The sequence below is a fragment of the Flindersiella endophytica genome (genome assembly GCF_054779015.1).
Map to the genome: position 1 here is coordinate 1 of NZ_BAAGYY010000006.1, position 55,865 is coordinate 55,865.

The following is a 55,865-nucleotide window of genomic DNA, read 5'->3' on the forward strand; positions in this document are numbered from 1 at the left end:
CGGCTCGGTCCCACCGACGTCATCCTCGCCGCCGGGTGGCTCGACCTGCAGATCCCCCTTTTCCGCGCCCCGGCCGCATGCTGGTGCGCCCGAGCGATCGTGGAATCGACCGACACTTCCCAGGTGATCAACCCAGCCGCATCAGCCAAAGCCTGCAGCCTGGTCAGGATCGCCGCCCAGGCACCGTTGCGCTGCCAGCGACGAAACAGGCCATACACCGTCTGCCACGGCCCATACTCGCCTGGCACGTCGCGCCACGGTGTGCCTGCCCGCACCCGCCACCTGATCCCGTCAATCAACTGCCGTTTCGTCCACTTGGGCGGCCGACCAGACTTCTTCGGCGTGGGCAGCACCGACTCCAGGATCGGCTCCAGTACCACCCATTGCGCGTCGGTCAGATCGAACCGCCCCGCCGCCGCTACGCTGGCCACGAGGTCTCCGTGCTGATGGTCGTCTTGGTCGATGAACCATCTACCGGAGACCTCGCACGTTCTTGATCACCGACACGCCGAGCACACCCAGATCACAACAACCACTTATGAAACAGGGCCTAGTCGCGCTTGGGCTTCGGCTTGGGGCTCTTCTCCCACTCGTCAACAGCGGCCTGCAGCGCCTCGACGTATTCCTCCAGCAGGTCGCGCAGCACAGTCGCCTTGTACAGGGCGTTACGCGCATCCGCCTTCGACCAGATGTCGAAGTCGAGCTGGATCGAGCGACGGCAGTCGGAGATCTCCAGCGAGGCCTCGACGTTGGGATCGCGGTCCTTCACGCGCTCCAGCTCGATGCTGGCGATCACGTTGGCGCCGGCGTGGTGCCGCGGGCGGTTCAGAAACTTCCGTCGATAAAGGAATCGACGCGTGGGCATGACATGCTCCTTCATCATGCCGACCTGGGCGGTCGGACCTAGATATCGGGGAGCACGGCACACCTCCTGGCTCTGTGGCGCTCCGCTGGGCAGGTACTGCGATGACCGGTACGTCCAGTTTCGCAGCCTGCCCAGCGGGAGTCCAAACGGTTTTCAGCTGCTGGCGTTCTCCACCTTCTCACCGGCGAACACCGCGGCCCGGCCCGCTTCCAGCCGCGCCACGGGCAGGCGGAACGGCGAGCAGGACACGTAGTCCAGCCCTGCCTGGTCGAAGAAGTGCACGGACGCGGGATCGCCGCCGTGCTCGCCGCAGACGCCGAGCTTCAGCCCCGGCCGGGTCGCGCGCCCTTTCTCACAGGCGATCCGGACCAGTGCGCCGACGCCCTCGGTGTCGAGCGACTCGAACGGCGACACTCCGAAGATGCCCTTCTCGAGGTACGCCGCGAAGAACGCGCCCTCCACGTCGTCCCGCGAGAAGCCCCACGTCGTCTGCGTGAGGTCGTTGGTGCCGAACGAGAAGAACTCCGCGGCCTCCGCGATCCGGTCCGCGGTCAGCGCCGCGCGGGGCAGCTCGATCATCGTGCCGATCGGGATGCGCAGCTCGACGTGCTCGTGCTGGTGCACTTCCTCGATGACCGCCTTGGTCTCCTCGCGGATCAGCTCCAGCTCCTCCAGCGCACCGACCAGCGGCACCATGATCTCGACCTTCGGGTCGCCGCCGGCCTCGATCCGGGCGGCCGCCGCCTCGGCGATCGCCCTTACCTGCATGTCGAACAGGCCCGGGATGACCAGGCCCAGCCGTACGCCGCGCAGACCCAGCATCGGGTTCTGCTCGTGCAGCCGGTGCACGGCCTGCAGCAGTCGCAGGTCGTTCTCGTGGTCCTCGCCGCGGTCCTCGGCCTGAGCCACGCGTACGGATAGCTCGGTGATGTCGGGCAGGAACTCGTGCAGCGGCGGATCGAGCAGGCGTACGGTCACCGGCAGCCCGTCCATCGCCTCGAACAGCTCGACGAAGTCGTCGCGCTGCAAGGGCAACAGAGCCGACAGTGCCGTGTCGCGCTCCTCGTCGGTGTCGGCCAGGATCAGCCGCTCGACGTACTTGCGGCGCTCGCCGAGGAACATGTGCTCCGTACGGCACAGCCCGATACCCTGTGCGCCCAGCTTGCGCGCGCGTACGGCGTCCTCGGGCATGTCGGCGTTCGCGCGTACGCCCAGCCGGCGCCGCTCGTCGGCCAGCGTCATCACCCGGTCGACGGCCTGCACCAGGTCGTCGGCCTCGTTGCTCGAGGCGGCCAGATCACCTTCGAAATAACGCATGATGGGCGACTCGACGACCGGAACCTCACCGAGGTAAACGTCGCCGTTCGAGCCGTCGATCGAGATCACGTCGCCTTCGGCGACCTCGACGCCGCCGCGTGCGGTGAACACCCGCTTCTTGGTGTCGACCTGCAGCTCCTCCGCGCCGCAGACACAGGTCTTGCCCATGCCACGTGCGACGACGGCCGCGTGGCTGGTCTTGCCGCCGCGACTGGTGAGGATGCCGGCCGCCGCGATCATGCCGCCGAGGTCGTCGGGGTTGGTCTCGCGGCGTACGAGGATGACCTGCTCGCCCTGCGCCGCGCGTTCGACGGCGGTCTCGGAGTCGAAGACCGCCTTGCCGACGGCCGCGCCCGGTGAGGCGTTCATGCCCTTGGCGATGCGCTTCTTCTCGGCCTGGTCGTCGAACTTCGGGAACATCAGCTGCGACAGCTGTTCGCCGTTGACTCTCCGCAGCATCTCCTCCTCGTCGATCACGCCCTGGTCGACCAGCTGCGTCGCGATCCGGAACGCCGCCGCGGCCGTGCGCTTGCCCACCCTGGTCTGCAGCATCCAGAGCTTGCCGCGCTCGATGGTGAACTCGATGTCGCACAGGTCCTGGTAGTGGCCCTCGAGCGTGGCCATGATGTCGAGCAGTTCGTCGTAGCTCTGCTTGTCGATGTGCTCGAGCTCGGTGAGGGAGACGGTGTTGCGGATGCCGGCTACGACGTCTTCACCCTGGGCGTTTTGCAGGTAGTCGCCGTAGATGCCCTGCGAGCCTGTCGCAGGGTCGCGGGTGAACGCGACGCCGGTGCCGGAATCGTCGCCCTGGTTGCCGAAAACCATCGCGACGATGTTGACCGCGGTGCCGAGGTCGGCGGGAATGTGTTCCTGGCGACGGTAGACCGCGGCTCGCGGGGAGTTCCAGCTGTCGAACACCGCACGGATCGTCAGGTCCATCTGCTCGCGTGGATCCTGCGGGAAGTCGCTGCCCGTACGGTCGCGGATGACGCCCTTGAACGTGTCGACGAGCTCACGCAGCGCCTCGGCGTCGAGGTCGATGTCCTGCTCGGCTCCGCGCTGCTGTTTGGCCTCGTCGAGTGCGTCCTCGAACGCGTCGCCCTCGATGCCGAGCACGGTCTTTCCGAACATCTGCAACAGGCGACGGTAGGAGTCCCAGGCGAACCGTTCACTTTCGGCCTGGCGTGCCAATCCGTGCACGGATTGGTCATTGAGTCCGATGTTGAGAACAGTGTCCATCATTCCGGGCATCGAGAACTTCGCGCCGGAACGTACCGAAACCAGCAGTGGGTCGTCGGGCTGACCGAGCTGCTTGCCGAGGGCCTTCTCCACCGATGTGAGGTGCTCGGTCACCTCGTCGTGCAACTCAGGCGGAACCTCACCGCTGTCCAGATAGGCCCGGCAGGCCTCGGTTGTGATCGTGAAGCCCGGGGGTACGGGAAGTCCGAGGTTCGTCATCTCGGCGAGGTTTGCCCCCTTACCGCCGAGAAGATCTTTCATCTCTTTGTTGCCTTGGGCGAAGTCGTAAACATACGTCGGCACGGCAACCTCCATTCGCTGCCGGCGTGATCCCTTGCTTGGACCCTAAACCTGTTGTACCCGCTGCCGTAGATCCAAAGGTTTGTTTCGGAGGGGCAAGGTGGCCCGGCGCAACCCCTGCAGGGCGACCGTGGTCGAGAAGTCGGTGATCGGGGCGCCCGGCAGGCCGTAGAGGCGGCGAGCCCACCCCGGCAGGGACGACATCGAGAGCGCCAGCATCGTGGGCGCGAACAGCCGCAGCGGCGCGAGCTTGAGCGGCGTGGGAGGGTTGACGACGTTCAGCAGGCTCTTCTTGGCCTCGTCGCAGGCGTAGAGGCGCGGCCTGATCTCGTCGAAGTAGGCGTCCAGGTCGGCGCGGTTGGCGGGCACGTCGTCCGGGCTGAGGCCGACGACCTCTGCCGCCCGCCGGTTCTCGTCGATGTACCGGTCCTCCTCACGCGCGTCGATCACGCCGGCCCGGCGGGAGACGCTGGCGTAGGAGTCGATCTCGGCGCAGTGCACCCAGAGCAGGCCCGCGGGCTCGTCCAGCGGGAACGTCTCGCCCGTGTCGGGGTCGAAGCCGGAGAGCCGGGAGTGCAGCGCACGGACGCGCGCGGCGTACCGCTCGACGGCTTCGGTGCTGCCGAACGACCGCAACGTGACGAAGCGGGCCGTGCGCAGGAACCGCTCCCACGACTTCTTGCGGTCGAACAGCGCGGAGTTCTGGTACGTGCCGCGCATCACCCGCGGATGCAGGGACTGCAGGAGCAACGCCCGAAACCCGCCGACCCACAGCACCTGTTCGACGTGCACCTTCCACGTTACGGAGCCGGGGCCGAACAGCCCGTAATCCTCGCCCTCCTCGCCCACCCCATCGACTGTACGCGCGCCCCTCCCGCCTGCGAATGACCACGTTAACCACGTAATTGGCGGGTTAACCACGCCCCGGGACGTGGCGAACCACCTACTTGCGTGGCGAAGTCCGACGTGGTCATCGCGCGAGGGCTGGGAGAGCGGGCGGCCGGACGGCGGTGCATTCTGGCGGACGGCCCGGTTGGACGACTACCTCGTCCAGCCGGACGACGCCGTGCCCCGAGCTCGAGTGACGAACGTTCACTCTTCGCAGCACTCGTATGTGCCCTGCTAGGCGTCAACCGGGCTGGGAACCGCAGGTCAGCGCCACCACACCAGCGAATGACCACGTTAACCACGCGATTACGTGGTCAACGTGGTCATTCGGGCCGCGCGACGGAGCCGCACATCGGTACAGCGCCACGTGTCTACGCGTGGCGACCTGCTGACTTGCGTGGCGAGGTCGTGCTTCGCCACGCAAGTAGGTGGTTCGCCACGTCCCGGGGCGTGGTTAACCCGCCAATTACGTGGTTAACGTGGTCATTCGCGGCGAGGGGTTGGGGCGGCGAGCGAGCGGTGGGCGCTAGGGGCGGTCGGTCTCCCAGGCGACTGTCTCCGCGACGATCTGCGAGTCGGAGGCGGACTGGGCCGCCAGGGTCGCGGTTGCGGGCGGGGGATTGTCGTAGGTCAGGTGGAGCGTGGGGTCGCGGTCCTCGACGACGTAGGTTGCGCGGACTTCCGCCGGCGCCCCCGCCGAGAAGACGTACGGCAGCCGTACGAAGTCCGACGACAGGGAGTCCGGCGTGATCCGGGTACGCACGTAGCCGCGCTGGTTGTTGTAGAACTTCAGGTGCGGGTTGATCGTCAGGAACGGGTGGTCCGACGGGATCGAGTCGGCGCCGTTGCCGCCGGAGGTGATCGAGCTGCAGACCAGTTCGGTGCCCACCGAAGGCCCGGTCGGGTCGTCGTAGTCGAGCTTCAGCTCGCTCGCCCAGTGCGCGTGCACGTCACCCGTCAGCACCACCGGGTTACGCACGCCCGCGTCGACCCAGCCCTGCGTGATCCGCTGCCGCGATGCGACGTAGCCGTCCCACGCGTCCATGCTGGTGACCTTGACCGGGCCGGCGTCGTTGTCGCGCTGCGCGAAGAACACCTGCTGGCCGATCACGTCCCAGCGCACCCGAGAGCGATGGAAGCCGTCGATCAGCCATTCCTCCTGCGTAGAACCCATGATCGAGCGCGCGGGATCAACCGCGGCCGGACAGTCCTTGTAGCCGTCGCCGCAGCCCTGGTCGTCGCGGAACTGGCGGGTGTCGAGCATGTGGAAGTTGGCCAGCCGGCCCCACCGGATCCGCCGGTAGAGCTGGACGTTCGGCCCGTTCGGCACCGACGTACGACGCAGCGGCATGTTCTCGTAGTACGCCTTGAACGCCGCCGCACGCCGCGCCTGGAACGCCGACCCGGCCGGCGTCTGGCTGCCCGCCTCCGGGATGTCGTCGGCCCAGTTGTTCTCGACCTCGTGGTCGTCGAAGACGACGAGCCACGGGGCCACCGCGTGCGCCTCCTGCAGGTCGGCGTCGGCCTTGTACTGCGCGTGCCGCTGCCGGTAGTTGGCCAGCGTGATGGTCTCCGGGCCTTCGTGGTCGCGCGGGTTGCCACCCGGTGCGACGTAGTCGCCCTTGACGTACTCGTACTGGTAGTCGCCGAGGTGCAGGATCAGCTCCGGCTCGTCCTCGGCGAGTCGCCGGTACGCGGTGAAGTAGCCGTGCTCGTACTGCGAGCACGACACGAAGCTCATGTCCAGCTTGGAGATCAGGCTGCCCGGCGATGGCGCGGTCCTGGTCAGGGCGACCCGCGAGACGTACGAGCCGGTACGGAAGCGGTACCAGTACTCCCGGCCCGCCTCCAGCCCGGAGACCTCGATGTGCACGCTGTGCCCCCACTCGGGACGCGCGGCGGCGGTGCCGGAACGCACGATGTTACGGAACCGCGCGTCCTTGGCGAGCTGCCACTGCACACCGAACACCTGGTTCGGCATGCCGCCCATGCCGTCCTCCGCCAGCGGATCCACCGCCAGCCGGGTCCACAGCACGAAGCCGTCGTCGGTCGGGTCGCCGGAAGCGACCCCCAAGGTGAACGGGTTGCCGCGAAGCTGCGCAGCCGCGCCCGCCACCTGGGGCAGAGCGATCAGCGAGCCGGCAGCCACGCCTCCGACCAGAAATGTCCTACGTCCAAGATCTTGGTTAGCCACGCGAGTCAGCGTGAGCTGCGCAGATGAAGGCCCAACGAGCAGAAGATGTCCGCGAGGTGATCTGGCCGGGATCGGCCAGGCGGCGAACTCAGCGCAAGCTGGACAGAACCTGCTCGAACCCTTCCGGCGACACCGCCAGCTTGTTGTCGAACGGCCGGTCCAGCGCGGCCAGCAGATAGAGCGCCAGCACCATCACCACCGCCATCAGGGTCACGAGGATGCGCTGGAGTCGCGTGTTGCTCACGCGGAACAAGTACGCCAGGAAGACCGTCAGCAACGCGCCGCCGAGCAGGAGGAACCACAGCAGCGAAGGCATCGCCGACCCGCCCGCCGACAGGCGCGCGCGGCGGCTGTCGCTCAGCTGGTTGAGGCGCGAGACCGACTGCGCGTACAGCGGGCTGGCCCGCTCCCTGGCGTCCATCGAGGTGTAGACGTTCCACAGGCCGCTGAGCGCGTCCGCGGTCTGGTCGCTGGAGCCGCCGTGGTCGATCGACGGCCACTCCGCGATCGCCGAACGGACATAGGCCAGCGACGTTTCGTCAACCTGGGCTTGGACTTCGGCGCTGAAGCCGTCGGCCATGCGGTCGATCTCGGCGACCGCGCTCACCTCCTGTGCGACGGCCCGGTTGGCGTCGGCGTTGGCCTGCCAGACCACCACGATCGCGAAGCCGAAGAGGAGGGCGTAGATCGCGGCGATCGTGGTGAAGGCGGCCTCCACCGCGTCGTTGTCCTCCTCTTCCGGCGGGTAGAAGACCCACACGACCGACAGGCCGAGCTGCGCGAACTCCACCGCCATCGCGACCAGCAGGCCGGCCTCCGCCCACATCGGCAGGTCGAACGCCCGCCGCAGCAGGAGGTACGCCAGACCCGTCAACGCCGTCATCGCGGCCAGCAGGAGCACTCCGGCCAGCCGCGAGCGCCGGGCATGGTGGTGGGTCATCGGCGTTCGCCTCCACAGCTCGGTGGTTTGCCTACTTGCGGAAGAACATCCGCACAGCCACCACCATCGAGATCATCGGAATGCCGAGCGCCAGGATCGCGCTCGCGTCGCCGGGCACGGTGGGTTCGGGGACCTCCGGCACGACGGCGAGCTGGGCGGCCTGCGAGGGCTCGGGCACGGTGGGCGGTGTCGACTGTGGCAGCGCTGTCGGTCTCGGACTCGGACTCGGACTCGGCCGTACGGTCGGCCCGCCCGGCGCCTGCTCCGACCTCGGTAGTGGCGACGCGGCGGCCACCGGACCCGAAGCGGTCCGGGTCACGGGCAGCCCGTGCGCCCAGACCTGGTTGACCAGCGCGGCTCCGGCCGGTACGTCGGCACCGACCAGCATCGTCAGCACGAGCCGCGCCGACGCGCCGGAGGCCAGCGACGGGATCGTCCAGCGCAGCAGGCCGTCGCGCTCCTGTCGCACCTCTCCCGGCTGAGCCGACGCCGACGCCAGCGACACTCCCGCCGGCAGCCGGTCGAACACCACCAGGTCGGAAGCGGCACCGGCGCCGGCCGCGTTCGTCACCACGACGGTGGCCGTGACCCGCGAACCCGGCCGCGGCGCCACATCGCCGAACTCGACCGCGAAGTGCGGCGCGGCAGCCGGCACGGCAGGCGCGAACCCCGCGACGTTGCCCGAACGATCCGGATCGAGCGCGCGAACGGGCGTCAACGTGAACTCGCTCCGAGGCCGGGACTCCGCGCGCAGCCCGGGCGACGGCAGGACGCCGACCTCCAGCTCCCGCCGCTCCTCCACTCCGAGCTCCGCCACCTCGCAGGAGACCACCCGCCCCTTGCTCGTGCACTCCGCAGGCAACCGCGCCACCCGCAGCCCGGCCGCGAGCTCACCGCGCAGCCGCGCGTCCACGACGTCGGGCCCGCGGTTGGCCGCGGTGACCCTGAACGCGTAAGGCGTTCCCGGCGAGATCCGCCGCGGCCCGGTGGCCTCGACCCCGAGATCGCCGCTCGGCAGCCGCACCCGAGTCGTCCAGCTGTCGGAGTTGTCGGTCTCGTCGGCGTCCCGTCCGGCCGACCACACCACAGCCGTCGCGCGTGCCGTGGCGCGCGGAGGTGCCGCCGGATTCGCCCGTGCCGTCAACGAAATCGCCCAGCGCTCGTCGCGCCCGAACGCGGCCCGCGCGCACTCCAGCTGGTTCCGCACGGCATCGAGCGTGCAGCCGCGGGGAACGCCGTCGATCCGGACGACCGGATCCAGCCGCGCACGCACCACGACCGAGCTCGCAGGCAGGCCGCGGTTGCCGACGTCGAGCGTGTACGTGCCCTGCTCCCCCGGCCGCAGCTCCTCCGGCCCGCTGAGCCGGATCCCCAGATCGGCAGGCCCGCGGATGCGCACCTCGCCCGAAGCTCCGTTGTCTCCCCGGTTGTCGTCGAAGGCGAGCGAGCAGACGACAGCATAGCTCCGCAACGTGGTGCCGTCGGCGAGCGTCGCCGCCGTGCGCACGGTGACGACGATCCGCCGGGACTGGTCCGGCGTCAACGTTCCGAGCGCACACACGACCTCGTCGCTAGCGAACGTGCACGCGGGATCGCTGCGTACGTAGCGAACCCGCGCGTCGAGCACGTCCCGGACGACCGTGCCAACGGCGTCGCCGGGTCCGGCGTTGCGCACGGTCAGGACGTAGTCGAACGTGTCGCCGGCCGCCGCCTGCGCCGGCGCTGCGTGGTCGATCCGAAGGTCCGCCACGCACTGCGCGCCAGCCGCGCCCGCGCCCGCCAGCACGAAAACCGTGCAGAGCAAGGCGGTGACGGCAGCGCGCGACGAACCCATGCCGGGGACCATGTCCTGTCACCAAGATCCCCGAACTATCGTCAGACCGCTCTTACAGCTCTTACGAATACAGGCCGCCGGCTTCTACAGAGCGTGGGCGTTCCACGGCGTTCGTCGAGGCCGGAGGCAACTTCGTCGACACGGCAGGGGTCTACGGGAGCGGCGTCTCCGAAGAAGTACTCGGACGCTGGCCGACAGGCCGCGACCGCGACGAGCTCGTCATCGCCACGAAGGCCTGGGACCCGCGCGCCAGCGGCAACGGCCGCAGGAGCATCATCGCCGGCGTCGACGGAAGCCTTCGGCGGTTGGGCGTCGAATACATCGACCTCTACCAGACGCACGTCTTCGACCCGTTCACACCCGAAACCGAAGTGCTGTCCACCCTTTCCGAGCTCGTGCGGGCCGGAAAGGTCCGGTACCTCGGCGCGAGCAACTACCCGGCCTGGGCCCTGCAGAAGGCCGTCGATCTGGCCCGGATGCACGGCTGGGAGCCCTACGTCAGCCTGCAACCCCAGTACAACCTGATGATCCGGCACGCCGAATGGGAACTTGTCCCGCTCTGCCAGAACGAGGGGCTCGGCCTGATTCCCTGGGGTCCACTCAACGCCGGCTGGCTGTCCGGCCGGATCCGCCGCGGCATGTCCGGCCCACCCGACGGCACGCGAGTGGCCGAGTTCACCGCCGACGACCACGATCTTGGATGGAACCGGCAGACCACCGAGGAGAACTGGCGGCTGCTCGACGCGGTGTTCGCCGTCGCCGAACAACTCGGCCGCACACCCGCACAAGTCGCCCTCAGGTGGCTCAGCCAACAGCCCGCCGTGACCGCGCCCATCATCGGACCCCGCACTATCGGCCACCTCACTGACCACCTCGGCGCGGTCGGATGGACACTCGACAGCGAGTCCGTGCGGATACTCACCGAGGCGAGCGACCGCCCGCTGCCCTACCCGCAATGGGTGCTCCGTGACGCCGCGCGCCGCCCACGCACCACTACCGGGCGTCGCTAACGCACAGGTGACGGTACCCCGCTGCGACGAACGCCACGACGCGTCCGCCCGATACGCTCGCACGCGATGCGCTTGTACTTCGACCTCCAGGAAGCCGAGGAGTTCCAGGCCACCAGGGCGCTGCTCGTACGCCGGTGCCTGACCTGGCCGGAAGGGACCGAGGCGCGGGTAGCCGACTTCGCGATCGACGCCGCGTTGACCTACCGGCACGAGACCGCCGACGGCCGGCTCGGGTTCTGGACACCCGAGCACGTCACGGCGTTCCTGCTGGTGTACGTGCCGTACCACATCGCCGAGCTCGACAGCGACCTCGTGGCCGGATTCGCGCCGATGCCGGACAGCCTCCGGTGCCTGCTCAAGTACCTCTCGGCGCACGACCTGCTCGACCCGCGCGGTGCGAGCCTCGACCAGAACCTCGCCGCGATCAAGGCCGCCGAGCTGCACTTCCAGGCCGAGATCGACGAGCGGGACGAGTACGTCATCGAGGACCGCGAGACGCTCGAGGAGCTGGAGGAGGAACCCGAGCGGGTGCGAGCCTATCCGCCGGTCAGGCTGCCCGACGCCCCGCGACTGGCGGCTGCCGCCGAAGCCGGCCCGGTCCTGGCCCGCCTGCGAGCGTTGTGGGAGTGGGTCGGCGACGGGCGATCCACGTCGGACGTACCCGACCTGCCCGAGCCGGAGCAGCTCCTCGCCTGGGGGAAGCGGGCGCGGCTGATCCGCGTACGCAAGGGCCGACTGCTGCGCGTCGCGAAGGCCGAGCCGCTGCTGGCCGACCCGTTGGGGCTGTGGCTGCGTGCGTTCGAGGCGTTCCCCGAGATCGGCCGCGCGGTCTGCGGCCGGGCCTCGCTGCTGTACTCGTACTTCGAGGACGTCGTACCCGACCTGCTCAGGACTCTCTACTCGCTACCCCTCCCGATCCCGTTGATCCGGCTGCGGATCCCGATCCTGCACACGGTCGCCGAGCCGCGCGGCCTCGAGGCGTACACGGAGGAGAAGGCGCTCGACCAGGACGTCGACGCCATGCTCGAGCTACTCGTCGAGCTGGGTGTGATCGAGATCGGGCACGGGATGGCACACGAGATGTTCGCCGTGGACCTGGAGGAGGGCGGTCCGTGGCGGCCCGAGGAGATCCGGCTGATCCAGGACCAGCTGTCCCGGCCCGGTCCGCTGGTCAGGATCACGGCACTCGGTGCTTACGGCGTACGGTGGCTGCTGGTCGAAGCCGGTCTCGAGGCGCCGATGGTCGGCGAGCTCACCGACGTCCGGCCGGCGGAGCTGTTGAACGTACTCGCCGACTACTACTCGCCCGAGGCCGCCTCCGCCGAGATCGCGGGCTGGCTCGCCGCACACGACGACGACGTGGATGTGCTACTGGCGGCGGTCCGCGCCTGCCCGTTCCGGAACCGGGCCGCTGTCATGCTGCGCGTGCTCACCGATGCACTACCGGACGGCCGGCTGGTGCTGCCGCGGCTTCGGTCCGATGCCGTACTCGCACCGCTCGTACTCTCACAGCTGCTGGACGACGGTGTGCTGGAGCCCGGAGACGTCACGGCGCCGGAGAGCCTGCTGGCGATGACCGAGGGGTACCTGCGGTTGCTCGAACTGGGCGGTCCCGAGACCACGCTGGAGATCATCCGGCGGCAGGCCGGACCCAACCTGATGCCGATGGTGCGCGACATCCTCGCGTCCGGGCATCCCGACTTGGTTGGACTGAACGAGTTCAGGACGCTGGTGGCCGACGTGCTGCTGGAGGCGCCACACCGCCGCGGTAGCCGTGGAACGGGAAGGCTTCGCCCAGGTCACGGACCCGGCGGACATCGCCCGGGCCGAGGCCGGCCCGGCCACGGCCGCCCGCGCAGATAGCCAAGGCACTCAGGTCAGGTCGAACTCCCCACGCTTCACACTGCCGAGGAACGCCTGCCATGAGTTGCGGTCGAACACGTGCATGGGTCCGGCCGGATCCTTCGAGTCACGCACTGCCTGCTGAGCTTCGAGCGGCGCCACCTCGACACAGGATCCCCCACCGGAGCCGTTACTGTAGCTCGACTTGACCCACGCCACCTCGACGCACTCGCCGCCACCATTACCGTTGCTGTAGCTCGACTTGACCCACTTCAGGTCGTCCATTGCTCTTTCATCCTTCGAATCAGGTCCAATGAAGCGGCCGATGGCAGGGACTCCGCGAGGAGCTTCTCGTAGACCGCCTCCAGGTCAAGGACGTCCTCGCGCTGTGAAAGAACGAATCCCCTGGTCTCCGCCTCCAAATAGCCTAGCGTCGTGCCCTCCACAGTCGCTAACACAAAAGAGCTGTTGGCACTGGGAACGGCCGCAGACGGACAGATCTGGATGTGCACACGGCGGCTTGTGACCAACTCCTCGAGGTAGGCCATTTGCTCAGCCATCACCTCAGGTCCGCCGACGGGCCGTTCGAGCGCCTGCTGATCGAGGATGTAGCGGATGGTCGGTGGCTTCTCCCTGTCGAAGATGGCCTTGCGTGCCATCCGAGCGGCAACTGCGTCGTCGTCATCTTCCAGCACAGCGCGGGCATACCCCGTGGTCTGCAGCAGACCTGGCACGAGAACAAACGCGCTTCCGCGAATGACCTTCGCCTCACGCTCGATGCCCAGCCAGTCTTGGAACCACGGCTCGACGATCTCGATGGCCACCAGGTCCTGGCGGAGTTGAATCAAGTGGCCATTCGCCTCTGCCCCTCGGTCGCATGCCTCGGCGATCTCCTCACCCGGCTGAAAGCTTCCGGTCTCCAGGCTGGCGATCGTGCTTCGGGAGTAGCCGACTTTCTCACCGAGTGCTTCTTGGGTAAGGCCTGCCGCCTCGCGGTGCAGCTTTAGCTGTCTCCCCCACGCCAGCGCGAACGAGGATGGGTTCTTGGTCTTAGCCATGCACAAATGGTGACACGAAGCGTGGCCGAACGACTACGCGACTCAGCCGCCGGAGATGCCGAGTTCCGCCGGTGCGAGGTCGAGGCCTTGCGTACCGTCCTGATCGTCCAGCCAGCCTTGCGGATACGTCACGTTCCGCGGGCTGCCCTGCCGCCCACGCGGCTGCCCCAGCTCGTCCTTCGGGAATGGCTGGTCCCAGTCCAGCTGCGCCAGCAGATCGTCGAGTTGCGCGAGCGACTCGACCAGCCCGAGGTCGGCGCGCAGCTGGCGCGGCACCCGGAATCCCTTGAGGTACCAGGGGACGTGCTTGCGGAAGTCGCGAGGACCGCGGTACTCCCCCATGTCGGCGATCAGCAGCTCGACGTGCCGGCGCATCATGCCGGCCACCTCGCCCAGCGACGGCAGCTCGCACGCCGGCGATCCGGCGAACGCGTTCGCGAGGTCGCGGAACAGCCACGGCCGGCCGAGGCACCCGCGTCCGACGACAACGCCCGCGCAGCCCGTCGAATCCACCATCCGCATGGCGTCCGACGCCTCCCAGATGTCGCCGTTGCCCAGCACGGGAATCGACACGTGGCGTACCAGCTCGCCGATCGCGGACCAGTCGGCGACACCGGAGTAGTGCTGCGCCGCCGTCCGGCCGTGCAACGAGATCGCTGCCGCGCCGGACTCCTCGGCGATCCGGCCGGCGTCGAGGAAGGTGAGGTGGTCGTCGTCGATGCCCTTGCGCGTCTTCATCGTGACCGGCACGCCGTAGGGCGCGGCCGCCGACACCGCCGAACGCAGGATCTGGCCGAGCAGGTTGCGCTTCCATGGCAGCACGGCGCCACCACCGCGCCGGGTGACCTTGGGTACGGGGCAGCCGAAGTTGAGGTCGACGTGTGAGACACCGAACTCGTCGCAGAGGATGCGGGCCGCCTCGCCGATGTAGTAGGGGTCGACGCCGTACAGCTGCACCGACCGCACCGGGTCGCCCGCGTCGAACGACAGCATCCGCCGGGTGCTCTCGTCGCCCTCGACCAGGCCGCGCGAGGTGATCATCTCGCAGACGTTGAGGGGTCCGCCCTGCTCGCGGACCAGCTGCCGGAACGCGACGTTGGTGACGCCGGCCATCGGCGCCAGCACCACCGGCGGATCGACGGCGAGTGTGCCGAGTTTGAGTGTCATACGTTCCACACGAGCTCCAGGTCGGCAACGAGCTCGGGCAGGGAGTAGGTCGGGTGCGCGCCGCTCGTCACGGCGGCGTGCAGCTCCCGCCAGGCCGCCCGATGCGCGGTCTCGTACAGCGTCGGCTGCAGCTCTTCGCCGGTGTCGGAGATGCGGTAGGCCAGCGTCGGCCGAGCGTAGGCCGGGTCGGCGAACTCCAGCCGCCACTCCTCGCCCGGCGCGCGTACGGACAGGCGGGTTCGGCTGGTGCCGAAGTTGGAGGAGACCGTCGAGAGGTAGACCGGCACGGCGCCGGCCCGCGCCACCGCGTTGAAGCCGCCGACGTCGAAGTTGGCCAGCCGCAGCTCGTCGACCGGCCCGACCGCGACCCGGATCAGCGCCAGCTGGTCGAGCAGGAGGTCGAGCCCGTGCCGGCCAAGGTCGCCTGGCACGACCGACAGCAGGTCGACGACGGCAGCGCCGACCGCGGCCCGCGCGATCCGCTCGCGATGCTCCACCACCGTGGGATCGAGCGCCCAGGGCGTGTCGACCACCACGGGGACCTCGGCGGCCAGGTCATGCACGCCGGTGGCGGCGACGCCTCGCACGTCGGAGAGCAGCACACCACGCGCGCCGGAGTCGAGCACGTGGCGCAGCTCGGCCGGCCAGTCCTTCGACGACGCCTCCAGCGCCACCAGGTCGGCGTCACCGGCAACGGCCCGCACGGATTTCGGCAGGCCGGCCAGGACGGCGTGCGTCGCCGGCACATCCAGCGACGGCGACAGCTTGACCGTGAGCAGGTCGGTCATGGCAGCACCTCCGCAGCCCGCGCGCCGAACCCCACCGCCACCACATCGCCACCGCCGGCCACCGCACGCACAGACCCCGACACCCCAGCCAACGACCGCGCCAGCCCAACCACACGCAGGCCACTCATCCCAACACCTCCGCCGCTCGGTCGGCGATCTCCAGGGCGTAGGCGAGGTCGGCCACCAGGTCGTCGAGCTCGTACCGTGGCTTGCCACCCTCGGCGATCCGGATCAGCTCGTGCCACTCGGAGATATAGCCGTTGTCGGGGTAGGGCCCAAAGCGGCGCTCGCCCTCGCGGTCGCGCAGCACCGCTGTCGCCGAGCCGGCGCGGACGAACGACGGCGGGAAGTCGGCACTCAGCTCACCCGACGCGCCCCAGACCTCGAATGTCCACTCCGGCCGCCAGCCGGAGGTGATGTAGCCGATCAGCTCGGCGGTCCGGCCGTCCGGGCCCCGCAGCCCGACGACGTAGCCGAACGGCTCCAGCACGCGTACGTGGTCGACCGCCGCGATCTCGGGCAGGAACCGGCGTACGTGCGGCAGGTTGTGGATCGTGAGCCCGAGCAGCGCACCACTCAGCATCGCCTGCTGGACGGCCGGATCGGAGCGGTCGATGTCTGGCGTGGAGAACCGCGGCCGGGAGTGCAGCTGGGTCGACCAGTCTTCGTACCGTGCGTTGGGCGGCAGCTGGATGACCGAGCGCACATGGCGGGCGTCGGCGGGCAGGTCGCCCCAGCGTTCGGCCAGGTCGAGCCAGGCCCGGTCGTAGGAATGCATGGCGCCCACCACGACCGGGACCGACGCGGCCTGCGCGGCCGAGGCGAGCCGGCGCGCGTCGTCGAGGCTCACGGCCAGCGGCTTCTCGACCAGGATCGCCCGCTTGCCGGCGGCACATGCCTGGACCGCCTGGTCGGCGTGGAACTGGTGCGGGCTGCCGATCGCCACGATCTCGACGGCGGGGTCGGCCAGCAGCTCCTCGACGCTCGTTCCGTGGGTGGCACCCGCACGCGCGGCCACGGCCTTCGCGGTGTCGCCGTCGACGTCCATCACCCGCGCGACCCGGACCCGGTCGGACAGGCCTGCGATCGCCGGCAGATGGATGGTCTGGACGACCGGGCCCGCGCCGATGAAGCCCACTCCCATGGGACTGCTCATGTGATCAGACCGCCTAGGAATCCGCTGGCTTGAACACCAGCACGAACTTGGGCTCGCCGTTGTCGCCCTTGGTGAGCATGAGCTCGCCGTGGTAGGTGGTGCGCTTGTTGTGAGTGTCGGTGACCCAGCAGGTCACGCCGTCGCTCTTGTCGACCCGGACCAGCTCGATGTCGACGATGTCGCAGGTGACCCGTGCCGGCCGGAACGCCTGGCGGGTCGCTTCGTAGACCGCCTTGTCCTCCGACACCGGCAGCCACGACGCCCGCCAGTCGAGCTTGAGCTGCTTGCTGCTGACCTTCGCGGTCACCTTGAACGTCGGCTTGACGCCGGACGTGGCGACCGTGCAGTCGAACTTGTAGGTGCCGACCTTGATCAGCTTGCTCTCGGCGATGTCGCAGTCGGTCTCGGAGCCCTTGTCGACGACACCTGCCGAGCTCCAGGCGACCTTGGCCAGGAGGTATTCGATGCGGTCGAGCTCGGCCGCGGAGTCTTTCGGCGGCGAGGGGTACTTCGGATCGGGGTAGCCGTCGGCCGGCTGCTCGAGTGCCTTCAACGTCACCGTCGCCGGCTGGTTGGACGGCTTGTCATCGGTGCCGGGGTTCTGCTTGGCCGGATTGGTGCCGGGCGGACCACTGTCGGTCTCGCTGGTGGTCGGCTTGGGGCGCGTACCGGCGCCTTCGTTGACCGGGAGCTCGCGTACGCCGGTGCTGGCGCCGAGGTCACCGCCACAACCGGCGACGACGAGACAGATGATCGCGGCTACGACCACCAGCAAGCGCTGCCGGAGATGCACTGCGGACATCGAAGGACCCTGGCTCCTAACAGCCGATCAAACGTTCGCCGAGATAGCTCGTGACCACCCCGATCGGGATCCGCTCCTGCTTCATCGAGTCACGTTCGCGCACGGTCACACAGTTGTCTTCCAGCGTGTCGAAGTCAACGGTGACGCAGTAAGGGGTCCCGATCTCGTCCTGCCGACGATACCGGCGTCCGATCGCTCCCGCATCATCGAACTCGACGTTCCAGGCACCGCGCAGCTCCGCGGCCAGGTCCTTCGCCTTCGGCGACAGGTCGGCGTTGCGTGAGAGCGGCAGCACGGCGACCTTGACCGGCGCGAGCCGGGGGTCGAGCCGCAGGACCGTACGGCGCTCGAGCTTGCCCTTGGCGTTGGGCGCCTCGTCCTCGGAGTAGGCCTCGAGCAGGAACGTGACCATCGCTCGTCCGACGCCGGCGGCCGGCTCGATGACGTAGGGGGTCCAGCGCTCGCCCTTCTCCTGGTCGAAGTACGAAAGATCGACCCCGGAGGCCTTGCTGTGGGCGGACAGGTCGTAGTCGGTGCGGTTGGCGATGCCCTCGAGCTCGCCGAACTCCTCGGCTCCGAAACCGAAGCGGTATTCGATGTCGACCGTGCGCTTGGAGTAGTGCGAGCGCTTTTCGGCCGGGTGCTCGTAGAACCGCAGGTTGTCGGGGTTGATGCCGAGGTCGACGTACCACTCCATGCGGGCGCGCAGCCAGTGCTCGTGCCACTCCTCGTCGGTGCCGGGCTCGACGAAGAACTCCATCTCCATCTGCTCGAACTCGCGGGTGCGGAAGATGAAGTTACCCGGCGTGATCTCGTTGCGGAAGCTCTTGCCGAGCTGCGCGATGCCGAACGGAGGCTTGCGGCGGGAGGAGTTGAGCACGTTCAGGAAGTTGACGAAGATGCCCTGCGCGGTCTCCGGGCGTAAGTAGTGGAGGCCTTCCTCGGACTCCACCGCGCCGAGGTGGGTCTTGAGCAGGCCGTTGAACATCTTCGGCTCGGTGAGCGAGCCGGCCGAGCCGCAGTCGGGGCACTTGACGTCGGCGAGGCCGTGGACGGGCGCGCTGCCGTGCTTGGCCTCGTAGGCCTCTTCGAGGTGGTCGGCGCGGAACCGGTGGTGGCAGACCTGGCACTCGGTCAGCGGATCGACGAACGTCTCGACGTGGCCGGACACCTCCCAGACCCGGCGCGGCAGGATCACCGAGGAGTCGAGCCCCACGATGTCGTCGCGGCTGCGCACCATCGCGCGCCACCACTGGCGCTTGATGTTGTCCTTGAGCTCGACACCGAGCGGACCGTAGTCCCAGGCAGAACGGGTCCCTCCGTAGATCTCGCCGCAGGGATAGACGAATCCGCGGCGCTTACAGAGGCTTACGAGGGAGTCCAAACGATCTGCTGGCACAGAGATCTCCGTCCGGCTGGGTGTCGGCGAGTAGGTGAAGCCACCCAGAGTACCGTTTGGAGCCAAACCATTCCGCCCCACGGTCACACTGAGTCGCCAGAATCGTGGTCGTACGCAGGCTCGACGCCTACTCGAAGGAGCCGACATTGCCGCCCAAGCCCGCCGAACCGCCGGCGAAGAGCGCGTTGCGCCAGGTGATGGAACGGCGTTCCTATCCCCTGCTCAGGTGGCTGCACAAGCGGCCGCGCTGGCTGGTCACCGGGGTACTGACCGCCCTGATGGTGGCGGGTCTGTTCGTTCCGCTGCCGTGGGGCTTCGTGTTCCTCGCGCTGTTCGTGCTGTTCCAGGGCTGGCTCGCCTATCTCGCGTGGCCGGCGAGCTCGACCTCGCAGCGGCGGATCTATGTGATCGCGCTCGGACTGGCGCTGGCGGCGGTCGTTCTGCGCACGCTGAGTTAGCACTGAAACGTGAAGCAGGACTTGCGTACGTATGTGACAATGATTCTCATGTTCTCTTCAAAGCTTCGCTGGGCAGCCCTGGCCCTGCTGCCCGCTGCCGGTCTCGTCCTGTCCGGCTGCGGCGCCGGCGGTGGCGCGGGCGCCTCTGACGACGGGCGGCTGTCGGTCGTCACGGCGTTCTATCCGCTGGAGTACGCCGCCTCGCGGGTCGCGGGTGACCATGCCAACGTCACCAACCTGACCAAGGCCGGCAGCGAGCCGCACGACCTCGAGCTCACGCCGAAGGACGGCGCCGCGATCGAGGAGGCTTCGCTCGTCGTCTATCTGAAGGGCTTTCAGCCCGCCGTCGACGAGTCGATCGCCCAAGGCGGCAAGGAGCACAGCTTCGACGTCACGCCGGCGGCCGAGCTCCTGCCGCTGGCGGAGGAGCCTGGCCACGAGGACGCCGGCCATGAAGAAGGCGGCGAGGAGCACGAGAGCGAGATGCCGGGCGGCACCGACCCGCACTTCTGGCTCGATCCGGTGCGCTACGCCAAGGTCGTCGACGCGATCGGTGCGCAGCTGGCGTCGGTCGATCCGGACCATGCCTCCGACTACCGCGCGAACGCCAAGGCGCTGCACGGCGAGCTCGACAAGCTCAACTCCGAGTTCAGGACCGGGCTCGCCTCCTGCGCCAACAAAGACCTCGTGACCAGCCATGAGGCGTTCGGCTACCTCGCGGCTCGCTACGGCCTGGAGCAGATCGGCATCGCCGGGCTCTCGCCCGACCAGGAGCCGTCGCCGGCGAAGCAGGCGGAGGTGGCGAAGTTCGTCCGCGACCACGAAGTCCATACGATCTACTACGAGACGCTGGTCAACCCCGACGTCGCCAAGTCGCTCGCCGACGAGACCGGCGCGAAGGTCGACGTACTCGACCCGCTCGAGGGCATCACCGACCAGTCGAAGGGCAAGGACTATCCGAGCGTGATGCAGGCCAACCTCGACGCCCTGCAGAAGGGACAACCCTGCACGTGAACCAGATCATCTCGCTGCGTGGCGGCAGTTTCGGCTACGCGGGCCGGCCGGTGCTGCACGACGTCGACTTCGACGTCGCGGCCGGCGAGGTGGTCGCCGTGCTGGGGCCGAACGGCTCGGGCAAGTCCACGCTGGTCCGCGGCCTGATGGGGCTGGTGCCGCTGCTGGGCGGTGAGCTTCGGCTGTTCGACGTACCGTCGCGGCGGTTTACACAGCACGGACGGCTCGGATACGTGCCGCAGCGGCATTCGGTCGGCGGTGGCGTACCCGCGACCGTCGAGGAGGTCGTCGCGTCGGGGCGGCTGGCTCGGCGGCGCTTCCTGCCGGGGCTGCCGGCGATGCTGCCGGTGCTCGACCGCGGCGTGGTCTGCGACGCGATCGCGACCGTCGGGCTGACGGAGAAGATCGGGCAGGCGGTGTCGTCGCTGTCCGGGGGGCAGCAGCGGCGGGTGCTGATCGCGCGGGCGCTGGCCGGCGAACCGGACGTGCTTGTGATGGACGAGCCGTTCGCCGGCGTCGACGGGCCGAACCAGGAGATCCTGGCCGACACGCTGCGGGCGCTGGTGGCGGGTGGCGTCACGCTGGTCGTCGTCACGCACGAGCTGGGGCCGCTGGGCGGGCTGGTGAGTCGTACGGTCGTGATCCAGCACGGGCGGCTCGACTACGACGGGCCTCCGACCGATGCGGTGCTGAGCCGGTTCGGTGGCGTGGGTGATCCGGACCCGCACGCATCGTTGGGGTCGCCGGAGCGGCGGGCCGCTTCCGGCAACGGGCTGGGGATCCACGACACGGGGATTGCGGGCTGATCTTTCTCATGGAGCTTCTCGAGTTCGCGTTCATGCAGCGGGCGCTCGTTGCAGCGCTGCTGATCGGGCTGACCGCGCCGACCGTGGGGATCTTTCTCGTACAGCGGCGCCTGTCGCTCTTCGGCGACGGCATGGGGCACATCGCGCTGACCGGGGTCGGCATCGGGCTGGTGACGGGGGCGGCGCCGGTGTGGGCCGCGTTGGTGTGCACGGTGGTGGGCGCTGTCGTCGTGGAGCTGATGCGGTCGCGGGGGCGTACCGGTTCCGACGTGGCGCTGGCCGTGCTCTTCTACGGCGGCATCGCCGGCGGTGTCGTACTCGTGGCGAAGGCGCCGGACGGGACGTCGGCCAACCTCAACGCGTACCTCTTCGGCTCGATCACCTCGACGACGCCGGGCGACCTGGTGGCGTTCGCGGTGCTGGCGTGCGTCGTGCTGGTGGCGGCGTTCGGACTGGCTCGCCTGCTGTTCGCGGTCGGGTCCGACGAGGAGTACGCCCGGGCGTCGGGGCTGCCGGTGTTCTGGGTCAACCTGGCCCTGGCCGTGATCGTCGCCGTGACCGTCGTAGTCTCGATGCGGGTCGTGGGATTGTTGCTGGTCAGCGCGCTGATGATCGTTCCGGTGGCGACTGCGCTGCGGCTGCGGCATTCGTTCGCCGGCACGTTGACGCTGGCGATGCTGCTGGGAGTCGTGGTCAGCGTGGGCGGTGTTGCAGGGTCGTACTATCTGGACACACCATCCGGCGGCACGATCGTCCTGGCCGCGATCGGCTGCTTCGTCGTGGTGGCCTTGGGCGCTTTCGTCCGCGAGTCACTGCGGCGGCCGCACGACGAGGCGGAAGACCACCGGCACAAGCACGGGCCAACCTGTGGGCATGCCGCGGTGGAGCACGAAGACCACATCGACTACCTCCACGACGGCCACCGCCACGCCGCACATGGTGCGCATTACGACGAACACTGAGCGGATGGGCCAGGATAGGGGCCCGGGGTTCGGTTATGGAAGGGAAGGAAGTGCGTTCGCGTGAACTCTCGATTCGCTCCGGCAGGTGACGCCGTGAAGCCCCGCTCGACCCGGCAACGCACCGCCGTGTCCGAGGCCTTGGAGCAGGTCGACGACTTCCGCAGCGCCCAGGAAATCCACGCGTTGCTCCGCCAGCGGGGCGACTCCGTGGGCCTGACGACGGTCTACCGCACCCTGCAGTCCTTGGCCGAACACGGCGAAGTCGACGCCATCCGCACCGCCGACGGCGAGACCGTGTACCGCCGCTGCGAAAACGCCCGCCATCACCACCATCTGGTCTGCCGCGGCTGCGGCCGGACGCTTGAGGTCCAAGGGCCGGCGGTGGAGAAATGGGCGGAACAGGTGGCGAGCGAGGCCGGCTTCATCGACATCACCCACACAGTGGAGGTCTTCGGCACCTGCCCCGAGTGCGCGGGAACCAGCTAACAGCACTCACCCCGCTGGATCGGCCTGGTCGAACGGCACGGCTTGGAAGGCGGAATCGTCGGCCAGGTGGATGAAGATGCGACCCTCCAGCATCCCGTCGGCTGTGAGGGTCGCCCAGCCGCGGCCGTTGGCCTGGTCGCATTCGTCGATGCCGTCCCAGCTGAACTCGGCGCCCGGCCGTCCGTCCCGGTCGGTGGCGCGCCAGTCCATCGCGCCACGAACGGCGATGAAGCCGAACTCGCCGTGCCCGTCAGCGGTGAACTCGATGAAGCCGGGTTCGACGAGGTCGACGTCTTCGGGGTCGAACAACTCCATCCCGACGATCCGCCACCTACCGATCAGGCCTGCCATCGTTGCTCTCCCTCGTCGTGTCGGGGTTGGCAGGATAACGAGCGCACCGGTCAGGTGCGGGGGCGGTCGAGGAGGGCGATTTCGCAGTTGAAGTTCTGGCTCCTTGACATGGAGCCGCGGAACCAGAGCAACGGGATGCGGGTTGGGTCTCCTGGGGCGACGATCGGGCGGAGGTTGTCGACGCTGGAGTCCTCGGTTATCGGGGTCCAGGTCCAGGACCTTCCCGCGTCGGATGTTCTGCCGTGGAAGATCTCGTGGTGGGGCAGGTCGGCGCCCGTTCGCGGGTCGATCGGCAGCGAGGCGTACAACGAGGACACGTCGTACGGGTCGATCGCTACCAGGCCCGTGTAGTCCTGTTCGTGCGGGAGGAGGCCGGCTCCTGCCTTCGCAAGCTGGTGCACCGACCACTCCGAGGCGCCGGGGGCCAGACTCGCGTAGAAGAAGCGGTGGTCGGCGACCGGATGGTTGCGGTCCTTGCCCTCGCCGTACTCCGGCGCCTCTTGCCGCGCCGACAGAACGGCCGCCACCGTGCCGTCCGCCGCGCGGCGGATGTCGACCGTCCAGCAGTGGGTCATGGGTTCGCCGTCCCACAAGGAGCTCGCCGCCAGCACCTTCGTCAGTGAGACCTGCGACGGCGACTCCTCCCCCAGTGCGACGGCATCGACCACTACGCCGTCGGAACGATGGAGTGCTCCAGCAGACAAATAGCCGTGGTAGATGGAGTTGTTGTAATCGCGCGGATGGTGGTCGGTCGTGATCAGGTCGATTCGCCCCGGGCTCGACGCATAACGCGTGTAGCCGTTGACGTAACCCACCTTCGGACGGGTGAAGAGCTTGCCCGCATACGTCCACGTGGAGCCATCGTCGTCGGAGACGAGGGCGCAGGGGTCGTCGTTCACCGCGCGGGCGAAGCAGTAGAGGCGGCCGTCGAGCTCGTGGAGGTTGGAGTACGTCACGCCGCGGCCGCCGGTGTACGGGCTCCAGTCGAAGGTCTGCTCCGGGCCCCAGCTAAGCGGATCCCCGGGAGAGCTCACCCGCCACCGCGTGAGGTCGTCGGTCTTGTGTTTGGTGTAGACCGCGAGCCAGCGGCCGTCCGCGCGGCGCCACAGGGCAGGGACGTCGTGGTCGTCGGTTTCGAAGCGTTCGTGCAGCACGACGACCGAGGACGCGCCTGTACGCAGGTCGACGACTGTCAACTCCACATTGCCCGACCGCTCCGGCCCGCCCGCACCTTCGGCAGCCGGACACGACGCGACGACCAGCGTCTGGCTGTCCGGGTCGATCAGCGCCCGTTCGTCCTGGAACCAGCACCATGCACCGTTGTCGTTGATCACCTGAGGCTCGCGCATGCCTCGAAGTCTGTCAGAGGAACGCCTCGACGTTCCTGACACACCACTCGAAGTGCCCGTCCTGGCCATCGGCGGAGTACGCGTTCGCCGCCGCGATGCCGTAGGCCGCGCGGTAGAGCAGCATCCGGTCGCGCGGGTGGCCGAGGGCCTCGAACCGCTCCAGCAACGCCGAGTCGTGCACGCGAGCGGAGGGCCCGTACATGTCGAAGAAACCGGCCGCCGTCGCTGCGTCGAACGTGGGGTCGCCCGCTGTAGTGAGGAAACCCCAGTCCAGCAAGGCGGTCGGCCGCCCTGCGTCGTCGACGAGGATGTTCTCCGGGCAGATGTCGCCGTGCACGATCGAGTCGCCGCTGTCCGGAGGCGCCACCAGCTCGTCCCGGATCTGCTCGACGACACGATCGAGGGACGGAAGCGCGCCCAACAGCGCCTCGCGAAAGCGGTGCGCTCGCCGCTCGACCAGCCCTGCCAGCACTTCGCCGAACGTCGAGCGCCCGGCCCACAACGCGCGACCCTCGTCGAGCGCCGGCAACGCCCGGGTCGCAGGCCCGGCCACGGTGGAACGCAGCGCGTCGGTCACCCAGACCGTCGCCTCCTGCGCGGCCGCGACCGCCAGCCGGCCGTCCCGCAACGCCGTCTTGACCGACGTCCCCGAGATCTCCCGCTCGACGCTCACGGCCACGCCGTCCCACGAGCGGATCTCCAGCATCTCCGGCGTCGCGAACGGCAAGCGCTGCGCGCCCAGCTCCGCGTAGAAACGCTGGATCGGCTCCAGCTCCCCGGCCGTCCGGTGCGTCCACACCTTGCCGACCAGCCCCAGCCCATCCCCCAGCCGGACGACGACGCTCTCCATCCCCTGCCCGATCAGCTCCGCGTCCGCGTACCCGATGCCCGCCACCGCCTCCCGCCAGGACGCCTCAGGTCGTTCCATCGCCACGCCCTCCCTTTAGGTCGAGGAGCTGCTGGGTGTGCACGGGTACGTGGTTCTCGGCTAGCCCGTCGATCAGGCCAGCGAGCGGAACCGGCTGGTCCAGCACGAGCGCGTCGTTGGACAGCAGCAACGCGGGCACCAGAACCGCGGCGGCCCGCTCGTTGAGCTGGTCGGCGATGTCGCAGAGGACGCCGGCCTGGGCGCGGACACGGTCGATCAGCTCGGCCCGTCCGGAGTGTTCGGCAATGATCCGCTCGAGGTTCCAGCCATCGAGGGCGACCCGGTTGTCGAACGTCGGGCGCGAGCCCGAGACGACGCCCAGGGCGACCGCTGCGATCGCGGCGTCGATGCTGAGGAGATGAGCCAGGATCTGGTCGGCGTTCCACCCTCCGTCGATGGCGTCGCCGAGGCCGGGCGTCGCCGCCGCCTCGAGCAGCCGCTCGTAGGCACTGCGAAGTGCTGTCGTTTCCATCGTTCTGTATCCCTCCGAGTAAAGGTTCAGGAATCTCGTTCAGCGGCTTCGGCGAAGCGTTTGATCCGCGCCAGCCGCCGATCCCAGTCGGCCGCGAGCGCGGCCATCCACCGGGCCGTCGCGTCGAGCGCCGCGGGCCGGACGGCGTACCGTGCCTCGCGTCCGACCCGGCTCACGGTCGCGAGCCCGGCAGCGTCGAGTACGGCGAGGTGCTTGACCACTGCCTGTCGCGAGACGGGCAGTCGTTCGGCCAGCGTCGTCGCCGTGGCCTCACCCTGCGCGGCGAGCAGGTCGAGCACCTTGCGCCGGGTCGGGTCGGCCAGTGCCGCGAGGACCTGGTCGACCGCCTCGCCGGCGCCACGAGGTTCGCCGCTCATGCCGGCAGCTGTTGGGCGCGTGCCTTGACCGCGTCGAGACACTGGGGCCAGCCGCCGGTGTGGTCCCTGATCACGTTGCGGCGGTTGTCGTCGGACGTGTCGAGGGCCTCGAACCCGCTCTCCACGACGTGCAGCCGCGTCTTGTCGCCCTCGGCAGTCAACGTGAACTCCACCAGCGTGCTGTTGTCCTCGCGCAGGTCCTGCCCCGGAAACGCACTGGTCCAGCGGTAGGCGACGTACGTCGGCGGCTCCACCTTCTCCACCCGTACCGGGAACTCGCCGTGCTCGGCGTGCTTCACCACCACCGACTCGCCTTCCCTGGCCACCGCGCCCGGCAGGGAAGCGGAAGCCTCGTCGGCCGCCCAGAACCCGGGCTGGGTCACCAGCGACCAGACCCGGTCCACCGATGCCGCGATCAACGTGTCGCGTTCGATCCGATCCATGTTCATGAGAGCTCCTCAGCCCTGGATTAACGTGCAACTACATAGTTGCACATCGACCCAGGCAAGCGCAACCCCAGAGTTGCACATAGACCGGCTACGGCTTGGCGCCGCCGAAACGGCGGTCGCGCTTGGCGTAGGTCTCGATCGCTTCCCAGAGGTCGCGGCGGTCGAAGTCGGGGAAGAGGCGGTCCATGAAGACCATTTCGGCGTACGCCAGCTGCCACGGCAGGAAGTTGGAGGTGCGTTGCTCTCCCGACGAGCGGATCAGCAGGTCGACGTCTGGCAGGTCGGGGTTGTAGAGGTGACGCGCGAACGTCTTCTCGTTGACCCGCTCCGGCTTCAGCCGCCCGGCCGCCACCTCGCGCGCGATCGCGGCCGCGGCGTCGGCGATCTCGGAACGGCCGCCGTAGTTGACGCAGAACTGCAAGGTGATCTTGTCGTTGCCGACCGTACGGCGCTCGGCCTCCTCCAGCTCGGAGATCACGCTCTTCCACAGCCGCGGTCGCCGGCCGGCCCAGCGGATCCGTACGCCCCAGGCGTCCAGTTCGTCGCGGCGGCGGTGGATGACGTCGCGGTTGAAGCCCATCAGGAAGCGGACCTCGTCGGCCGAACGCGACCAGTTCTCCGTCGAGAAGGCGTACGCCGACAGGCACTCCACGCCGATCTCGATCGCACCGGCGATCACGTCGAACAGCGAGAACTCCCCGCGCTTGTGCCCTTCTGTCCGCGGCAGCCCGCGGGCCTTGGCCCACCGCCCGTCGCCGTCCATGATCAGCGCGATGTGGCGTGGCACGAGTTCCTTCGGCAGGTCCGGCGGACGCGCACCGGACGGATGCGAGAACGGCGTTACGTACTCACGGCGGCGAGGGCTCATAGTGCTCATCTTCGTCGATCGGCCCCCGCGACTGGGCAGGTGGCCGGTCGCCGCGATCCAGGTGCGGCAGCGAGCGCAGGCCACGTTCCAGATGCCAGTGCAGGTACGCCGACACCAGCCCGGTCGCCTCCCGCCGAGCGCGGGTCTCGCTCCCGTCGGCGACCGGCCAGTCGCCGGTCAGCAGCGCGGACAGCAGCTCGACGGTGGGCTGTCCCGGCATCGCCACGCCGGCCGGTCGGCAGTCGCCGCAGATCATGCCGCCCGCTGCCGGCGCGAACGCGCTGTGCGGCCCGGCGACCCCGCAGCGTGCGCACGCGTCGAACGACGGTGCGTAACCGGCGATCGCCAGCGAGCGCAGGAGGTACGAGTCGAGGATCAGCCCTGGTTCGTGCGTCTGGTGGACGAGCGCCCGCAACGCGCCGACCAGCAGCAGGAAGTGCTGAGTGGCCGGCTCGTGCTCCTCGGCGACCAGCCGTTCGGCGGTCTCGAGCATCACGGTGGCCGTGGTGTAGGTGACGTAGTCGCTGCCGATCTTCTGACCGTACGGCTCCCGCGTCTCGACCTGGGTGATCACGTCGAGCGAGCGGCCCTTGGCCAGCTGCACCGTGACGTAGCCGCAGGGCTCCAGCCGCGCACCGAACCGCGAGCTGGTGCGGCGCACACCCTTCGCGACCGCGCGGATCCGGCCGTGGTGCCGGGTCAGCAGGCTGATGATGCGGTCGGCCTCCCCCAGTTTGTGCGTACGCAGCACAACGGCCTCGTCGACGTACAGGCTCACCGGCTCATTGTCCCTCAGCGTCCACGGAAAACCCGGCAGCAACCCCGGTCGCGCCTACAGCAACGCGAGCAGCCCGATGCTCGCGATCGCGTTGATGAGGAAGTGGGTCGCGATCGACGGGCCGAGGCGTCCGGTGATCATCCGGACGAAACCCGCCGCCAGGCCGGCGGCGAGCAGGATCAGGAACCGGGTCGGCTCGAGGTGGACCAGCGCGAACAACGCCGACGTGATCACCAGCACCAGCCAGTCGGCCAGCCCACGCCGGCTGAGCGCTGACCACCACATACCGCGAAAGTGCAGCTCCTCCACGAACGGCGCGCCCAGCGCGAGCACGATCAGCGCGACGACCTGCCAGGCCGCCGTGGAGTTCTCCGCGACGTTGCCGAGCGAGGACGTCGGCATCTCGCCGGTGATCGCCTGGTAGAGCACGACGAAGATCACAGCCGCGCAGATCACGACGAACGCCGCGAGCAGGCCGTAGCCGATGTCGACCCACTGGAACCTCAGCGCGAGGTCGGAACGCACACCGTTGCCGAGCTTCCGCGACACCAGGATCGGCCAGCCGGCCAGCGAGATCCAGCCGACGAGCGTGGCACCGACGCTGGCCACCACGGGGTCGGCGCCGGCAAAGATCAGCAGGAACGACACACCGAACGAGGCCACCGCGAAGCCGGCCAGCGAGCCGACCGCGTGCAGAAGGCCCCAGCGTACGGGCGGTAGCCCGGCCTCGCGGGCCGCCGCTTCCTGTGGAGCGGGCGGGTACGGCTCGTACGGCTGCGTCGTCATCGCCACCCATTGTGCCCGGCGGACCTGGAAGATCCTCGGTTTGACCGCCGGAGACGGGGGCACATGCACTCCACTGACGGCCCGCCACGCCGCGGCGGCCGGTTGACTGATCCGGCCAAACCGGTAATGGTGGGACGTGAGCTCGGCCGAGGTACCCGGTTGCGAGCTTTCAGGCATCTGCCCGCCCAGCGCCAGGGAGTGATTTACCACCACCCACCGAACCCACCTACAACAGTGGTTCGGCCTCAGGCAGGGGTTGTTCCTCCATTTCCCAGGGTCTTTCCAGGATTTGGCCTGGGCTCCAGACTCCGGCGGATCGGTTCGCCGGGGTAGTCCAATACGCAAGGAAGAGTGCTTCTATCGTGCTGACGTTGACCAACAATGCTGCCCTCGTCATCACCTCGATCACCGACCGGCCCGAGGTACCCAACGGCTCCGGCCTGCGGATCTCGGCAGACAGCGACGACATGAACAGCCTGAACCTGGCTGTCGCTGCCACGCCCACCGACGGTGACCAGGTGATGGAGGATCACGGCGCCCGAGTATTTCTCGAGCCCACCGCCCACACGCTGCTCAACGACATGGTGCTCGACGCCGACGTCGACGACCAGGGCGGCGCCCAGTTCTTCCTGGCCGCGCAGAACGACGTTCCGCCGCAGGCCTGAGCCACTTCCAGCCGGCTTCAGCCGGCCGAGCCGGTGAGGTCGTGGTGCACCCAGACGTTCGGCTCGACGTACACCGCGTAGTCGTGAGCGACATCGCAGCGTACGGGCACCAGCGCCTCGGGCACCACGACATCGCCGGTCCGGTCGAACGGCAGGCCCGTCCAGGTTCTCCACTGGTCGAGTGAGCCCGCCATCACCATCGAGGCCGGCGCCACCTGTACGACCCGCCCGCCCGCACGGGCGTGTACGCGCAGCCACGGATCCACCGGCAGGCCGTCGTCACGTAGCTCCATGAGGTAGTCGGTCATCGGCTGCTGTGGCTTCAGGTGCTTGGCGTTCGGCCGTACCGGCGCGACCAGCGCGTCGTGCCCTTGCCTCCTCGCAGCGTCCCGAAGCGCCGCCAGGATCTGATACGACAGCCCGCGACCTGTGTACGCGACATCGATCGCGATCTCCAACGCGCTTACGGCATTGGGCTTCCGCCCGGCCCTGTGATCGGCGAAACCCCACAGCAGCACTGAGTCCCAGCCGCCGTCGGGATAGAGCTCCCGGCCCGGCGGCTCGGTGCTGAACGGAATCGCCCGGCCGCGCGCGACCAGCCGGCCCCCCGCCTCGGTAGCGACGACGCAGTAGTCGGCGAACACGTCGGGCACCTGGTTGAACAACGCGTTGGCCAGCTTGTCGTGGCCCATGAACTCAGGCCACGAGTCGTCCAGCTCGTACGTCCGGTGGATGTAGTCCGGACGTTCGGCCACCGTCGTAATCGTCAGGTCGCCCACGGCGGCAAGCTTGCAGGTCACCTGCCAGGTGGCGCAAGTGAGTTCCACGCGCTCAGCGCGTCGTGCACGGCGCCGGTCGTACGTTCCAGGGCTTCGGTGTGCGCTCGCTCCAGGATGTCGGCGAAGCGAACCCGTTGCCGTGTAAGCGAAGACTCGATCGCGGCGTGCACCATCGCGAGGCTCATCACGTTGTCGTGGGCCTCCCCCATCGGATGCTCGCCGGTGCGCAGCGCGTGGACGAACTCCCGCAGCGAGCCGCCGATCCCACCGGCCGCCGGCTGGGTCGAGCCCTCCACCGGCTCGCTCGACGTCGGCAGCTCGTCGCCGCTCCACAACGCCGTTCCACGTTCGCAGCTGGCTCGCCACTCGGAGTCCCAGGAGGTCTCGAGGCCCTCGCTGCACCAGCTGCCGTTGAAGTTGAAGCGGATCCCGTCGGTCATCTCGAACAGCGCGCTCGCCGCGGCATCACCGTCGTACCAGCTCCAGGCCGGGTTGTACTCCTCGCAGTAGACCGCGACCGGCTCGGCGTCGGTGAGGAAGCGGGCCGCGTCGAACTGGTGGATCGCCATGTCGAGTACGAGCGGATGCGCCATCGCGTCGCGGAACCCACCGAAGTGTGGCGCTTTGAAGAACGTCGCGCTGAGGATGCCCAGCCGGCCGAGGCCGCGGATCTGGTCGCGGAACGCGAACAGCTTCTCGTTGTAGCGGCGGCTCTGGCTGACCATGAACAGCTTGCCGTACGCCTCGGACGCCGCCGCCAGCTCCAGCGCCTCGGCCAGCGTCGCCGCCAGCGGCTTCTCACCGATCACCGGAAGGCCGAGCTCGAACGCCTGCAACGTCACCGGGTGGTGCGCTTCGGGAATCGTCACGTCCACAACGAAGTCGGCGCCGGCCTGGGCAGCGAGCGCGGTCAGGTTGTCGGCGACCGGAACGTCCGGCAGGCCGAGCTTCTCCAACGACTGCTTGGCTCTGGCCACGTCGATGTCGACGACACCGGCCAGCTCGACCTCGTCGAACTTGTGTACGTTGCGCAGCCAGCCCTGGCCCATGCCGCCCGCGCCGACAACGATCGCGCGCAAGGTCTGTTTGCCGTCGGCCATCGTGAAAACCCTCTCCTGTCGCCTTTGTTCAGCTACGCGGCGGCGCGATGCTGCGTCCACGCGTCAGCCGGACCGGGATCAACCGGTGTTCGGAGACTCTGCCGGTCGTGGCGACGGTGCCTTCGACGGCTCCGATCGCCAGGTCGACGGCGGTCGCCGTCATCTGTTCGACCGGAAGTTCCAAGCGGGCAAGGGGAATCTCGCCCGCGATGTCAGGTACGTTGGCGACCATGACGACCGAGATGTCGGCCGGCACGTCGTATCCCGCCTCGCGCAGGATGCTCAGCAGCAACGGCGAGTGATAGTGCGTGACGAGCGCGGTCGGTGCCGGATCGGCGTCGAGCAGGGCCCGGACCCGTTTCACCAACGTCTGATGTGAGTTCGACGAGCGTACGACCGACAGCCGGATCCCGCCCGCCCGGGCCGCAGCCCTGGCTCCGGCGACCGCACGCGGCGCGTAGTTGAGGCCGTCGCGGAACTCCGCGTCCGACGAGGCGAGGAACGCGATCGTCTGGTGACCGGCCCGCGCCAGCTCGCGTACGGCCGTCGCGGCCGCCTCCTCGAAGTCGAAGTCGCACCAGGGCAGGCCATGCGGGTCGCGCGGCTTGCCGATCAGCGCCGCCGGGAAGCGCAGCTCGCGCAGAACCTCGATCCGCGGGTCGTCGGTGAGGACCGACATCAGCACCGCGCCGTCGGCCAGCCGGCTCCCGGCGACCCGGCGCAGGCCCTGGAGGCTCTCCTCGCCGGTGAGCAGCAGCAGGTCGTGGTCGTGGGTGTGGGCGGCCTGCGCGATGTGGTGCACGAAGCGGCCGGCGCCGGCTTGGTACGGACCGGAGACGTCAGGACCGGACAGCGCCAGCACGCGCGTCCGCGCGCCGCGCAAGGCCCGGGCGCCGGCGTGCGGGTGGTAACCGAGGTCCTCGATCGCCTGTTCGACGGCTCGCCGGGTGGACTCGGAGATGCTGCGGCGGTTGCTCAGGACGTACGACACCGTGCTCGGTGCCACGCCCGCTCGCCGGGCCACGTCCGCGATAGTTGCCACGGGCCACCACCTCCTTCAGCCGTCGAATCTATTCGATTGAAATCGGCATCCGATGGCCAGAGCGATGGCCGAAGCCGGACGCGAGATACCCCTGTTGGTCGAAGATATTGACAGCCTGGCCAGCCGACGGCCTATGTTTTCGCCAAGGTTACGCCGTCGAATCGAATCGACAAACCGCGAAACGCTTTGGAGACGCCATGAGCACATCGGCTCGTCCGTCCCGCCGCGCACTGCTCGGTGGAGCCGCTCTCGCAGCAGGCGCACTCGTCCTACAGGCGTGCTCCCCTGACGAGAGCAAGACGGGCAGCAACGGCCCGAAGCCGAAGGCGAATCCGGCAGGCAAGGGTTCTGAGACCAAGCCACTTCCCGTACCGAAGAAGTTCGGCGAGGCTCCCGACCTGACCGCACAGGTCAAGGCCGGCAAGCTTCCAGCCGTTGCCGAGCGCCTGCCGCAGCAGCCGTACGTCGTACCGCACCGCTGGCTGCAGCCGGGCAAGTACGGCGGGGAGCTGAACCTGCCGTGCAGCGACGACATGACGTACTCGCCGAAGGAGTACTTCTACGGCCACTCGCCGCTGCGCTGGATCAACGACGGCAAGGACATCGCGCCCGGACTGGTGGAGAGCTGGGAGTCCGACGCCGACAGCACCACGTGGACGTTGCATTTCCGCAAGGGCCTGAAGTGGTCGGACGGTCAGCCGTGGACCACCGCGGACGTGATGTTCTGGTGGGAGGACATGGTCCTCAACGAGGAGTACGCCGAAGGCATCCCGGACGTCGCGCGCTCGGGTACGGGCACGATCGCGAAGTTCAGCGCCCCGGACGACACCACGATCGTGATGAAGTTCGACGCCCCGAGCCCGATGGTGCCGGAGATGCTGGCGAACTGGGTCAAGCGCGGCATCGACGCGACGTGGATGGAACCCAAGCACTACATGCAGCAGTTCCACCCGAAGTACAACAAGAAGGTGCCGAAGGACTGGACGACCAAGTTCGACTCGATGCGGGACCACACCCGCAACACCAAGGTGCCGACGATGAACGGCTGGCAGGTCGCGACGTACGACGAGGGTCGCTCGATGACCTGGAAGCGCAACCCTTACTACTGGGTCGTCGACAAGCAGGGCAACCAGTTGCCGTACATCGACATGCTGACGTTCGAGGTGGTCGCGCAGCCGGAGACGCGCCGGCTGAAGATTCACAACGGCGACTACGACTACGTGCACGGCCCGTTCTACGGCGTGTCGCTGGCCGATGTCGCGCCGCTGCGTCGCGAAGCCGCCAAGAACAAGTACCAGATGATCATGTGGGACAGCGGATCCGGCACCGGCTCGATGTTCTTCTTCAGCCAGGACTACAACGAGCCGAAGATGCGCAAGCTGATCCGCGAGCCGAAGTTCCGGCAGGCGCTGTCGCACGCGTTCAACCGCGAGGACGTGCGCAAGGGCATCTACTTCAACGCCGGCGAGCTCACGACCGGTGGGTACGGGCCGAAGACGCTCGAGCTCACCCGCGGTGAGGGCCCGTCGATGTACAAGAAGTGGCGGGACTCGTTCGTCAAGTACGATCCGGAGCTCGCGAAGAAGATGCTCGACGAGCTCGGCGTCGTCGACAAGAACGGTGACGGCAAGCGGGAGATGCCGGACGGCACCAAGCTCGTCATCTCGCTCGACTATCCGTCCGACGAGGACGCCAGCGGTGAGCACCTGCAGAAGAACCAGCTGCTGAAGAAGAACTGGGACGCGATCGGCCTCGACACCCGGCTCAACCCCGTCCCCGCCTCGGGTTTCGACGACCAGTGGAACCAGGGCCGCGTGATGAGCAAGACCGCGTGGGAGGTCAGCACGGTCACGGTCGCAGCCGACATGCTGTGGCTGATGCCGATGGAGCCCAGCCGGTGGGCGCCGCTGCAGGGGCAGTTCTACTCCTTGCGCGGCACGCCGGACGAGAAGAAGCAGCTGGACGTCGACCCGTACAAGCGGACACCGCCACGCATGGAGCCCGAAAAGGGCGGCCCGGTCGAGCGCCTGTGGTCGCTGGCCGGTCGCGTCCGGGTGGAGACGGACGCGCTGAAGCGGGACGCGCTGATCTGGGAGATGCTGAAGGTCCACATCGAGGAAGGCCCGTTCTTCATCGGCTCCGTGGCCAACTACCCGCGGGTCGAGCTCGTCAAGGAGGGCCTGCGCAACATCCCGACCAAGGAACAGACGGGCAACGGTGGCCTGGTGAACGACTGGCACCACCCGACGCCTGCGGCGTACGACCCGGAGAGCTGGTTCTGGGCCTGATCGTCAAGGCCCGCTGTGGCGGCTCGGTGGAGCCGCCACAGCGGGCCGGCTCGGGCTGCGATGTCAACGCGAGGCTGGGCCCGGTGTGGCGGCTTGCCGAGCTATTCCCGCCCCGCCAGTGGATCGTGCTGCTTCCGCTGCCAGGCGGTCAGTTCTGCTTCGAGGGCGGCGCGGATCTCGGCGTACGACGGGTCGTCGGCGAGGTTGTGCTGCTCCCACGGGTCCTGCTCGAGGTCGAAGAGCTGCAGGTGGTCGGTGCCTCGGTCGCGTGAACGGTGGTAGCGGATCAGCTTGTGGCGGCCGGTCGAGACCATCCGCTGCACGTCGAGGTAGGCCGCGTGTACGTGAGTTCGTGAACCACCGTCCCGCCCGCCGGCGATCGGCGCCAGTTCGGCGGGCACCGGCGGACGCTCTACTCCGCACAGGTCCGCGAGCATCGGGAAGATGTCCGCCTGCCCGGCCAGCCGTTCCTCCGTAGCACCCGACGGCACGCCCGGGCCGGCGACCATGAGCGGGATCCGGACGCTGTGGTCGTAGAGGTTCTGCTTGCCCATCAGCCCATGCTGCCCGACCGCCAGCCCGTGGTCGCCCGTGTAGACGACGATGGTGTTGTCGGCGAGACCTGCGTCCGCCAGCGCCTCGAGGATGCGCCCGACGCCGTGGTCGAGGTGGGTGATCATCCCGTTGTAGTCGGCGATGTGCTGCCGTACCTCGTCCGGCGTCCGCGGGTGGGCGGCGAGCTCCTCGTCCCGCGCGTGCAGGTCGCCGTTGTCGAAGGGATGCTCGGCGAGGAAGTTCGGCGGCAGCTCGACGTCGGCCGGGTCGTACGTGTAGGTCTCCGGCGGCGTCCTCGGGTCGTGCGGTGCGGTGAACGCGGTGTAGCAGAAGAACGGCTCGTCGCCGGCGTCTGTCCGCGACCGCAGGAAGTCGATCGTCGCGTCGGCGAACACGTCGGTCGAAAAACCGTCGGCGGGATAGCTCGCGTCGTCGGGGTACTCCCCCGTCGGGTCGTAGTCGTGCACCGGCACCGCGTCGTGGTCGCTCATGCCGCCGAAGAAGACCTTCGCGCCGCCTGTGAACGAGCGCGCGTACGCCGCGCGCCCGTTGTGCCACTTGCCGATGCCGTACGTTCGGTAGCCGGCCTTCCCGAACGCCTCCGGCATCGTCGTCAACGCAGGATTGATCTCGTGAACGCCGGGCTCACCTGGCACAGTGCTCGCGGTGGCGCCGAACAACTCCACGCCGGTCATGAGAATCGCCCGGCTGGGTGCGCAGATCGCGCCCGTCATGCCACCTTGACAATGCGCCCGCAGATAGCGCGTACCGCGACCCGCGAGCGAATCGAAGGCCGGCGTACGAAGCAGCTCCGCACCCGCCACCCCGAACAGATCGTGGCGGTGGTCGTCGGCCATCAGGACAAGCACATTCGGTCTACTCGGCATGCCGTCCGACCCTACCTGTTGGAGGTATCTCGGCCTCTGGACCGAGATACCTCCAACAGCTCGACGAGGTCAGGAGGCGGCGTGCCGGGCGGACCGGTTGATCGCCGAGATGATGGCCTTCAGGGAGGCGCTGACGATGTTCGCGTCGATGCCGACGCCCCAGAAGACGTCGTCGCCCGCTTCGCACTCGACATAGGCGGCCGCGGTGGCGTCGCCGCCTGAACTGAGCGCGTGTTCGGCGTAGTCGAGGAACTTGATGTTGTAGCCCTGGCCCTGGATCGCGTTCACGAAGGCCGCGATCGGGCCGTTGCCCTCGCCGGTGAGCGTCTGCCGGATGCCCCGGTCGTAGATGTTCACCGTCAACGCGTCGTGCTGGCCCTGGGTGCTCGACGTGTGCACGGAGTTCAGCGCGAGCGGGCCCTCCTGCGAGAGGTACTCGTCGTTGAAGATCTGCCAGATCGTGTCCGGCGAGACCTCGCCACCGGACTCGTCGGTGTGCGCCTGCACCACGCGCGAGAACTCGATCTGCAGCCGGCGCGGCAGGTCGAGGTGGTGCTCGGCCTTCATGACGTACGCCACGCCCCCCTTTCCGGACTGCGAGTTGACCCGGATCACCGCTTCGTACGAACGACCGACGTCCTTCGGGTCGATCGGCAGGTACGGCGCCTCCCAGGCGTAGTCGTCCACCGGCACGCCGGCCTCCGCGGCCGAACGCTCCAGCGCCTCCAGGCCCTTCTTGATCGCGTCCTGGTGCGAGCCGGAGAACGCGGTGTAGACCAGATCGCCGGCGTACGGCTGGCGCGGCGGCACCGGCAGCTGCGTGCAGTACTCCACTGTGCGGCGGATCTCGTCGATGTCGGAGAAGTCGATCTGCGGGTCGATCCCCTGGCTGAAGAGGTTCATGCCCAGCGTCACCAGGTCGACGTTGCCGGTGCGCTCGCCGTGGCCGAACAGGCAGCCCTCGACCCGGTCCGCGCCGGCCATCAGCGCCAGCTCGGTCGCGGCGACCGCCGTGCCGCGGTCGTTGTGCGGGTGCAGCGAGATCGCCACCGAGTCGCGGCGGGAGATCTGGCGGGAGAACCACTCGATCTGGTCGGCGTAGACGTTCGGCGTCGACATCTCGACAGTCGCCGGCAGGTTCAGGATGATCTCGCGGTCAGGCGTCGGCTGCCAGACGTCCATCACGGCCTCGCAAACCTCGACCGCGAACTCCAGCTCGGTGGCGGTGAAGATCTCCGGCGAGTACTGATAGCCGAAGTTGACATCGCCGAGGTACTGCTCGGCGTACTTCATCACGTGCTCGGTGCCCGTCGTCGCGATCGCCTTGCATTCTTCGCGGTCGACGCCGAACACCACGCGGCGGAACAGCGGCGCGGTCGCGTTGTACAGATGGATGTTGGCGCGGGCGGCGCCCACCAGCGACTGCGCGGTGCGCTCGATCAGCTCCTCGCGGGCCTGGGTCAGGACGGAGATCGTCACGTCCTCGGGTACGAGGCCTTCCTCGATCACTTCGCGTACGAAGTCGAAGTCGGTCTGGGAGGCCGAGGGAAAGCCGACCTCGATCTCCTTGTAGCCCATCTTGACCAGCAGCTCGAACATCCGCCGCTTACGGGCGGGGCTCATCGGGTCGATCAGAGCCTGGTTGCCGTCGCGCAGGTCGGTCGACAGCCAGCGCGGGGCGACGGTGATCCTGGCGTTCGGCCAGGTGCGATCCGGCAACTCGACAGGCGGGAACGATTTGTACCGGGAGAAAGGCATGTTGCTCGGACGCTGATGATTGAACATGACGGGGTTCCTTCGCGGAAAGTTTGGCTTGGCCCGGAAGAATCAGAGCCTGGCCGGGGCGTCGAGCAGCTCCGCGGCGAGGAGCCCGGCCTGACCTAGGCCCCGCCGCGGCAGCGAAGAAGAAGTCCCACGTACCGCATCGTCGCTGAGACTAACACGTTGTTAGCCAGGCCGCTCGCGCCAGGGGGTCTGCGAGAACCGGACAAGTCCGCTCATTCAGGCGCGTTCAGGGGCGGTCCGGGCCCGATCCGACCAGGCGAAATTCCGTTGCGTGACGGGGTCTGGAAGCCCACGCTAGGTCCCGTGACCACGCTTAGCAGCGAGCTGACCAAGCTCGACCCGTACGACGACGAGGCCGTCGCCGACCTGCACCAGTTTCAGCTGGCGACAGAGCCGGTCGACCGGCCGTGGAACCCCAGTCCCCTGCTCAGCGACCTGACCGGCGACCTCCGGTACGGCTGGGACGGCGAGACGGGCGACCGCTGGTTGTTCCGCAACGGTGACGGCGCCGTGATCGGCGTCCTGTACTTCCAGCTGCCGCAGCGGGAGAACCACCACCTCGCTGACATCGGCGTGGCCGTTCGTCCGGACCACCGGCGGAAAGGGCTGGGCACCCGGCTGCACGAGGCCGGGCTCGAGCTGGCCCGCGCGAGTGGGCGGCGGCTGCTGGACGCCTGGACCGTCGACGCGGCCGGGCCGATCGGGTTCGCGGAGACGTTCGGGTATCGCCGGGTCTACGTCGGCGTGCACCGCCGCCAGGACCTCGCCGAGGTCGACTGGGAGCAGGTCGAGGTGCTGCGTCAGCAGGCGGTCTCGGCCGCTTCGGACTATCGCGTGCTGCGTTTCGTGGGCCGCGTACCCGACGACATGCTCGACGACGTGGCCGTGATGGCGTCGGCGATCAACGACGCCCCCACCGACGAAGCCGAGATCGACGACGACGTGATCGATGCCGCGCGGATCCGCGCGTACGAGGACGCCATGACGGCCCGGGGGCTCAAGCTCTACCGGCTGATCGCGCAGCGCGTCTCCGACGGCGAACTGGCCGGCAACAGCGTGGTCGCGGTCAACCCCGAACGCCTGGAGTGGGCCGAACAGCACGACACCTCGGTCGTCGCGACGCATCGCGGGCATCGGCTGGGAATGCTGTTGAAGGCGGAGATGATGCGCTGGCTCAACGAGTACGAGCCGAAGGTGCGCTACATCGACACCGGCAACGCGGAGTCGAACAACTTCATGATCAAGATCAACGAACAGCTCGGGTATCGGATCGTCAACCGCGGCCTGGGCTGGCAGAGGAAGATCGAATGACTGGTTCCCAGCCGAGCGGGGCGGAGCTGACCGAGCAGACCGGGATCGCGGGCCTCACCAGGCTCGACTCGTCCGACGACCAGGCGATCGCCGAGCTGGTGCGGCTCTACAACACGGCCGAAGCCGTCGACGAGCCGTGGCAGCCCGGATGGGTGCCGGGGCAACTGGCAGGCGCCGTCCGCCACGGCTGGGACGGTGAACCCGCCGACCGCTGGCTCCTTCGCGAGGACGGCTCCGGCACGTTGATCGGCGAGCTGCGGATCCACCTGCCGATGCGCGACAACCTGCACCGCGCCGGCATCGGTGTGCTCGTCCACCCCGATCACCGGCGCCACGGGCATGGCCGCCGGCTTCTCGAGTACGGTCTGGGGCTGCTCCGCGAGTCCGGTAGGCGGGTGGTCGGGACCGACACGGTCGACGCGCCGGGGCCGGTCGCGTTCGCCGAGCGGCTCGGCTTCACCCGTGCGTCCGTCGAGATCCAGCGCCGGCAGGACCTCGGCACGCTCGATCGCGAGCTGGTCGACGCGCTGTACGACGAGGCCGCTGAGGCCGCTGCCGGCTACGAGCTGCTCAAGATCGTCGGCCCGACGCCGGAGCACCTGATCGACGCGGTCGCCGTCATGACCGCCGCGATCAACGACGCGCCGAACGACGACATGGACGTGGAAGATCACGTCTACGACGCCGAGCGGATCCGCGCGTTCGACCAGGCGCAGGCCGGCTGGGCCAACCGGGTCTACCGGCTGATCGCCCGGCGCCGCTCCGACGGCGCGCTCGCCGGCCACACGATGGTCGGCGTTCACCCGGAGCAGTCCGAGTGGGGCGGCCAGTACGACACGTCCGTACTCAAGGAGCACCGCGGCCACAAGCTCGGCCTGCTGCTGAAGGCCGCGATGGTGCGCTGGCTCGACGAGACCGAGCCGCAGCTGCTCGCGATCGACACCTGGAACGCCGAGTCCAACAGTCACATGATCGGCATCAACGAACGCCTGGGCTACCGCATCGCCGGCCGGTATCTCGGCTGGCAGAAGGATCTCTCATGACCCACACCGAAGCGGCCCTGTCAGGGCTCACCAAGCTCGACCCATCCGACGATCAGGCGATCGCGGACCTGCATGCCATGCATCTGGCCGTACAGCCGGTCGACTGGCCCTGGGGCCCGGAGCCGATGCTCAGCCACCTGGCCGGCTCGATCCGCCACGGCTGGGACGGCGAGACCAGCGACCGCTGGCTCCTCCGCGACGACAGCGGCGCGGTGATCGGCTCGCTGGAGGTAAACCTGCCCGAGCGGGAGAACCTCCACCGGTTCGGGCTCGGCGTACTCGTCCGCCCGGACCAGCGGGGCAACGGGATCGGCACCAGGCTGTACGAGGCCGGGCTGGAGCTGGCTCGCCAGAGCGGCCGGCGGTTGCTGGGCGCCTGGAGCCACGACGCTGCGCACAGCATGGCCTTCGCGGAGAAGCACGGCTTCCGGCAGGTCGCGGTGTTCGTACACCGCCGGCAGAACTTCGAGGACGTCGACTGGGACCTCGTGGAGTCGCTGCGCCAGCGGGCGATCGAGGCCGCGTCCGACTATCGGCTGCTGCGCTTCGTCGGCAGCGTGCCGGACGACCTGGTCGACCAGGTGGCAGTGATGGCCTCGGCGATCAACGACGCCCCCACCGACGACATGGACGTGGACGACGACGTGATCGACGCCGCGCGGGTACGGGCGTACGAGAACGCGCAGGCCGCGTGCAACCAGACGTTGTACCGGCTGATCGCGCAGCGCAAGTCCGACGGTGAGCTGGCCGGCAACACGGCCATCGCGGTGCCCAGGGACCGTCCCGAGTGGGCCGACCAGCACGACACCTCGGTCGTGGCGGCGCACCGCGGGCATCGGCTCGGGCTGCTGCTCAAGGCCGAGATGCTGAAGTGGCTGGCCGAGGCGGAGCCCGAGGTACGGCACGTCGACACAGGTAACGCCGAGTCGAACAACTACATGATCAGCATCAACGAACAGCTGGGCTACCGCATCGCCTCGCGCGGGATCGTCTGGGAGAAGGAGCTCGCGTGACCGGCACGGAAGCAACGGGAGCTGGGGCGGCCGGCTCCGCCGAGCCGGCCGCGCTCGCTGAAACCGCCGGCGCGGCCGAGGCCGCAGCGCCCGGTGTGGCCGCCAGTGTCGCTGGGGTCGCTGGGGTCTCTGTGTTGGGCGGGCTGGCGAAGCTTGATCCGTCGGATGATCGAGCGATCGCTGACGTACTCGAGCTCACCAACGCGGCGCTCGCCGTGGACGAGCCGGAGGAGCCGCCGGCGTTGTTCGAGCAGTTGGCCGGCGTGATCCGGCACGGGTGGGACGGCGAGCCGGCCACACAATGGCTCTACCGCGACGGGAACGGCAAGCTGGTCGGCAGGTTCAAGCTCTTCCAGCCTGGGCGGGAAAACCTCCACCTGAACGGCGTCGACGTGCTGGTGCATCCCGAGCATCGGCGGCAGGGGCTCGGCACCCGGCTGTACGAGCAGGCGTTGCGGCTCGCTCGGGAGTCTGGGCGGCGACTGCTCACCGCCGAGACCGTCGACGCGCCGGGGCCGATCGCGTTCGCCGAGAGGTTCGGGTTCCAGCGTGGTGGCTCGGAGATCCAGCGCCGGCAGGACCTCGGTGAGGTCGACCACGAGCTGGTGGCGTCGCTGCGTAAACACGCCGCCGAGGCCGCCGCCGGCTACCGCCTGCTGCGGATCGACGGGCCGGTACCCGCTGAGCTGCTCGATGCCGTGGCCGTACTCACCGCCGCGATCAACGATGCGCCGACAGACGACATGGACGTCGAGGACCACGTCTACAACGCCGACCGGATCCGTTCGTTCGAGCGGGCGCAGGCCGGCTGGGGCCGGAGGCTGTACCGGCTGATCGCCCAGCGCATCTCCGACGGTGAGCTGGCCGGGCACACGATCCTCGCGATCGACCGGGAGCGTCCGGAGTGGGGCGACCAGTACGACACGTCGGTGCTGAAGGAGCATCGCGGGCACCGGCTCGGGCTGCTGCTGAAGGCGTCGATGCTGGAGTGGGTGGCCGAGGCCGAGCCGAAGCTGCGGTACGTCGACACCTGGAACGCCGAGTCGAACGCGCACATGATCGGCATCAACGAGCAGCTCGGGTATCGCATCGTTCGCCGCTATCTGAACTGGCAGCAGGAACTGTCATAACCTCGACAGCGGCTGGGCCAACCACCATATGATCCGGATCGACGCACAGCTCGGCTGCCGCGTGGTCGCGCGGTAGCTCACCTTTGGCAGAAGGGGCTTTGCATGACGGAGTTGGTGGAACTCGACCCATCCGATGACGCGGCGCTCGCCGAGTTGCTGGACCTCGGCAACGCGGCGGGCGCGGTCGACTCGCCGTGGAATCCGCCGCTGCCGCTCCACTACCTCGTCGCCGGGATCCGGCACCCGTGGCACGGGGATCCGTCGCGGTACTGGCTGCTTCGGGAGCGGTCCGGCGGCACCTTGATCGGCCGGCTCGTACTGAACCAGCCAGACAAGCAGAACCGGCACCTGGCCCGGATCGGTGTCGTGATCCACCCTTCGTACCGGCGCTCCGGCCACGGTCGACGGCTGTTCGAGCACGGCCGCGCGCTGGCCGCGTCGTCCGGGCGCCGGTTGCTGACCGCCCACGCCCTCGACATCGCCGCGGGCAACGGCTTCGCCTCCGCCCTCGGCTTCAGCCCGGTGTCCGCCGACGTTCACCGCCGGCAGGACCTCAGTACGGTCGACCTGGCGCAGGTTCGCTCGCTGCGCGAGTCGGCTGAGGCGGCCGCGTCCGACTACCGGCTGCTCCGCATCGTCGGGCCCGTACCCGACGACCTGATCGACGCGTACACCGTCATGTACGCCGCGATCAACGACGCGCCGACCGGCGACCTCGACATCGAGCCCACAGCGATCGACACGGAACGCGTCCGCGTCTACGAGCGTTCGCAATCCGCCCTCGGCGCGACGCTCTACCAACTGGTCGCCCAGCGCGTGTCCGACGGGGAGCTCGCGGGCCACACGGTGGTGGCGTACGACCCGGAACGCCCAGAGTGGGCGGGGCAGCACAACACCAGCGTCCTCGCCGCCCACCGCGGCCACCGGCTGGGGTTGCTCCTCAAGGCCTCGATGATCGAGTGGATCGTGGACGAGCTGCCGAAGGTGCGCTACCTCGACACCAACAACGCCGAGTCGAACTACCACATGATCCGGATCAACGATCAGCTCGGCTACAACGTCGTCGCCCGCTACGTGGCCTGGCAACAGCAGCTGCCGTCCTAGCCGCAGAACGCCCTGGCCCCGGAGCCCGGCCGCCCGCGTGTGCGCGGGCGTGTCTGAACAACGGTGGATCTGGTCTTGGTCGACACGCCGAGCTTGGCTTGGCGGGAAGGATCGATCATGGCCGAAACTCTGGAGCCTGTGGCGGATGAGGTGGATCAGCAGCAGCTGGCGGAGCGGTTGCTGGCGCAGGCCAAAGGAGCAGGGTCGATCTGGTGGGGCCGGGTGGGCTGCTGAGCCGGTTGGCCAAGCAGGTCCTGGAGACCGCGCTGGATGCGGAGATGACCGAGCACCTGGGCTACGGCAAGCACGAGGCAGCCGGCCGCAACGGCGGCAACTCCCGTAACGGCACCCGGACCAAGACGGTGCTGACCGATGCTGGCTGGGATCTGGGCCGGTGGAGATCGAGGTGCCACGTGACACCGACTCCAGCTTCGACCCGCAGATCGTGGGTAAACGGCAACGCCGGCTGTCGGGTGGGGATGAGATCGTGCTGTCGGTGCCGTAGACGGTCGGGCCAAGGGCCTGACCAGCGGTGAGATCGCGGCCCACTTCGACGACGTCTACGCCGCCAAGGTCTCCAAGTTCGGTGAGTTCGCCGATAAGTGGGGCGGCCAGTACCCGGCGATCATCCGGCTATGGGAGAACGCCTGGAGTGAGTTCGTGCCGTTCCTGGACTACGACGTGGAGATCCGCCGCGTCATCTGCTCTACCAACGCTGTGGAGTCCCTCAACGCCCGCTACCGGCGGGCTGTTCGAGCCCGAGGGCACTTCCCAACCGAGCAAGCCGCCCTGAAGAGTCTCTACCTCATCACCCGATCACCAGACCCAACCGGCCGGGACAGGGCACGACGGGCGATGAGGTGGAAACCAGCGCTCAACCCCTCCGCCATCACCTTCAAAGGCCGCATCACCCCAAGCGCCAACTAACCGACACCAAGACCGGATCCACCGTTAATCGGACAGTCCCGGGCGTGCAGGTGAGTAGCAGCGCGACTTCCGCCGCCAGCGGCGTGGCTCCCGCCAGCCCGCGACCCTGTGGTCGGAACGCCGATTGCTGTCGGCAGTCCGACGGGTCAATCACGTGCGGGAGAGCTTGGCGCGGCTGCGTCGATGACGTGGCGGCGCCGGAGGCCGAGCCGTGTCGAGCCGTGACGTCGACGGACAGGCGTGTCGGACAGGTGGCGGACCTGGGGACCAGCGGTGTGCGGATGGCGGGCTTGAGGTCTCCTGGAGCCGGTCGGCACGCGTGGCGCTGTCATCTGTGTGGGTCTGGCGGTGGTGGTTCTCCTCCTCCCGGTCGCGGGCGTGCGGTGGTGTTGGTGCGGCCCTCACGCGCTCGTTTGGGTGCGTGGGGTTGGTGCGGCGGCGGTCAGCGGCTCGCGGGTGTGCGTGGGGCGGTGGCTGCGGCTAGTTCAGGAACGGGTGGAGTTCGCGGAGGAGGGCTTGCGGGTTCTCTTCGGCGATGAAGTGACCGCATTCCTCGATCGCGCGGCCGTGGAGGGTGGTGGCGTAGGCGCTCCAGGTTTTGAGGACGTCGTGGGCTTGGGCCAGGCCGGCTGCGCCCCAGAGGGCCAGCACCGGCATGGATAGGCGGCGGCCGGCTTCGAAGTCGGTGTCGTCGTGGGTGGCGTCGTCGGGAAAGGAGGCGCGGTAGTCGGAGAACCCGGCTCGAAGGGCGCCTGGCACGGAGAAGGCGCGGACGTATTCGGCAACCGCATCCGCCGGCAGGCCGTGGCGGTTGTACGTCCAGTGCTCGAAGAAGTAGCCCAGGTACGCACCCACGTCGCGGCCGGCAAGCAGCTCGGGTAAGTCGGGCTGTAAGTGGAACAGCCAGTGCCAGTAGCCCGCCGCGCGCACGACGTCCTGGCGCCACATCTCGCGGGTCGGGATGATGTCGAGGACGGCTAGTCGCTCCACCTCTTCCGGACGGTCGAGTGCCCAGCGGTGGGCGACCCGGGCGCCGCGATCGTGGCCGACGACCGCGGCCGAGCCGAACCCCAGGACACGGAGCAGCTCCGACACGTCGCCGGCCATAGTGCGTTTGTCGTAGCCGGTCAGTGGCTTGTCGGTGCGGCCGTAGCCGCGCAGATCGGGTGCGATCACCGTGTGAGTGCGCGCCAGCTCGGGCAGCACCAGGCGCCAGCAGTGGCTGGTCTGCGGCCAGCCGTGCAGCAGGACGACAGGCGGGCCCTCGCCCGCGCGCTGATAGTGCATGCGCAGTCCGTCGACCAGCGCGACTCCCGACTCGACCATGATCAGAACCTCCGTCCAACTAACTGTCTTAGACAGTTAGAAAGATAACATGGGGCGGTGACATACGAATGGGTCTGGGACGGCGGCCGCCCAAGCCTTGACCTGATCAATACCTTGCGCGACCGCAAGCAGAAGCCGTACGACATGCTCCGGGAGCCGGCAGACCTCGCCACCTGGCTGACCTCGGCCGGCCTGCTCGCGACCAAACCCCCGGAGGTCACGCCAGCCGAGCTGGCCGGCGCCCGGCAGCTACGTGAGGTGATCGACGCCGCCATCCAGGCCGTCGTCTACGACAGGCCACCGAAACCAAAGGACGTCGAGCTGATCAACGACTGGGCCCGCCACGTCCCCACGCCGCGGCTCGAGGTCGGCGACGACGCGAAGCTGCGTAAACGGCAGAGCCCCGACCCCCTGGAGGCGCTCGCGCGCGTAGCCGTCGACGCGATCGAGCTGCTGGTCTCCGACGATGTACGACTGGTCCGGGTCTGCGGCTCCGGCACCTGCGGCCTGCGGTTCCTCGACCGCTCCCGCGCACGCAACCGCCAGTGGTGCTCGATGGCCCGCTGCGGCAACCGGGAGAAGGCGCGCCTCCACTACGCCCGCACCAAGTCCTTAGGATCGGCCACGTGAGCGAAACGAGGATCAGTCGCAGCGGGTTCGCGTGCCTGGCCGGCCGGCCCAACACCGGCAAGTCGACGTTGACCAACGCGCTCGTCGGCCGGAAGGTGGCGATCGCCTCGTCGCGGCCGCAGACCACCCGGCACACGGTGCGTGGCATCGTGCACCGCCCGAACGCCCAGCTCGTCCTGGTCGACACACCTGGCCTGCACAAACCGCGCACGCTGCTCGGCGAGCGGCTGAACGCCCTGGTGCTCACGACGTTGAGCGAGGTCGACATCGTGGGCGTCTGCCTGCCCGCGAACGAGAAGGTCGGCCCCGGCGACCGCTACCTCGTCAACGAGATCGCGAAGGTACGCCGCAAGCCCTCGGTCGCGATCGTCACCAAGACCGACCTGGTGGACAGGCAGCGGCTGGCCGAGCATCTGATCGAGGTCCAGCAGCTCGGCGAGGCCGCCGGCGTCACCTGGAACGAGATCGTGCCGGTGTCGGCGGTCGACGGCACGCAGATCGAGCTGCTCACCGACCTGCTGATCCCGCTGCTGCCGGAGGGGCCCGCGCTCTATCCGGACGGCGAACTCACCGACGAGCCCGAGGAGGTACTCGTCGCGGAGTTGATCCGGGAGGCCGCGCTCGAAGGCGTCCGCGACGAGCTGCCGCACTCGATCGCCGTGGTCGTCGAGGAGATGGGCCTGCGGGAGGGCCGCCCGGACGACCGCCCGCTGCTCGACATCCACGCCAACCTCTACATCGAACGTCCCAGCCAGAAGCCGATCGTGATCGGGCCACGCGGCGCGCGCCTGAAGCAGGTGGGCACCAACGCGCGCAAGGAGATCGAAGGGCTGCTGGGCACCCCGGTCTACCTCGACCTGCACGTCAAGGTCGCCAAGGAGTGGCAGCGCGACCCCAAGCAGCTGCGCAAGCTCGGCTTCTAGAAAACGCCCGGGCCCAGCCTGCGCAGCTCGTCGCCCACGAACCCGACGAACGCCGGGTTACAGGACGGGTCGAGGCCGCGCTGCTCCGCCTGCTCCACCGCCAAGTAGGTCAGGAGCGCATCGAGCCTGGCGAACCCGGCCGGCGGGCGCAGCAACCAGAGCCTGTCCGGCGGGCGGGGCGCGATGCCCACCCGCTCCAGGTCGCGGTTGGCGCCGGCCTCCAGGTCACGGCGAAGCTCCTCCTCCCACGGCACCCTGGACACCGGGTCGGACGGACTGGAGCGCCAGTTGGTGGCGTACCGCGTCGACCGGTCCGGCACCCACGTACGCAGCTCCGCAGGCCACACAGCCGGCAGGAAGACGTACATCGGCGCGTCGGGCGCGAGCTCCCAGCCCTCCCCCACGAGCTGCCGCACCTCCGGCAGGTCGGCAGGCTCCAGCTCCGAGCGGCCCGCATGGCCACCGGCCACCGGATGCGGTGGCTCGCCGAGACCCCAGTCGTGCCGGACGGACGTCACGACGTACGGACGGTCTCGGCCACCTGACCGTCGGCGCCGGCACGGAAGACTGGGATGCCGGCGCCACCCAGATCGCTCACCGCGGCCACATCGTCGGCCGCCAGCGCGGACGCGTCGGTCACGACCGCGGCGGCCTCCAGCCCGTCAGCGCCGCTCGAGACCGCCAGCGCCACCGCCACCTGGAGGGCCGACAGTCGCAGCGACGGCAGGTCGACCGACGTGCCGGCGTACGTACGGCCGTTGGTGTCGCGCACCGCAGCGCCCGCGGGCGCTCCGTTGCGGGCCTTGGTCGCGCGCGCCAAGGTCAGGATCTTCGCGTCTTCGGGATCGAGGTTCTGGCTGCCTGCGTTCACGCGGACCAGTCTCCCAGCGGGAATGTTCGTTAGCACTCTCGCGTTGAGAGTGCTAGAAACCGATCGACGGGGATGACCCGCCGGGCCGGTTCCTGACCAACACGTTGAGGAGGGAATCAGTCATGGCACTGAGAGTTTGGGATCCGTTCAGCACTCTGGCTCGCCTCGACCGCGAGGTAGACGAGTTGTTCCGCCGCACCTGGACGCCGGCACGTACGGCCGCCGGCCGGCGCGCGCAGGGCAGCTACGTTCCCGCCGTCGACATCGCCCGGGACGGCGACGACGCCGTGCTCACGCTCGAGCTCCCGGGCGTCGACGTCGAGAAGGACGTCGAGGTCGAGGTGGCGTCCGGCCGGCTGACCATCTCGGGCAAGCGCGAAGAGCGCACCAGCACCGAGAACGGCGGCACGACGGTACGTGAGCTGCGCTACGGCTCGTTCCGGCGCGAGTTCGCGCTGCCGGACGACGTCAAGGCCGACGCCGTTACCGCGAGCTACGACAAGGGCCTGCTCGAGGTCCGGATCAGCGGCGCCGCCCGCCCGGCCGTGGAAGCCCGGAAGATCCCGGTCCTGAGCGGCTCGAGCCGCCCGGCCGTCGAGGCCAACCCGGAGAGCTGACACCCCGAAGGCGAAACGCCCGCCCGAGCCGCCCCGCTCGGACGGGCGTTTCTTCGTTCCTAGAGACCCGCCTTGTAGAGCAGGCGGTTCGGGGACCCGGTGCCCGCGCTCGTCACCACACCGGTCGTCGCGTTGCTGACGATCCAGGACGAGACCTGTGCCGGCGTGTACGACGGGTTTGCGCCCAGCACCAGCGCCGCCACGCCCGCGACGTGCGGCGAGGCCATCGAGGTGCCCGACAGCGTGGCCGACGCGGTGTTGCTCGTGTAGTACGACGACAGCACGCTCACGCCAGGCGCGAACACATCGAGGCAGCTGCCGTAGTTGGACCACGACGGCTTGGCGTCGGTGTTGCTCGTCGCACCAGTCGTGATCGCCGCAGGTACGCGGGCCGGGCTGCGGTTGCACGCGTTCGTGGTCTCGTTGCCCGCCGCCACCGCGAACGTGACGCCCCGGTTGTTGACGGCGTTCGTGACCGCGTTGTCGATCGCCGTGCTGGCACCGCCGCCGAGGCTCATGTTCGCCGCGGCCGGAAGGACGCGGTTGTTCGCGACCCAGTTGATGCCGTTGACGACGCCGGTCGTCGTGCCGCTGCCGGAGCAGTTCAGCACGCGCACCGCGACCAGCCGGACGCTCTTGGCCACGCCGTACGTCGAGCCACCCACCGTCCCCGCGACGTGTGTGCCGTGCCCGTTGCAGTCATCGGCGGAACCGCCGTCAACCGCGTCGTAACCGCTGGTCGCCCTGCCGCCGAACTGGTTGTGGCTGAAGCGGATCCCGGTGTCGATCACGTAGACGCGGACGTTCGATGCCGTCCCGGTGTAGGTGTAGCTCGCGCTGAGTGGCCGGTTGCGCTGGTCGATCCGGTCCAGGCCCCACGGAGGGCTCGACTGGGTCGTGTCGATGCCGAACACCTGGTCCTGCTCGACGTACGCCACTCTCGGATCGGCTGCGACCCGCCTCGCCTGGGTGGCGGTTCCGGTGAGGTGGAAGCCCTTGAGCGCGCCGGACCAGGTCTCCTTCGCATCGCCGCCGAACCGGCCGGCGAGGTCGGTCGCCGAGCTTCGTACCGCCGACACCGGCAATGTCTTGTCCTTCAGCACGACGAGATAGCTGCCGGAAACGGCCGTCGGGCTGCTCGCGTAACGGATCGCGCGTTCGGGTGCCGAAGACGCCGCGCTGGCCATTCCGGTCGCACCGGCCGTCGTGATCAGGGCCAGCACCAGGCCGGCCACGAGGGTGCGTGGCCGCGGTCCGCGCAGAGTCGAAACGACTCTTGTCATGTCGTTCCCTTCGCATGTACGTGGGAGTGGGCGTGAGGAAGCACCCGGCTACTCACCGAAGGTAGACACGTCTTCACACGTCGTCCAGGGACCGTTTAGGTTGGCTTGCGGGACGAATGGAGACCGTAAGCGGACCGAAAGGCGGACCATGGCAAGGGCATACGCAAGCGCAGTCGTGCCGGCTGACATCGACACGGTGTGGTCGTTCGTACGAGACTTCGACAACCTCCCGGAGTGGCATCCAACGATCCAGGCCAGCGAGATCCTCGAGGGCAAGGCCTCCGACACGGTTGGCTGCGTCCGGCGGCTGACGTTGGCCGACGGCGGCATCGTCGTCGAACGCCTGCTCCAGCTGGACGATGTGGCCCGCTCCTACACCTACAACTTCGTGGAGAGCCCGTTCCCGGTCCGTTCGTACGCATCGACGATCCGGTTCACGCCGGTTACCGATACCGGCCAGACGTTCGTCGAATGGTGGGCCGACTTCGACGCCGACGCCGACATCGAGGCCGAACTGGTCACGACGTTCGGTGACGGCGTGTTCGCCACCGGGCTGACCGCGCTCCGCGAGCGATTCTGAGACTTCCGAGAGCTCTGAGGGGAACGACTACATGGCTGACCGGATGGCAGGCAAGGTCGCGATCGTCACTGGCGGCGGTGGCGGCATCGGCCAGGCGACCGCCCAGCTGCTGTGGGAGGAAGGCGCCAGTGTCACGCTGGCCGACGTCGACGGCTCAGCGGCGGAGCGCGCCAGCGCCGAGATCTCGCCCGGCGACCAACGGCTGCTGGCGATCGGTGCCCGGCTCGATGAGGAGCCGGAGGCGCAAGCCGTGGTTGCGAAGACGGTCGAACGCTTCGGGCGGCTCGATGTGCTCGCCAACGTCGCGGGCGTACGCGTCTACGGCCCGGTCACCGACGCCGACACCGAGTCCTGGGACTACATCGTCCGCGGCAACCTCCTGCAGGTCGGCTACTGCTCGAAGTTCGCCGTCCGCGAGATGGCGCGGGGTGGTGGCGGCAGCATCGTCAACGTGTCGTCGGCCAACGCGCTGTCGGGACGTTCGGGCATGGCGCAGTACGACGCGACCAAGGCCGCGGTGCTGGCGCTGACCCGTTCGATGGCGCACGACCATGCCGGCGACGGCGTACGCGTGAACGCGGTGTGCCCCGGCCCGACGCTGACGATGTTCCACGTCCGCAGGCGGGCCGCCGCCACCGGTGAGAGCCTCGAACAGGCCAGGGCCGAGATCGCCAAGGGCACTCCGACGCTGCTGAAGCGGCAGGCCGACCCGCGCGAGATCGCCTACAGCATCTTGTTCCTGGCCGGCGACGAGGCGTCGTACGTCACCGGGGCGACGCTGATGGTCGACGGCGGCCTGTCGGCCTAGGCTCAACGCGACAAGGCCTGCGCATCGGCGAGCAATTCGGCCTGCCGCATCCAGTCGTCGCCGTCGAGGGAGAGGACCATCCGCTCCACACCGATCTCGGCGTACTCCGCGATCCGCTCCGCGACCCGAGCCGGATCACCGTCGATCGGAACCTGCTCGGCCTCCTCGGCGGGCAGGCCGTAGCCCTCGATCATGGCGTGGACGAAGCCCGCCCGCGCCACCGGGTCTTCGGCGCCGATCCGTACGTGGCCGCCGACGGTCGTCGCGGGCACGGCGCGGCCGGCGGCGGCCGCCGCGTCCCGAAGGTCCTCGATCCGGCCGGCGAGCGTTCGCGGTGTGATCAGGGACGGGAACCACGAGTCGCCGAACCGCACTGTGCGCCGGATCGCGACGTCGGAGTTGCCGCCGACCAGGACCGGCGGTGACTTCGCCGGTGGTGCCAGCGTGAGCGCGTCAGTGCCGCCCAGCGTGGTCGGGTTTCCTGCCAGCAGATCCGGCAGCATGGCCAGTGCGGCGTCCGTGAGCCGGCCTCGCTGTCTCGGCGGCACGCCGGTCGCCTGCCAGAACGGTGCCCCGAAGAAGCCGCCGGATCCGACGCCCAGCATCAGCCGGTTACGCGAAACGTGTTGCAGGCTCAAGATCTGGGCGCTGAGCAACGCAAGCGGGCGGATCGGCGGTACGAGCGTGCTGAAACCGAGCAGCACACGTTCGGTCGCCGCCGCCGCGGCGGCCAGCCCGACGATCGGTTCGAGCATGGGCGTGCCGTCGCCGACCAGGACATCCGGGAACCAGACGGACTCCAGGCCGAGATCCTCGGCGTGCTGTACGCGGGCCAGCAGCTGGTCGTGGTCCGCGGGCAGGGTGACGCCGAGCTTCAGGTCAGCGGAAGGCATCGGCGTGGTCCTCCACCCACTGCCGGAAGGTCCGCGCCGGCACTCCGGTGACCTGCTCGACGTCCGTGGTCACCGGCTCCGGGTGGGCCACGATGTGCTTCCAGTGATCCAGCCCGGAGTCGGCGAACGCCTCCGGCCAGCCCTCCTCGATCATCTCCCGGCGGGCGACGTCACGCGGAATCTCCTGCCAGAGCACGCGTTTGCCGGTGACTTCGCCGATCACGCGGAGCTGGTCGGCCTGGGTGAGCACCTCCGGGCCGGTGAGGTCGTACGCCGCGCCTGAGTGCCCGCCCTCGGTGAGCGTGCGGGCCGCCACGGCGGCCAGGTCGTACTCGTGGACCAGCGAGCGCGCCGCCTGCGCGTACGGCAGGCGGACGACCTCGTTCGCCCGGATCGCGGCGGCCCACCCGAGGGTGTTCGTGGCGAAACCGCCGGCGCGCAGGAACGTGTAGTCCAGCCCGGTCTGCTCGAGGAGGCGCTCGATGCCGGCGTAGAAGCCGGATGCTCCGAGCGCCGACAGATAGACGACGCGCTTGGCGTGCCGGGCGATCGCGTCGACGACGGGTTCCACGCCGTCGCCCGTCATGGCGGGCCAGAGCAGGAAGACCGTGTCGACGTCGGTTGCCAGGGCCGGCTCCAGGCTCTTGGGGTCGAGCGTGTCGCCCGCAACGACCTCGACGCCGGACGGAAGCTTGGCAGTGCTGGGGTTCCGGCTCACCGCGCGAACGTCGGCGCCCTCGTCAGCGAGCAGCGCGACCAGGTGACGGCCGACGTTGCCGGTGGCTCCAGTGACCAGAATCGTCATGTTCCCCATCCTGCAACCTCAAGCTTGGTTGAGGTCAAGGGGTCGTGCGGACGTGGTCATCGTGATCGCTTCGAGGTCGGCGGCCGCGGTGGCCTTGCGTTCGGCCGCGGCGCCGGAGTAGGCGGCCAGCGACTCCGACACCTTGCCGGCCCTCGTGCGCAGCTCCTGCAGCCGGTCCGACACCCGTTTCCCGGCGTACTCCGCCGCCTCGCGGTCGCCGCGGATGCGGTACAGCAGCTGGACTCCGCCGGCCACCGCGAGCACCAGGCCGAGCAGCGCGAAACCCCAGTTGACGAAGCCCAGCAGGAGAAACACCGCGCCCACACCGAGCAGGACGTACGCCGCTGCCCGCGAGCCCTTCTCGACCCGCACGGACCCGGCGATCCTGCGTTCGGCCGCACCCATCGACTCCGGCGACGGCCCGGCCGGCCGGAACGTGATGTTGTCGGAGCCGATTCGCGTCGTGACCTGCTGGACCGGGGACGCCGACGCCTTGGCCGCCAGTGCCCGCGCGACGACATCGATGGCCGGTGCCGTGCTCCGGAACGCCAGCCCGGACAGCACGGCGTCCTGGCCGGCCAGATCGGACAGCAGGCGCCCCCGGAAACGCTCACCGGTGCTGGGATTCGGCGCCAGCGTCGTGCCTTCCGGAGCGATGATCTGGCGCAGCTCGGCGGCGCGGGAGATCAGCTCGCGTTCGGGCGGGCTGCCCTCGGACACCAGCAGGCCGAGCAGTTCGCGGACGTCGGCCGCGCCGTCCTGCAGCGCCGCGTCGTCGAGCTGCTCGGCGTCGCCCGGTTTCACGGTGTCGTTCGGGGCGGCCAGGCGCTGGCAGGCCGTACGCAGGCGGGTCAGCCGGTCGGCGGCCGCCAGCTGCTCGGCCGCCTCCGGAGCCTCGGTCAGCAACTCTGTGTCGCCCGAGGCGGGAGCGATCCGGTCGAGCCACCCACCGGACATGGGGTCGGGTACGGCCGCCCGTAGCTTCCCGACCACGATGTCGCGGCCCGCCGGCCCGAACCCGCCGTGAGCGGCGACGACCCACAGCCGCCGTTGCGCCTTGGTCACCTGGACCTCGGCGTCCACGGCGCCGAACGCGTCGTCCAGCCACTCCGCCGCGGCCTCGCCACGGCCGAGCGCCGGCATGGTCAGGCAGAAGAACAGCGCGGCCCGGTCGCGTTCGCGCTCGAGTGCCTCGGCGATGTGCGCCGTGGCGCCGGCGTCGGCGCCGGAAGCCATTGCCTGCAACGCCTGGACGGCAGGCCCGAGCCAGTAGCCGGATACGTCCGGCGGAGCGGGCAGCGACGACTCGCCAAGCCTGCTTGCCGAAAGGACCGCGGCGGCGTGCCGGCGTACCTTCACCGCCTCGGCGAACGCCACCAGCTCGACCCGGAGGTCGGAGAGCTCGACGAACGCGTCGAACGCGCTGGCGAGCTTGTCGAGCCGGCTCTCGAGACTGCCCGTGACCTGGCGGAGCTTGGAACGCAGCCCACTGGTCTCGCTCCGGGCCCGGGACAACGAGTCGCCCAGCTCACGAAGCTGGCGGTTCTGCCTGCGGTCGGCCCAGTCGTAGATGAAGTACTCCGACATCCAGGCATCCTATGGGGGGTCCCACGCCGGGCCTGCCGGCTTGTCCACAGCCCTACCGCCGGGCGGATCCCAGATGCTCGCGGAAGAACGGCAGCACGTCGGCTGCCACTGATGCGCGTACGGGGCCACCGGTCTCGGTCTCTCCGCCGAACTCGAAGTGCCCGACGTGCTCTCCCATCGAACGCCCGTCGGCGCCTGGGATCAGCCGCGCGTAGCGGACGCCGTTGTCCTCCGGCGCCTCCACTTCGTCGGCGTCACCCCAGCGGACGAGGACCGGACGGTCGATGGCGCCCAGCGTCGCGTCGTCAAGGATCGGGCAGATCGCGGGCGCGAGCAGGACGCCGGCCACGAACCGCGGGTCACGGTAGTCGGCCAGCGCCCTGGCCTCCAGGGCATCCCGGCCGTACTTCGCGAACAGCTCGGCATGCTCGGCCGCGATGTCCGGACGATCCGGCGGGATCGGCAGGATCGGCTCGCCGCCGTACAGGCGAGCGAGCTTGCCGGGATCGATCCGCGCGCCCAGCACGCACGCCGCTGTGAAGCCGCCCAGCGAGTAGCCGACCACGGCGGCCCGCTCGACGCCATCGCTCGCCGCCAAGTGGTCGACCACGAAGGAGAGGTCCGGCGCCCGTTCCCACCAGAACGAGAAGCCCTCCAGGTGCTCGGCGTCGAAGTAGGTGTTGCGGTGGTGATCGACGGCGGCGACCAGGAATCCTTCGGCACAAAGGGCTTCGGCCAGCCACGCGAGGTTGACCGCCGCACCGCCGGAGCCGTGCGAGAGCACGACCAGCGGCGGCGCGCTCGCGGCATCGACCGCCGGCCGCCACACGTGCGTGCGTACCGGACGCGGGCCTTCAGCGCCCCAGGCGGAGCGGGTTTCGTCGAACAGGTCGAGGACCTCGGCAGCGCACATGCCGGAGACGTTAGCGAAATGTGGGGTTAGTTTTCACGTTCGGACTCGTCGGACTCGCGCTTCGGCTCGACCTTCGTCACCAGGATCGTCGGAATCCGGTTGCGGCGCCCGACCGGG

General features: G+C 69.0%; 57 protein-coding genes and 1 pseudogene (1 of these 58 running past the window's edge). 20 read left to right on the top strand and 38 right to left on the bottom strand.

Translation table 11 applies throughout. The annotated features are described in order from the left end of the window. The 7 genes from ACYVF6_RS03585 to ACYVF6_RS03615 all read right to left on the bottom strand — a co-directional run. Positions 1-431 (bottom strand): IS5 family transposase (locus ACYVF6_RS03585; RefSeq protein ID WP_460515679.1); only part of this gene is annotated, 431 nt, incomplete at its 3' end. A 119-nt stretch (positions 432-550) separates the two neighbouring features. Beyond that, positions 551-865 carry a hypothetical protein gene (locus ACYVF6_RS03590; RefSeq protein WP_460515681.1) on the bottom strand — a complete coding sequence of 105 codons (315 nt, stop codon included), beginning with the start codon at positions 863-865 and terminating at the stop codon, positions 551-553. A gap of 153 nt (positions 866-1,018) precedes the next feature. Beyond that, positions 1,019-3,736: a pyruvate, phosphate dikinase gene (ppdK, locus tag ACYVF6_RS03595; protein WP_460515683.1), complete on the bottom strand. Its 2,718-nt coding sequence runs from the start codon at positions 3,734-3,736 to the stop codon at positions 1,019-1,021. A 30-nt stretch (positions 3,737-3,766) separates the two neighbouring features. Next, complete coding sequence (locus ACYVF6_RS03600; protein ID WP_460515685.1) at positions 3,767-4,570, bottom strand: oxygenase MpaB family protein; 804 nt, start codon at positions 4,568-4,570, stop codon at positions 3,767-3,769. A 565-nt stretch (positions 4,571-5,135) separates the two neighbouring features. Beyond that, positions 5,136-6,803, bottom strand: a complete 1,668-nt coding sequence (locus ACYVF6_RS03605) for an alkaline phosphatase D family protein (RefSeq protein WP_460515687.1) — start codon at positions 6,801-6,803, stop codon at positions 5,136-5,138. A gap of 88 nt (positions 6,804-6,891) precedes the next feature. After that, a complete protein-coding gene (locus tag ACYVF6_RS03610) occupies positions 6,892-7,743 on the bottom strand; it encodes a bestrophin-like domain (RefSeq protein WP_460515689.1) in 852 nt (283 codons plus the stop codon). 31 nt (positions 7,744-7,774) lie between these two features. Then, the gene (locus ACYVF6_RS03615) at positions 7,775-9,577 is read right to left on the bottom strand and encodes a DUF11 domain-containing protein (protein ID WP_460515691.1); all 1,803 of its coding nucleotides are present in this window, start codon (positions 9,575-9,577) and stop codon (positions 7,775-7,777) included. Between the two features lie 26 nt (positions 9,578-9,603). On the opposite strand from ACYVF6_RS03615, the gene ACYVF6_RS03620 reads away from it, so the two are divergent. Further along, the gene (locus tag ACYVF6_RS03620; protein ID WP_460515975.1) at positions 9,604-10,587 is read left to right on the top strand and encodes an aldo/keto reductase; all 984 of its coding nucleotides are present in this window, start codon (positions 9,604-9,606) and stop codon (positions 10,585-10,587) included. 66 nt (positions 10,588-10,653) lie between these two features. Further along, positions 10,654-12,450: a hypothetical protein gene (locus tag ACYVF6_RS03625; protein WP_460515693.1), complete on the top strand. Its 1,797-nt coding sequence runs from the start codon at positions 10,654-10,656 to the stop codon at positions 12,448-12,450. Positions 12,451-12,459: 9 nt separating this feature from the next. On the opposite strand, the gene ACYVF6_RS03630 is transcribed toward ACYVF6_RS03625, so the two are convergent. Genes ACYVF6_RS03630 through ACYVF6_RS03665 form a run of 8 tightly spaced genes read right to left on the bottom strand, consistent with a single transcriptional unit; the run spans position 12,460 to position 18,799 of the window. Beyond that, positions 12,460-12,714, bottom strand: a complete 255-nt coding sequence (locus ACYVF6_RS03630; protein WP_460515695.1) for a DUF397 domain-containing protein — start codon at positions 12,712-12,714, stop codon at positions 12,460-12,462. Beyond that, positions 12,702-13,487 carry a helix-turn-helix domain-containing protein gene (locus ACYVF6_RS03635; RefSeq protein WP_460515697.1) on the bottom strand — a complete coding sequence of 262 codons (786 nt, stop codon included), beginning with the start codon at positions 13,485-13,487 and terminating at the stop codon, positions 12,702-12,704. Before ACYVF6_RS03635 ends, ACYVF6_RS03630 begins: the two co-directional genes overlap by 13 nt. A gap of 42 nt (positions 13,488-13,529) precedes the next feature. After that, a complete protein-coding gene (gene dusB, locus ACYVF6_RS03640; protein WP_460515699.1) occupies positions 13,530-14,654 on the bottom strand; it encodes a tRNA dihydrouridine synthase in 1,125 nt (374 codons plus the stop codon). After that, complete coding sequence (locus ACYVF6_RS03645; RefSeq protein WP_460515701.1) at positions 14,651-15,442, bottom strand: hypothetical protein; 792 nt, start codon at positions 15,440-15,442, stop codon at positions 14,651-14,653. The genes dusB and ACYVF6_RS03645 overlap by 4 nt, the downstream gene beginning before the upstream one ends. Further along, the gene (locus ACYVF6_RS03650; RefSeq protein ID WP_460515703.1) at positions 15,439-15,570 is read right to left on the bottom strand and encodes a hypothetical protein; all 132 of its coding nucleotides are present in this window, start codon (positions 15,568-15,570) and stop codon (positions 15,439-15,441) included. Before ACYVF6_RS03650 ends, ACYVF6_RS03645 begins: the two co-directional genes overlap by 4 nt. Beyond that, positions 15,567-16,598, bottom strand: coding sequence for a Gfo/Idh/MocA family protein (locus tag ACYVF6_RS03655; protein WP_460515705.1), 1,032 nt, complete (start codon positions 16,596-16,598; stop codon positions 15,567-15,569). Before ACYVF6_RS03655 ends, ACYVF6_RS03650 begins: the two co-directional genes overlap by 4 nt. Before the next feature lie 13 nt (positions 16,599-16,611). Further along, entirely contained in the window at positions 16,612-17,400 is a 789-nt protein-coding gene (locus tag ACYVF6_RS03660) for a hypothetical protein (RefSeq protein WP_460515707.1), read from the bottom strand. Positions 17,401-17,416: 16 nt separating this feature from the next. Then, positions 17,417-18,799: a glycine--tRNA ligase gene (locus ACYVF6_RS03665; protein ID WP_460515709.1), complete on the bottom strand. Its 1,383-nt coding sequence runs from the start codon at positions 18,797-18,799 to the stop codon at positions 17,417-17,419. A gap of 104 nt (positions 18,800-18,903) precedes the next feature. On the opposite strand from ACYVF6_RS03665, the gene ACYVF6_RS03670 reads away from it, so the two are divergent. From ACYVF6_RS03670 to ACYVF6_RS03690, 5 genes are all read left to right on the top strand, one after another. Further along, positions 18,904-19,257 (top strand): DUF6703 family protein, encoded by a 354-nt coding sequence (locus tag ACYVF6_RS03670; protein WP_460515711.1) that lies wholly within the window; start codon positions 18,904-18,906, stop codon positions 19,255-19,257. Between the two features lie 48 nt (positions 19,258-19,305). After that, positions 19,306-20,271 carry a metal ABC transporter substrate-binding protein gene (locus ACYVF6_RS03675; protein ID WP_460515712.1) on the top strand — a complete coding sequence of 322 codons (966 nt, stop codon included), beginning with the start codon at positions 19,306-19,308 and terminating at the stop codon, positions 20,269-20,271. Next, the gene (locus tag ACYVF6_RS03680) at positions 20,268-21,077 is read left to right on the top strand and encodes a metal ABC transporter ATP-binding protein (protein ID WP_460515714.1); all 810 of its coding nucleotides are present in this window, start codon (positions 20,268-20,270) and stop codon (positions 21,075-21,077) included. Before ACYVF6_RS03675 ends, ACYVF6_RS03680 begins: the two co-directional genes overlap by 4 nt. Positions 21,078-21,085: 8 nt before the next feature. Next, on the top strand, positions 21,086-22,039 hold the full coding sequence (locus ACYVF6_RS03685; RefSeq protein ID WP_460515716.1) for a metal ABC transporter permease: 954 nt from the start codon (positions 21,086-21,088) through the stop codon (positions 22,037-22,039). 93 nt (positions 22,040-22,132) lie between these two features. After that, positions 22,133-22,525: a Fur family transcriptional regulator gene (locus ACYVF6_RS03690; RefSeq protein ID WP_460515718.1), complete on the top strand. Its 393-nt coding sequence runs from the start codon at positions 22,133-22,135 to the stop codon at positions 22,523-22,525. Between the two features lie 6 nt (positions 22,526-22,531). On the opposite strand, the gene ACYVF6_RS03695 is transcribed toward ACYVF6_RS03690, so the two are convergent. The 9 genes from ACYVF6_RS03695 to ACYVF6_RS03735 form a co-directional block, all read right to left on the bottom strand. Then, the gene (locus tag ACYVF6_RS03695; protein ID WP_460515720.1) at positions 22,532-22,876 is read right to left on the bottom strand and encodes a hypothetical protein; all 345 of its coding nucleotides are present in this window, start codon (positions 22,874-22,876) and stop codon (positions 22,532-22,534) included. Between the two features lie 50 nt (positions 22,877-22,926). Continuing rightward, complete coding sequence (locus tag ACYVF6_RS03700) at positions 22,927-24,225, bottom strand: BNR-4 repeat-containing protein (protein WP_460515722.1); 1,299 nt, start codon at positions 24,223-24,225, stop codon at positions 22,927-22,929. Between the two features lie 13 nt (positions 24,226-24,238). Further along, positions 24,239-25,153, bottom strand: coding sequence for a phosphotransferase family protein (locus ACYVF6_RS03705; RefSeq protein WP_460515724.1), 915 nt, complete (start codon positions 25,151-25,153; stop codon positions 24,239-24,241). After that, positions 25,140-25,625 carry a hypothetical protein gene (locus tag ACYVF6_RS03710; RefSeq protein WP_460515726.1) on the bottom strand — a complete coding sequence of 162 codons (486 nt, stop codon included), beginning with the start codon at positions 25,623-25,625 and terminating at the stop codon, positions 25,140-25,142. The genes ACYVF6_RS03705 and ACYVF6_RS03710 overlap by 14 nt, the downstream gene beginning before the upstream one ends. A gap of 26 nt (positions 25,626-25,651) precedes the next feature. After that, positions 25,652-26,002 (bottom strand): ArsR/SmtB family transcription factor, encoded by a 351-nt coding sequence (locus ACYVF6_RS03715; protein WP_460515728.1) that lies wholly within the window; start codon positions 26,000-26,002, stop codon positions 25,652-25,654. Next, on the bottom strand, positions 25,999-26,451 hold the full coding sequence (locus ACYVF6_RS03720) for an SRPBCC family protein (protein ID WP_460515730.1): 453 nt from the start codon (positions 26,449-26,451) through the stop codon (positions 25,999-26,001). Before ACYVF6_RS03720 ends, ACYVF6_RS03715 begins: the two co-directional genes overlap by 4 nt. An 88-nt stretch (positions 26,452-26,539) precedes the next feature. Next, a complete protein-coding gene (locus ACYVF6_RS03725; protein ID WP_460515732.1) occupies positions 26,540-27,328 on the bottom strand; it encodes an isoprenyl transferase in 789 nt (262 codons plus the stop codon). Further along, complete coding sequence (gene recO, locus ACYVF6_RS03730; RefSeq protein WP_460515734.1) at positions 27,300-28,097, bottom strand: DNA repair protein RecO; 798 nt, start codon at positions 28,095-28,097, stop codon at positions 27,300-27,302. The genes ACYVF6_RS03725 and recO overlap by 29 nt, the downstream gene beginning before the upstream one ends. A 54-nt stretch (positions 28,098-28,151) precedes the next feature. Beyond that, the gene (locus ACYVF6_RS03735) at positions 28,152-28,883 is read right to left on the bottom strand and encodes a lysostaphin resistance A-like protein (RefSeq protein ID WP_460515736.1); all 732 of its coding nucleotides are present in this window, start codon (positions 28,881-28,883) and stop codon (positions 28,152-28,154) included. A gap of 362 nt (positions 28,884-29,245) precedes the next feature. Here ACYVF6_RS03735 and ACYVF6_RS03740 point away from each other — a divergent pair, with 362 nt between their 5' ends. Beyond that, positions 29,246-29,548, top strand: a complete 303-nt coding sequence (locus ACYVF6_RS03740) for a Fe-S cluster assembly protein HesB (RefSeq protein ID WP_460515737.1) — start codon at positions 29,246-29,248, stop codon at positions 29,546-29,548. A 17-nt stretch (positions 29,549-29,565) separates the two neighbouring features. On the opposite strand, the gene ACYVF6_RS03745 is transcribed toward ACYVF6_RS03740, so the two are convergent. Genes ACYVF6_RS03745 through ACYVF6_RS03755 form a run of 3 tightly spaced genes read right to left on the bottom strand, consistent with a single transcriptional unit; the run spans position 29,566 to position 32,469 of the window. After that, complete coding sequence (locus ACYVF6_RS03745) at positions 29,566-30,375, bottom strand: N-acetyltransferase (RefSeq protein ID WP_460515739.1); 810 nt, start codon at positions 30,373-30,375, stop codon at positions 29,566-29,568. After that, the gene (locus ACYVF6_RS03750) at positions 30,345-31,427 is read right to left on the bottom strand and encodes a Gfo/Idh/MocA family protein (RefSeq protein ID WP_460515740.1); all 1,083 of its coding nucleotides are present in this window, start codon (positions 31,425-31,427) and stop codon (positions 30,345-30,347) included. The genes ACYVF6_RS03745 and ACYVF6_RS03750 overlap by 31 nt, the downstream gene beginning before the upstream one ends. Before the next feature lie 28 nt (positions 31,428-31,455). Beyond that, positions 31,456-32,469, bottom strand: a complete 1,014-nt coding sequence (locus tag ACYVF6_RS03755) for a LacI family DNA-binding transcriptional regulator (protein ID WP_460515742.1) — start codon at positions 32,467-32,469, stop codon at positions 31,456-31,458. A gap of 197 nt (positions 32,470-32,666) precedes the next feature. On the opposite strand from ACYVF6_RS03755, the gene ACYVF6_RS03760 reads away from it, so the two are divergent. Continuing rightward, positions 32,667-34,757, top strand: coding sequence for an ABC transporter substrate-binding protein (locus ACYVF6_RS03760; protein WP_460515744.1), 2,091 nt, complete (start codon positions 32,667-32,669; stop codon positions 34,755-34,757). A 101-nt stretch (positions 34,758-34,858) separates the two neighbouring features. On the opposite strand, the gene ACYVF6_RS03765 is transcribed toward ACYVF6_RS03760, so the two are convergent. Both ACYVF6_RS03765 and leuA read right to left on the bottom strand, forming a co-directional pair. Next, on the bottom strand, positions 34,859-36,199 hold the full coding sequence (locus ACYVF6_RS03765) for a sulfatase-like hydrolase/transferase (protein WP_460515746.1): 1,341 nt from the start codon (positions 36,197-36,199) through the stop codon (positions 34,859-34,861). A 69-nt stretch (positions 36,200-36,268) separates the two neighbouring features. Next, the gene (gene leuA, locus ACYVF6_RS03770; RefSeq protein WP_460515748.1) at positions 36,269-37,957 is read right to left on the bottom strand and encodes a 2-isopropylmalate synthase; all 1,689 of its coding nucleotides are present in this window, start codon (positions 37,955-37,957) and stop codon (positions 36,269-36,271) included. A gap of 330 nt (positions 37,958-38,287) precedes the next feature. Here leuA and ACYVF6_RS03775 point away from each other — a divergent pair, with 330 nt between their 5' ends. From ACYVF6_RS03775 to ACYVF6_RS03800, 6 genes and pseudogenes are all read left to right on the top strand, one after another. Further along, complete coding sequence (locus tag ACYVF6_RS03775; RefSeq protein ID WP_460515750.1) at positions 38,288-39,295, top strand: GNAT family N-acetyltransferase; 1,008 nt, start codon at positions 38,288-38,290, stop codon at positions 39,293-39,295. Then, positions 39,292-40,338 carry a GNAT family N-acetyltransferase gene (locus ACYVF6_RS03780; protein WP_460515752.1) on the top strand — a complete coding sequence of 349 codons (1,047 nt, stop codon included), beginning with the start codon at positions 39,292-39,294 and terminating at the stop codon, positions 40,336-40,338. Before ACYVF6_RS03775 ends, ACYVF6_RS03780 begins: the two co-directional genes overlap by 4 nt. Continuing rightward, complete coding sequence (locus ACYVF6_RS03785) at positions 40,335-41,351, top strand: GNAT family N-acetyltransferase (protein ID WP_460515754.1); 1,017 nt, start codon at positions 40,335-40,337, stop codon at positions 41,349-41,351. The genes ACYVF6_RS03780 and ACYVF6_RS03785 overlap by 4 nt, the downstream gene beginning before the upstream one ends. After that, entirely contained in the window at positions 41,348-42,481 is a 1,134-nt protein-coding gene (locus ACYVF6_RS03790; protein WP_460515756.1) for a GNAT family N-acetyltransferase, read from the top strand. The genes ACYVF6_RS03785 and ACYVF6_RS03790 overlap by 4 nt, the downstream gene beginning before the upstream one ends. 102 nt (positions 42,482-42,583) lie before the next feature. After that, a complete protein-coding gene (locus tag ACYVF6_RS03795) occupies positions 42,584-43,585 on the top strand; it encodes a GNAT family N-acetyltransferase (RefSeq protein ID WP_460515758.1) in 1,002 nt (333 codons plus the stop codon). Positions 43,586-43,702: 117 nt separating this feature from the next. Beyond that, positions 43,703-44,512, top strand: a pseudogene (locus tag ACYVF6_RS03800) (transposase). Positions 44,513-44,992: 480 nt separating this feature from the next. Here ACYVF6_RS03800 and ACYVF6_RS03805 read toward each other — a convergent pair. Continuing rightward, positions 44,993-45,838, bottom strand: coding sequence for an alpha/beta fold hydrolase (locus ACYVF6_RS03805; RefSeq protein ID WP_460515760.1), 846 nt, complete (start codon positions 45,836-45,838; stop codon positions 44,993-44,995). 57 nt (positions 45,839-45,895) lie between these two features. On the opposite strand from ACYVF6_RS03805, the gene ACYVF6_RS03810 reads away from it, so the two are divergent. After that, entirely contained in the window at positions 45,896-46,468 is a 573-nt protein-coding gene (locus ACYVF6_RS03810) for a CGNR zinc finger domain-containing protein (RefSeq protein ID WP_460515762.1), read from the top strand. Beyond that, positions 46,465-47,391 carry a GTPase Era gene (gene era / locus ACYVF6_RS03815; protein ID WP_460515764.1) on the top strand — a complete coding sequence of 309 codons (927 nt, stop codon included), beginning with the start codon at positions 46,465-46,467 and terminating at the stop codon, positions 47,389-47,391. The genes ACYVF6_RS03810 and era overlap by 4 nt, the downstream gene beginning before the upstream one ends. On the opposite strand, the gene ACYVF6_RS03820 is transcribed toward era, so the two are convergent. Together ACYVF6_RS03820 and ACYVF6_RS03825 are read right to left on the bottom strand one after the other, a co-directional pair. Further along, the gene (locus ACYVF6_RS03820) at positions 47,388-47,909 is read right to left on the bottom strand and encodes a DUF5956 family protein (protein WP_460515765.1); all 522 of its coding nucleotides are present in this window, start codon (positions 47,907-47,909) and stop codon (positions 47,388-47,390) included. The genes era and ACYVF6_RS03820 overlap by 4 nt on opposite strands. After that, positions 47,906-48,262 carry a cytidine deaminase gene (locus ACYVF6_RS03825; protein ID WP_460515767.1) on the bottom strand — a complete coding sequence of 119 codons (357 nt, stop codon included), beginning with the start codon at positions 48,260-48,262 and terminating at the stop codon, positions 47,906-47,908. Before ACYVF6_RS03825 ends, ACYVF6_RS03820 begins: the two co-directional genes overlap by 4 nt. Before the next feature lie 122 nt (positions 48,263-48,384). On the opposite strand from ACYVF6_RS03825, the gene ACYVF6_RS03830 reads away from it, so the two are divergent. Further along, a complete protein-coding gene (locus tag ACYVF6_RS03830) occupies positions 48,385-48,879 on the top strand; it encodes an Hsp20/alpha crystallin family protein (protein WP_460515769.1) in 495 nt (164 codons plus the stop codon). Positions 48,880-48,938: 59 nt separating this feature from the next. Here the strand turns inward: ACYVF6_RS03830 and ACYVF6_RS03835 are convergent, their stop codons facing one another. Continuing rightward, entirely contained in the window at positions 48,939-50,162 is a 1,224-nt protein-coding gene (locus tag ACYVF6_RS03835; protein WP_460515771.1) for a S8 family peptidase, read from the bottom strand. A gap of 148 nt (positions 50,163-50,310) precedes the next feature. On the opposite strand from ACYVF6_RS03835, the gene ACYVF6_RS03840 reads away from it, so the two are divergent. Both ACYVF6_RS03840 and ACYVF6_RS03845 read left to right on the top strand, forming a co-directional pair. Continuing rightward, positions 50,311-50,742, top strand: a complete 432-nt coding sequence (locus ACYVF6_RS03840; RefSeq protein ID WP_460515773.1) for an SRPBCC family protein — start codon at positions 50,311-50,313, stop codon at positions 50,740-50,742. Positions 50,743-50,773: 31 nt separating this feature from the next. Continuing rightward, a complete protein-coding gene (locus ACYVF6_RS03845) occupies positions 50,774-51,550 on the top strand; it encodes an SDR family NAD(P)-dependent oxidoreductase (protein WP_460515775.1) in 777 nt (258 codons plus the stop codon). Between the two features lie 2 nt (positions 51,551-51,552). On the opposite strand, the gene ACYVF6_RS03850 is transcribed toward ACYVF6_RS03845, so the two are convergent. The 5 genes in view from ACYVF6_RS03850 to ACYVF6_RS03870 are tightly spaced (at most 52 nt apart) and all read right to left on the bottom strand, a layout consistent with a single transcriptional unit that may run on beyond the window. Continuing rightward, positions 51,553-52,443 carry an LLM class flavin-dependent oxidoreductase gene (locus ACYVF6_RS03850; protein WP_460515776.1) on the bottom strand — a complete coding sequence of 297 codons (891 nt, stop codon included), beginning with the start codon at positions 52,441-52,443 and terminating at the stop codon, positions 51,553-51,555. Further along, entirely contained in the window at positions 52,430-53,248 is an 819-nt protein-coding gene (locus ACYVF6_RS03855; RefSeq protein WP_460515778.1) for a Rossmann-fold NAD(P)-binding domain-containing protein, read from the bottom strand. Before ACYVF6_RS03855 ends, ACYVF6_RS03850 begins: the two co-directional genes overlap by 14 nt. Before the next feature lie 18 nt (positions 53,249-53,266). Next, positions 53,267-54,835, bottom strand: a complete 1,569-nt coding sequence (locus ACYVF6_RS03860) for a hypothetical protein (protein ID WP_460515779.1) — start codon at positions 54,833-54,835, stop codon at positions 53,267-53,269. A gap of 52 nt (positions 54,836-54,887) precedes the next feature. Next, a complete protein-coding gene (locus ACYVF6_RS03865; protein ID WP_460515780.1) occupies positions 54,888-55,748 on the bottom strand; it encodes an alpha/beta hydrolase family protein in 861 nt (286 codons plus the stop codon). Positions 55,749-55,774: 26 nt separating this feature from the next. Continuing rightward, positions 55,775-55,865 carry the 3' portion of a hemolysin family protein gene (locus tag ACYVF6_RS03870; protein WP_460515782.1) on the bottom strand. Its footprint extends 1,208 nt past the window's final position, so the window shows 91 of its 1,299 coding nt (coding positions 1,209-1,299); its start codon lies beyond the right edge, outside the window; the stop codon is at positions 55,775-55,777.

Coding starts and splice junctions, on each gene's coding strand:
- leuA (WP_460515748.1), bottom strand. CDS start 37,957: ATGCCTTTCTCCCGGTACAAATCGTTCCCGCCTGTCGAGTTGCCGGAT.
- ACYVF6_RS03840 (WP_460515773.1), top strand. CDS start 50,311: ATGGCAAGGGCATACGCAAGCGCAGTCGTGCCGGCTGACATCGACACG.
- ACYVF6_RS03650 (WP_460515703.1), bottom strand. CDS start 15,570: ATGAGTGGCCTGCGTGTGGTTGGGCTGGCGCGGTCGTTGGCTGGGGTG.
- ACYVF6_RS03610 (WP_460515689.1), bottom strand. CDS start 7,743: ATGACCCACCACCATGCCCGGCGCTCGCGGCTGGCCGGAGTGCTCCTG.
- ACYVF6_RS03590 (WP_460515681.1), bottom strand. CDS start 865: ATGCCCACGCGTCGATTCCTTTATCGACGGAAGTTTCTGAACCGCCCG.
- dusB (WP_460515699.1), bottom strand. CDS start 14,654: ATGACACTCAAACTCGGCACACTCGCCGTCGATCCGCCGGTGGTGCTG.
- ACYVF6_RS03785 (WP_460515754.1), top strand. CDS start 40,335: ATGACCCACACCGAAGCGGCCCTGTCAGGGCTCACCAAGCTCGACCCA.
- ACYVF6_RS03830 (WP_460515769.1), top strand. CDS start 48,385: ATGGCACTGAGAGTTTGGGATCCGTTCAGCACTCTGGCTCGCCTCGAC.
- ACYVF6_RS03685 (WP_460515716.1), top strand. CDS start 21,086: ATGGAGCTTCTCGAGTTCGCGTTCATGCAGCGGGCGCTCGTTGCAGCG.
- ACYVF6_RS03805 (WP_460515760.1), bottom strand. CDS start 45,838: ATGGTCGAGTCGGGAGTCGCGCTGGTCGACGGACTGCGCATGCACTAT.
- ACYVF6_RS03725 (WP_460515732.1), bottom strand. CDS start 27,328: ATGAGCACTATGAGCCCTCGCCGCCGTGAGTACGTAACGCCGTTCTCG.
- ACYVF6_RS03715 (WP_460515728.1), bottom strand. CDS start 26,002: ATGAGCGGCGAACCTCGTGGCGCCGGCGAGGCGGTCGACCAGGTCCTC.
- ACYVF6_RS03855 (WP_460515778.1), bottom strand. CDS start 53,248: ATGACGATTCTGGTCACTGGAGCCACCGGCAACGTCGGCCGTCACCTG.
- ACYVF6_RS03695 (WP_460515720.1), bottom strand. CDS start 22,876: ATGGCAGGCCTGATCGGTAGGTGGCGGATCGTCGGGATGGAGTTGTTC.
- ACYVF6_RS03710 (WP_460515726.1), bottom strand. CDS start 25,625: ATGGAAACGACAGCACTTCGCAGTGCCTACGAGCGGCTGCTCGAGGCG.
- ACYVF6_RS03750 (WP_460515740.1), bottom strand. CDS start 31,427: ATGGCCGACGGCAAACAGACCTTGCGCGCGATCGTTGTCGGCGCGGGC.
- ACYVF6_RS03615 (WP_460515691.1), bottom strand. CDS start 9,577: ATGGGTTCGTCGCGCGCTGCCGTCACCGCCTTGCTCTGCACGGTTTTC.
- ACYVF6_RS03635 (WP_460515697.1), bottom strand. CDS start 13,487: ATGGCTAAGACCAAGAACCCATCCTCGTTCGCGCTGGCGTGGGGGAGA.
- ACYVF6_RS03700 (WP_460515722.1), bottom strand. CDS start 24,225: ATGCGCGAGCCTCAGGTGATCAACGACAACGGTGCATGGTGCTGGTTC.
- ACYVF6_RS03660 (WP_460515707.1), bottom strand. CDS start 17,400: ATGTCCGCAGTGCATCTCCGGCAGCGCTTGCTGGTGGTCGTAGCCGCG.
- ACYVF6_RS03780 (WP_460515752.1), top strand. CDS start 39,292: ATGACTGGTTCCCAGCCGAGCGGGGCGGAGCTGACCGAGCAGACCGGG.
- ACYVF6_RS03735 (WP_460515736.1), bottom strand. CDS start 28,883: ATGACGACGCAGCCGTACGAGCCGTACCCGCCCGCTCCACAGGAAGCG.
- ACYVF6_RS03645 (WP_460515701.1), bottom strand. CDS start 15,442: ATGACCGACCTGCTCACGGTCAAGCTGTCGCCGTCGCTGGATGTGCCG.
- ACYVF6_RS03850 (WP_460515776.1), bottom strand. CDS start 52,443: ATGCCTTCCGCTGACCTGAAGCTCGGCGTCACCCTGCCCGCGGACCAC.
- ACYVF6_RS03860 (WP_460515779.1), bottom strand. CDS start 54,835: ATGTCGGAGTACTTCATCTACGACTGGGCCGACCGCAGGCAGAACCGC.
- ACYVF6_RS03630 (WP_460515695.1), bottom strand. CDS start 12,714: ATGGACGACCTGAAGTGGGTCAAGTCGAGCTACAGCAACGGTAATGGT.
- ACYVF6_RS03720 (WP_460515730.1), bottom strand. CDS start 26,451: ATGAACATGGATCGGATCGAACGCGACACGTTGATCGCGGCATCGGTG.
- ACYVF6_RS03760 (WP_460515744.1), top strand. CDS start 32,667: ATGAGCACATCGGCTCGTCCGTCCCGCCGCGCACTGCTCGGTGGAGCC.
- ACYVF6_RS03835 (WP_460515771.1), bottom strand. CDS start 50,162: ATGACAAGAGTCGTTTCGACTCTGCGCGGACCGCGGCCACGCACCCTC.
- ACYVF6_RS03675 (WP_460515712.1), top strand. CDS start 19,306: ATGTTCTCTTCAAAGCTTCGCTGGGCAGCCCTGGCCCTGCTGCCCGCT.
- ACYVF6_RS03865 (WP_460515780.1), bottom strand. CDS start 55,748: ATGTGCGCTGCCGAGGTCCTCGACCTGTTCGACGAAACCCGCTCCGCC.
- ACYVF6_RS03705 (WP_460515724.1), bottom strand. CDS start 25,153: ATGGAACGACCTGAGGCGTCCTGGCGGGAGGCGGTGGCGGGCATCGGG.
- ppdK (WP_460515683.1), bottom strand. CDS start 3,736: ATGGAGGTTGCCGTGCCGACGTATGTTTACGACTTCGCCCAAGGCAAC.
- ACYVF6_RS03655 (WP_460515705.1), bottom strand. CDS start 16,598: ATGAGCAGTCCCATGGGAGTGGGCTTCATCGGCGCGGGCCCGGTCGTC.
- ACYVF6_RS03765 (WP_460515746.1), bottom strand. CDS start 36,199: ATGCCGAGTAGACCGAATGTGCTTGTCCTGATGGCCGACGACCACCGC.
- ACYVF6_RS03845 (WP_460515775.1), top strand. CDS start 50,774: ATGGCTGACCGGATGGCAGGCAAGGTCGCGATCGTCACTGGCGGCGGT.
- ACYVF6_RS03625 (WP_460515693.1), top strand. CDS start 10,654: ATGCGCTTGTACTTCGACCTCCAGGAAGCCGAGGAGTTCCAGGCCACC.
- ACYVF6_RS03795 (WP_460515758.1), top strand. CDS start 42,584: ATGACGGAGTTGGTGGAACTCGACCCATCCGATGACGCGGCGCTCGCC.